Below are 57,671 nucleotides of genomic sequence, written 5' to 3'. Positions count from 1 at the left end.
ACCCCGGCGGGCAGGATAAATCGGAACCGGGCGCCGCCGCCGGGGGCCCGGTCGATCCGGATGGTGCCGCCGTGCGCCTCGACGATGCCCTTGACGATGTACAGGCCCAGGCCGGTGCCGCCGCGCTTGCTGCCGCGCCAGAAACGGGTGAAGACGCGCGGCATGGCCTCCTCGGGGATCCCACTGCCCTGGTCGCTCACCGTGACCGCCGTTCCTTCCACCACGCGGGGCGGCGCGCCCGGGTGCTCCGGGCCGGCGGCCTCGACGATCTCCTTGGCCGGCGCCACCTCGATGGTGACAGTTCCCTCGCCGTGCCGCACCGCGTTTTCCAGCAGGTTGGCCAGCACCTGGTCGACCTTGTCCGGGTCGGCCCACTGCTGCGGCAGCCCCTCGGCGAGCCGGATGTCGAACCGCTCGGCCGGGATGCCGGCGGCCACCTTGCCCGCCACGTGCCGGCGCACCGCGGCGGCCAGGTCGACCACCTGCTTGCGCACCTCCAGGCGGCCCGCGTCGATCCGGGAGATGTCCAGCAGCTCGGCGATCAGCCGGGTGACCCGGTCGGCGTCCGCGTTCACCGTCTCCAGCATCACCCGCTTCTGGCCGTCGGTGAACCGCTCCCACTTGTTCAGCAGGGTCGCGGTGAAGCCCTTGACGCTGGTCAGCGGGGAGCGCAGCTCGTGCGCGACGGTGGCGATCAGCTCCGCGTGGGCCCGCTCGGTGCGGCGCCGGGCGTCGGTGCCGCGCAGCGCCACCACCAGCTGGCGCAGCGGCCCGCGCGGGTGCTCCCGGACGTAGGCGGCGGAGACCAGCAGCTCCCGGTTGCGGCCGGGCAGCAGCAGGTTGCGCTCGGGCTGCCGGGTGCGGATCGCCAGCCCGCCGTACGGGTCGGTCAGCGGCCACCAGCGACGGCCGTCCAGGTCCTCCAGCGGCAGCGCCTCGGCCAGCGGGCGGCCCAGCACGGCGGCCGCGCCGACCCCGGTGAGCCGGGCCGCGGCCCGGTTGAAGGTCACCACCAGGCCGTCCCGGTCGGCGATCACCAGGCCGTCGGGCAGCTGGTCGGGGTCCAGCGCCGGCCCGGCCGCTCCGGCCGGCACGGCGCAGGGCCGGTCCTCGCTGCCGAGCATGGGTGTCCTCCCGATCCGACGGCCCCGCCGGCCGCCCGCGCGGCCGAGCGTGCTGCTCCCGTGTCTGTTGCCGTGCGAGTTGCCGTGCTCCCCCGAGCCCAGACCCTAGCGCTCCGTGCCCGACTCGCGACAGCCTGCGGGCGAACGCTGCTCGCGCGCGGAGGCGTAGAGGCAGACGGCGGCGGCCGTGGCGAGGTTGAGGCTCTCGGCGTGCCCGTGGATCGGCACCCGGACCACCTCGTCGGCCAGCGCCCGGGTCTCCTCCGGCAGGCCCCAGGCCTCGTTGCCGAAGAGCCAGGCGGTCGGCCCGGCCAGGGTGCCCTCGTCCAGCTCCTGGTCCAGGTCCCGCCGGCCGGCCCCGTCCGCGGCCAGCACCCGCACCCCGGCCGCCCGGAGCTCGGCCACCGCCTGCTCGACCGGCACCCCGACCGCCACCGGCAGGTGGAAGAGGCTGCCCACCGAGGCGCGCACCGCCTTGGGGTTGTAGAGGTCCACCGAGGCGTCGGTGAGCACCACGGCGTCCGCACCGGCCGCGTCCGCAGTGCGCAGCACGGTGCCGGCGTTGCCGGGGTCGCGCACGTTGGCGAGCACCGCGACCAGCTTCGGGCGCGCCTTCAGCACCTCGGCGAACGGGGTGTCCAGGAAGCGGCAGAGCGCCACGATGCCCTGCGGGGTGACCGTGTCGCAGATGTCGGCGATCACCTCGTCGGTGGCGGTGAGCACCGGCACCCCGGCCGCCCGGGCGGCGGCCACCAGCTCGGCGTGCCGCTCGGCCGCCTCCGGGGTGAGGTAGACCTCCACCACCGCGTGCTCGCCGTCCGGCAGCAGCCCGAAGTTCACGGCCTCGCGGACCGCCTGCGGGCCCTCGGCCAGGAAGCGGCGGTCCTTGCCGCGCTGGGCCCGGCGGGCCAGCTTGCGCGCGGCGATCACCCGCGGCGAGCGGAGCGAGCTGAGCTGGGGGGTGTCGGTTGTGGCCATGCTCTCGGGCGGTCTCTCTCGGCAGGGTGCGGCGGCGCGCTGGATGCGCCGAGTCTGGGTGCGCTGACGGCGCTGGGTGCGCTGAGTGCAAAGACCCGCAGGCTCACGAGGAGCCTGCGGGTCCGGGGTGCTGCGTGGATCAGGCGGCGTCGGCAGCGGCCTTCGGCGCGTTGACGTCGGCCGGCAGCGCCTTCTGGGCGGCCTCGACCAGCGCGGCGAACGCGTTGGGGTCGTTGACGGCGAGCTCGGCCAGCATCTTGCGGTCGATCTCGATGCTGGCGGCCTTCAGACCCTGCACGAAGCGGTTGTAGGTCATGCCGTTGGCACGGGCGGCCGCGTTGATGCGCTGGATCCAGAGCTGACGGAAGTCGCCCTTGCGCTTCTTGCGGTCGTTGTAGTTGTAAACGAGCGAGTGGGTGACCTGCTCCTTGGCCTTGCGGTACAGGCGCGACCGCTGGCCACGGTAACCGCTGGCGCGCTCCAGGATGACCCGGCGCTTCTTGTGGGCGTTCACTGCCCGCTTGACGCGTGCCACTTCATTACTCCTTGGGTTGGACCACGGACTACTTCACGCGGTCCGTCATTCGAATAGGTCGGGAAGGATCAGCCGGACTCCGCGGCGGGGCCGCGGCGGGCGATCACTTGCCGAGAAGCTTCTTGATCTTCTTGGCGTCAGCGGGGGCCATCTCGGCGTTGCCGGACAGACGGCGGGTCAGCGTGGAGGGCTTGTGCTCCAGGAGGTGGCGCTTGCCGGCGCGCTCGCGCAGCACCTTGCCCGAGCCCGTGATCTTGAAGCGCTTGGAGGCGCCACTGTGCGTCTTCTGCTTCGGCATGTCGCCGTATCTCCTCGTCGGTCCGCCTCGGCCCGCGTGCAGAGCGCACGCGGGCCCAGGCGCTTGGTGTTCTCGATACCGGGGCGGGAGCCCTGGTACCGCGTGGCCGGATCGTGCGGACCGACCGGAGCCCTACCGGGCTCAGGCGTCCTGCGCGACCTCGGCCGGCTGCTCGGCGTCGGCGGCGGTGTCGCCGGCCTCGGCCTCGTTCTGGGCGGCGTCGTCGGCGCTCTCGGCCTCGAGAGCGGCGTCCTCGGCCTCAAGAGCGGCGTCCTCGGCCTCAAGGGCCGCGTTCTCGGCCTCGAGGGCCGCGTCGTCGGCCTCGGCGGCGTCAGCCTGGCCGCCGGTGCGGCCCAGGCGCTCGGCCTTGCGGGCGTCCTGCGCCGCACGGGCCTCGGCCATCGCCTCGGTCTTCTTCTTGTGCGGGCCGAGAACCATGATCATGTTACGGCCGTCCTGCTTGGCCGAGGACTCCACGAAGCCCAGGTCCTGGACGTCGGTGGCGAGCCGCTGCAGCAGTCGGAAGCCCAGCTCGGGGCGGGACTGCTCGCGACCACGGAACATGATCGTGATCTTGACCTTGTCGCCCTGCTTGAGGAACCGAACGACGTGACCCTTCTTGGTGTCATAGTCGTGCGGGTCGATCTTCGGCCGGAGCTTCATCTCCTTGATGACCGTGTGCGCCTGGTTCTTGCGCGCCTCACGGGCCTTCATGGCCGACTCGTACTTGAACTTGCCGTAGTCCATGAGCTTGCACACCGGCGGCCGGGCGGTCGCCGCGACCTCGACCAGGTCGAGGTCGTACTCCTGCGCGAGCTCCAGCGCCTTGGCAAGCGGCACGATGCCGACCTGCTCGCCGCTGGGACCGACGAGTCGCACCTCGGGGACGCGAATCCGGTCGTTGATGCGGGGCTCGGTGCTGATGGGGCCTCCTCGGTTGCACCTTCTTCATACGGCCGTCAGGGAGGCGGTCGCACGTAGTGGACTTCGACCACTGGGCGGGGCTTCATTCGTGCTGCGCTGCCGTCGGCACGGGCCGTCGGACCCTGCTGAGCACCGCGGCACGAAAAAAGCCCCGCTCGGTTGCAAGCGGGGCTCCACACAGACCGGGGCTGCGCCCTGGGGCGCTGCGAGCGACCGGCGGCCCTGCGGCTGCGATCGCTGACCGGGACCCGTCGACCCGGAGGTCGATCAGGTGGGAGACTGTGGAGCCTCCTCTTGCTGGCCGGGCACGGTGAAGCGCCTGGCCGGTCATTGGAAAACTCTACACTACCGGCGCAGCGCACGTCGCGCCGGACGCCGCCAGGTACTCTGCCAGGGCCAGCGACACCCCCGAGGAATAGAGCCCCCGCGTGAGCACCGAGCCCTCCCAGTCCGTGCCGGCCGAGCCGCAGGACTCCGGCCTGCACGAGCCGGCCCCCGACTTCGACGACCTGACCCGTGACATCGCCGAGGTGCCCGCGGTCGAGGTCATCACCACCGTCGCGGTGCACCTGATGAGCGCGGCGGCCGTGAAGTGCGGGCTGGCCGAGGGCGGGGAGAAGGACAAGGACCTGGACGAGGCCCGCAAGCTGATCACCGCGCTGGCCGGCCTGGTGACCGCGGGCGCCCCGGAGATCAGCAACTTCCACGCCGCCCCGCTGCGCGACGGGCTGCGCTCGCTCCAGCTCGCCTTCCGCGAGGCCTCGCTGGTGCCGGACGCCCCGGGCGCCGGGCCGGGCGAGAAGTTCACCGGGCCCGTCTACTCCTGACGGCCGGACGGTACCGAGGGCGGGCCCGGGATCTCCCGGGCCCGCCCTGCGTCGTGTCGGGCTCCTGCGGTCGGCCGCGCAGGTAGAAGGTCATGCGGTCGGCCGCTGGTAGGGGGGTCCCGCGGTCAGCCGCGCCGGTAGAAGCACTCGCCGGCCGGCGCCCCCGGCGGCAGCAGCGCCAGGTCCAGGCCGCTGGCCAGCCGGACCCGCAGGGTCGGGTCGCCCGCCAGCGCGCCGGCCAGCCGCTGGGCCAGCTCGGCCACCTGGGCACCGTCGGCCAGCCCCAGGGCGAGCACCGCGTCGGTGCCGTCGCCCGGGCGCAGCTCGGCCCGCAGCACCTGCGGCTCGACGGCCAGCAGGGTGCGCAGCGCGGCCAGCACGTCCGGGTCCCGGGTCGGCGGCAGCCAGACCCGGTTCTCCGCCACCGCGCGCATCCGGGCGCCGGTCAGCTGGTAGGTGACCGGGCCGGCGGGGTCGATCAGCAGCGTGTCGGCCCGCTCGCCGTAGGCCGTCATGACCGCCTGCGGGGCGCTCACCGGCGCCGGCCGGGCGTCCGCCTGCCAGGCGGCGAGCGAGGCCAGCGAGGTGAAGGCGGGCAGCGCCCGGCGGCCGTCGGCGGCCTCGATCACCGGGACCGCCATGTCGCTGGTCTTCTCGTGCTTCAGACCGTTGGCGTCGGTGGTCACCTCGCCCAGCAGGGCCACGATCGGCACCATCAGCCGGGCCGGGCGCAGCGCGGCGAGCAGCGCGGGTTCGGCGGCGGCCGGGTCGCGGGCCCAGTCGGCCAGGGCGGCGGCGAGCGCCGGGTCGGCGGTGCCGTCGTCGTCGGCGAATCCGGGGTCGGGGATGTTCTTGCGGTCCACCCGGCGAGCCTAGCCGCTGGCTGCGGGCCCGCCGCGCAGAGTGGGGGCATGACCGAGGTACTGCTGGCGGTCGGCACCGCGAAGGGCCTGTTCCTGGGACGCAGCCGGGACCGGGTGGGCTGGGACTTCACCGGCCCGCACTTCCCGATGAACGGCGTCTACGCGATCGGCATCGACACCCGCGAGGGGCGCACCCGGCTGCTGGTCGGCGCCGACAGCAGCCACTGGGGACCGTCGGTGTGGCACTCCGACGACCTGGGCGAGAGCTGGTTCGAACCGACCCGCCCGGCCGTGGCCTTCCCCGAACACACCAAGGTCGCACTGACCCGGCTCTGGCAGCTCCAGCCGGCCGGGCCGGAGGCGCCCGAGGTGGTCTACGCGGGTACCGAACCGGCGGCGCTGTTCCGCTCCGCCGACGGCGGGGAGAGCTTCGCGCTGGTGGAGACGCTCTGGGAGCACCCGCAGCGGCCGGAGTGGGGCGAGGGCTTCGGCGGCCAGGGGCTGCACACCGTGCTGACCGACCCGCAGGACCCGAAGGCGCTCACCGTGGCCGTCTCCACCGGCGGCGTCTACCGCAGCGCGGACGGCGGGGCGACCTGGGCGCCGTCCAACCACGGCATCACCACCGGCTTCCTGCCGGGCGAGCCGCCGGAGTTCGGACAGTGCGTGCACAAGGTCGCCCGGGACCCGGTGCGGCCCGGGCGCCGCTACCTGCAGAACCACGGCGGGGTGTTCCGCAGCGACGACGCCGGGGCCAGCTGGCACCCGATCGAGACCGGCCTGCCGGCCACCTTCGGCTTCGCGGTGGCCGCCCACCCGCACCGCGAGGGCGTGGCCTACCTGGCCCCGCTGACCGCCGACCACCGGCGGCTGCCACCCGAGCACCGGTGCCGGATCTACCGCACCGTGGACGGCGGCGAGAGCTGGCACCCGCTCAGCGCCGGACTGCCGCAGGAGGACCACTACGGCGTGGTGCTGCGGGACGCGCTGCGCTGCGACGACGCCGACCCGGCCGGGGTCTACTTCGGCAACCGCAACGGCGAGGTGTACGCCAGCGCGGACGAGGGCGACAGCTGGCGGCTGGTCAAGTCCCACCTGCCGGACGTGCTCTGCGTCCGGGCGGCGGTGCTGCCCGGGCGCTGAACCGCCGAGCCACGCCACGGCTTTGCCCGCTACCCGCCCCTACCCAGGGGTAGCCACGCTGTGGCAGGCTGCCGCAATGACGAGCTCCCCCGCCGCCGACCGGGCCCGCTACGACCGGGCCACCGCCGAGTTGGACGCGCCGCTGGCGATCGTCGACCTGGACGCCTTCGACGCCAACGCCGCCGATCTGGTGCGCCGGGCGGCCGGCAGGCCGATCCGGGTGGCCAGCAAGTCGGTGCGCTGCCGGGCCCTGCTGGAGCGGGTGCTGGCCCGGGACGGCTTCGCCGGGCTGATGAGCTTCACCCTGACCGAGTCGATCTGGCTGGCCCGGGCCGGCTTCCCGGACGTGCTGCTGGCCTACCCCTCGGCCGACCGGGCCGGCTTCGCCGAGCTGACCGGCGACCCCAAGCTGGCCGCCGCGATCACCGTGCTGGTGGACGACCCCGCGCAGCTGACCCTGATCGACGCGGCCCGCGCCGGCAGCGAGCAGGTCCGGGTCTGCCTCGAGCTGGACACCGCGCTGCACCTGCTGGGCGGGCGGGTCCGGGTCGGGGCGCGGCGCTCGCCGCTGCGCACGCCGGAGCAGCTGGCGGAGTTCGCCACGCTGGTGCAGCGGCGGCCCGGGTTCCGGGTGGTGGGGCTGATGGCGTACGAGGGCCACGTGGCCGGGGTGGGCGACCGGGTGGCGGGGCGGCCGGTGCGCTCGGCGCTGATACGGGTGATGCAGGAGCGGGCGCGGGCCGAGCTGGCCGAGCGGCGCGCCGCGGTGGTGCGGGCGGTGCGGCGGGTGGCGGACCTGGAGTTCGTCAACGGCGGCGGCACGGGGAGCCTGGAGAGCACGGCGGCCGAGGCGGCGGTGACCGAGGTGGCGGCGGGCTCCGGGCTCTACCAGCCGCGGCTGTTCGACAACTACCGCGCCTTCCGCGGGCGCCCCGCGGCGCTCTTCGCGCAGCCGGTGGTGCGCCGGCCCGGGGTGGGCGTGGTGACCGTGCTGGGCGGCGGGTACCCGGCCTCCGGACCGGCCGGCGCGGACCGCTCGCCGGTGCCGCACCTGCCGGCCGGGCTGCGCTACGACCCGCAGGAGGGGGCCGGCGAGGTGCAGACCCCGCTGCTCGGGTCGGCCGCCGACGACCTGCTGATCGGCGACAAGGTGTGGTTCCGGCACGCCAAGGCCGGGGAGCTGTGCGAGCGCTTCGAGCGGCTGCACCTGGTGGCGGGGGACGCGGTGGTGGCGAGCGTGCCGACCTACCGGGGCGAGGGGCAGAGCTTCCTCTGAGTGCGGAACCGTGGGTGCCCCGCGGCCGGTGGTCCGGCGGCGGGGCACCCACGGTGTGCTGGCGAGGCGCGACGTCTTCCGACGTCTTCCGGTTCGCGGCGAAGCGCTGACCCGGCCTCAGGTCGCGGTGCCGCCGGACCCGTTGCCGCCGGCCGCACCGCCGCCGGCGCCCGGGCCGCTGTAGTTGGTGATCCCGCTGATGATGGAGTCCATCTGGGAGACCGCGGGAGCCTTGTCGGCGATGTCGAAGCCGAGCCGGATCGAGATCAGGCTCTGGCCGTCGGAGGACGGGAAGACCACCGACTCGACCGTGCCGTTGTTGCCCTGGGCCGCGGTGACCTGCCAGCGCACCAGGTAGCCGGAGCGGCCGTCCACCGTGACCGCCTGGGACTCCAGCTCCTTGTGGTCCTTGAAACCGGGGTAGGAGGCCTTGGCCGCGTCGGCGATGTCCTGCTTGGCCGCGGCCTGCGGGTCGGTGCCCTGGATCTGGCCGCTGTTCACCCCGCCCAGGGTGCACTGGGTGGCCTGGCCGCTGCCGCCGTCCGCGCCGCCACCGCCGTTCCCGGCGCCCGGGCACTGGTAGGGGCCGATGTTCAGGAAGGCCGTGCCGTCCTGAGCGGTGCCGCCGGTCCAGCCGGCCGGGACGGGCAGCTGGATGCCGCTGTTCAGGTCGGCGGCGATGTTCGACTGGCCGCCACCGTTCCCGCCGCCGTTCCCGCCGTTTCCGCCGTTTCCGCCGCCCGGGAGACCCGGGATGACCGGGAAGCCCCCGCCGGAGCCGCCGAGGCCGCCGAGCCCACCGCTGCCGTTGCCGCCACCGCTGCCGCCACCGCGGTGGCCGGGGACCCGGCCGTTGCCGTTGCCGTTCTGCGCCGGGTTCGGCTGCGGCACGGCCTGGGCGGTGGCGCGCCCGTCGTGGTGGTCGGTGGCCAGGTAGGTGATGCCGGAGCCGAGGCCGGCGCCGACCAGCAGCGCCACCGCGGCGGTGACCAGCAGCGGCTTGCCGGCCCGCTGGAGCAGCGAGGGCTTGCGGGGCGGCAGCGGTGCGCCGTACGGGTCGACGCTCGGGCCCGGTCCGTACGGCCCCTCGGGTCCGTCCGGCATCGCGGGGTAGCGGACGGTGCCGTTCTCCAGCACCTCGCCCTCGATCACCCGGATGCCGTCCGACAGCACGGTGGTCTCCTCGACCTCCGAGATGCCGGGGCCGTCGGCGGCAGCGGCAGCGGAGCCGCCGGGCAGCACCGCGGTGTCCTCGACGTCCCCGAAGCCCGCGGCGGCCGGTGCATCCTGGTCGGCCGGTGCATCCTGGTCGGTCGGGCCGGCCGGGGCGCCGGAGCCACCGGGGCGGGTGGCGGCGGTCCAGCCGATGCCGTCCCACCATCGCTCGGGCCTGGGGTCACTGGTGGTGTCCTGGGGGTCCGGGTACCACCCGGCCGGGATCTTCGCTTCGCTCACACCAGAAAATGTATGGGCAGGCGGATAAACGCGATATCAACTGACCGGCACAATCGGGTCGATTCGCATGAGATTACGGTGAGAGCGCCCGTTCGGCGGGCCTTGGACGGCCGCCGAAAGTGGAACGACAACGGTCACCACTGCAGCCTTTGGATCTTCGTCCGATATGCGGTTCACTTCCGGTGCAGGGCAGCAGTCCGCAGATCCCACCCGGCGTTCAGGAGACAGCGCGATGGCCGGCCACGACGACCACCAGCACAGCCACGACGATCACGACGGGCACGACCACGACCACGGCGGGCCCGGTGACCAAGGCCACGGCGCCCATGGCGACCACGGCCACGGCCACGGCGACCACGGCCACGGCGGGCACGGACACGGCGGGCACGGACACGGCGGCCACGGCCACTCGCACGGCGTGGCGGCCGACGCCGACCGCCGCTGGCTGACCAGCGCGCTGATGCTGATCGTGGTTTTCATGGCCGCCGAGGTGGTGGTCGGATTCGCCGCGAGTTCGCTGGCGCTGATCTCGGACGCGGCGCACATGCTCACCGACGCCGCCTCGATCGTGCTCGCCCTGATCGCGATGCGGCTGGCCGCCAAACCGGCCCGCGGCGGATTCACCTACGGCCTCAAGCGCGCCGAGATCCTCTCCGCCCAGGCGAACGGGGTCACCCTGCTGGTGCTCTCGGCCTGGCTCGGTTACGAGGCGATCAGCCGACTGGTCTCGCCGCCGCAGGTCGAGGGCGGCCTGGTGCTGGTGACCGCGCTGGTCGGGATCGTGGTCAACCTGGCCGCCACCTGGTGCATGTCCAAGGCCAACCGCAGCTCGCTGAACGTCGAGGGCGCCTTCCAGCACGTGCTGACCGACCTCTACGCCTTCATCGCCACCGCGGTCGCCGGCGCGATCATGCTGACCACCAGCTTCGCCCGGGCCGACGCGATCGCCTCGCTGATCGTGGTGGTGCTGATGCTGCGGGCCGGCATCGGGCTGGTCCGGGACTCCGGGCGGATCTTCCTGGAGGCCGCCCCGGCCGGCGTCGACCCGGACGCGCTGGCCGACCGCCTGGTCACCACCCCGCTGGTCGAGGAGATCCACGACCTGCACGTCTGGGAGATCACCTCCGGCCAGCCGGCCCTCTCCGCGCACATCCTGGTCTCCCCCGGCGGCGACTGCCACGCGGTCCGCCGCGACCTGCAGCGCCGGCTGCGCGAGGACTACCGGATCACCCACGCGACGCTCCAGGTGGACCACGTCGGCGAGGACGAGGACCAGGACCTGCTGCAGATCACCGACGCCGCCGAGGCGCTGGCCGCCGAACACTGCGCCGACTCGCACGGTCCGGTGCACCGCGCCGGTCCGCACGCCCACTGAGGGCGGGCGGCAGCAGGCGGCGGGCGGCAGCAGGCGGCGGGCAGCGGTCGGCGGGCGGAATCAGCGGCCGCCGGGCGGTGTTCGAGCGATCATGACGACCACTGTGCTGCGGTACGCCGCCTTCACCACCGACCCGGACGGCGGCAACAAGGCCGGGGTGGTGCCCGACGCCACCGGTCTGACGGACGAGCAGATGCTGGCCATCGCCGCCGAGCTCGGCTACTCCGAGACCGCCTTCCTGACCGCCGAACCCGCCGCCGGTCCCAGCGCCACCGACCCCACCGCCGCCGGGGCGGACCGCGCCTTCCGGGTGCGCTACTTCGCGCCCACCCTGGAGGTGCCGTTCTGCGGCCACGCCACGGTGGCCGCCGCGGTGGCGGTGGCCGAGGCGAGCGGCCCGGGCGAGCTGCGCTTCGAGACCCGGGCGGGCAGCGTGCCGGTGACCGTCACCGCCGGGCCGGACGGCGTGCTGCGGGCCACCCTGACCAGCGTCGAGCCGCGGGTCTGGACCCCGGAGGACGGCGACGTCGACCGGGCGCTGGCCCTGCTCGGCTGGTCCGCCGACGACCTCGACCCGGCCCTGCCGCCGCGCTACGCCTACGCCGGCGCCCGCCACCTGGTGCTCGCCGCCCGCACCCGCGAGCGCCTGGCCGCACTGGCCTACGACTTCGACGCGCTGGCCGCCTTCATGACCGAGCGCGAGCTGATCACCCTCCAGTTGGTCTGGCGCGCCTCGGCCGCCGTCTTCCACGTCCGCGACCCGTTCCCGGTCGGCGGGGTGGTGGAGGACCCGGCCACCGGCGCCGCGGCCGCCGCCTTCGGCGCCTACCTGCGCGACCTCGGCGAGACCGGCGCGGCGCCCGGTGCGGGCGCCGAGCTGACCCTGCACCAGGGCGAGGACCTGGGCAGCCCGGGCCTGCTCCGGGTCACCCTGCGGGCCGGCGACCCGCGGGTGCGGGTCACCGGCGCGGCGGTGCGGCTGCCGGACTGAGTTGTCACCGCGGTGCGGGATGATCGGGGCGTGACCCTGATGCTGCTCGACACCGCCAGCCTCTACTTCCGGGCGTACTTCGGCGTGCCGGAGTCCGTGAAGGCCCCGGACGGCACCCCGGTGAACGCCGTCCGCGGCCTGCTGGACTTCATCACCCGCCTGGTCCAGGACCACCACCCCGACCAGCTGGTCGCCTGCATGGACGCCGACTGGCGCCCGCAGTGGCGGGTCGACCTGATCCCCAGTTACAAGACCCACCGCCTGGCCCCCGAGCAGCCCGCCGGCGAGGAGGGTGCCGAGGAGATCCCGGACACCCTCTCCCCCCAGGTCCCGGTCATCGAGCAGGTGCTGGACGCCCTCGGCATCGCCCGGATCGGCGTCCCCGGCTACGAGGCTGACGACGTGATCGGCACCCTGGCCACCCGGGCGAGCGTCCCGGTGCGGATCGTCACCGGCGACCGCGACCTGTTCCAACTGGTCGACGACGCCCGCGGCGTGCAGGTGCTCTACCCGGTCAAGGGCGTCGGCGCCGCCCAGCTCATCGACGAGGCCGCCCTGCGCGAGAAGTACGGCGTCACCGGCCCCGAGTACGCCGACATGGCCGCCCTGCGCGGCGACCCCAGCGACGGCCTGCCCGGCGTCAAGGGCATCGGCGAGAAGACCGCCGCCCAGCTCATCCGCGAGTACGGCGACCTCGCCGGCATCCGCGCCGCCGCTGCCGACCCCCTCTCCAAGCTCACCCCGGCCCGCCGCAGGAACATCCTCGAAGGCGCCCCCTACCTCGACGTCGCCCCCACCGTCGTCCGCGTCGCCACCGACGTCGCGCTCCCCGACTTCGACCCCGCCCTCCCCACCGAACCCCTCGACCCCATGACCCTCGAAGCCCTCGCCACCCACTGGGGCCTCGGCACCTCCCTCACCCGCCTCCTCGACACCCTCGCGAGCAGCCGCTGAGAGCTGCTCAGGAGGCCGTCGCGGGAACGAGGTGGTCGAGTCCCCGGGCACTGCCCGTCGCGGCCTCGATCGAGCGCGGCAGCATGACGCTCTCGTAGGCGCGGACGGCGTCGTCGAGGCCGGACTCGGTGACGAGGGCGTGGGCGAGGTCGGCGCCGTCGAGCATGGCGAGATTGGCGCCCAGCCCGACCGGGGGCATCAGGTGCGCGGCATCGCCGAGCAGCGTGACGCCGGGAACGTGCTCCCAGGTGTGCGGGGCGGGCAGTACGAACAGCGCCCGGTTGGTGAACCCGTGGTCACCGGTCCGCAGGATGTCGCGCAGGCTCTCGTCCCAGCCGTCGAACATCCCCAGCAGGTGCGTCCGCACGGCCCGTTGGTCGCCGAGGTCGACGCCGGCGGCCAGGTGCCAGTCCTGCGGCACGCGGAGCGCGACGTAGGCGCGGATGTGGCCGTTGCTGTTGCGCTGGGCGACCAAGGACCTGCCGACGCCCTTCGCCAGCATCGATCCGTTGCCGACCAGCCGTGCGAGGTCGGGGTGGCAGCTGTCGCAGTGGTCGAATCCGGTCTCCACGAAAGTGACGCCGGTGTAGCCGGGCACGGCGTTCGACAGGGCCGGACGGACGCGTGACCAGGCGCCGTCGGCGCCGATCACCAGGTCGAAGTCCTCGGCGGTGCCGTCGCCGAAGAGCAGCCGGCAGGTGCCGTCCGCCCGTGGGGTGACCCCGCTGACCGCGCGGTCCCAGACCACCGAGCCCGCGGTGAGCGAGTCCAGCAGCAGCGCCCGCAGGTGGCCTCGGTCGATCTCGGGCCGGGCACCGTCGGCGGACGGCCCCTGCTGCGCCACCAGGGTGGCGTCGGCGAAGTCGAGCACGCGCCACTCGTCGCCCTCGGGCCGGGCGAGGGCGTGGAAGCGGTCGAGGAGCCCTGCCGCGGCCAGCGCGGCCTGGCCGGTGTCGACGTGCAGGTCGAGGGTGCCGCCCTGCGGGCGGGCGTCGGCGGATGCCTCGCGTTCGAAGACGGTGACGGAGCGGCCGTGTTGCTGCAGGACCCGGGCGCAGGTGAGACCGCCGAGGCCGGCGCCGACGATCGCGATGCGGGGAGCACGGGCAGCGTGCAGGGGACGGTCAGAGTGCATGGGGGTGTCCCTCGGGAGGTGGGCGAGTCGCCGGGAGGCCCGGCATCACCAAGAAAGCACACTCGCTAAATAAGCGCAATGACTAAACTTTCGTACCGGATGCGCTTCGCGGTACGGTGGGCGCGTGACCGAACCGACCGGGCGCCGCGAGCGCAAGAAGGCCCAGACCCGCCAGTCCCTGGCCGACGCCGCACTCGAGCTCTTCCTCGAACGCGGCTACGACCAGGTCGGCGTCAAGGACGTCGCCGACGCCGCCGACGTCTCGGTGACCACCCTGTTCAAGCACTTCTCCGGCAAGGAAGCCCTGGTCTTCGACCAGGACGACGACCTGGAAGCAGCCCTCGTCGCCGCCGTCCGCGAGCGCGCCCCGGGCCGGTCCATCCCGCAGGCGCTGCGCGAGCACCTCCTGCTGACCCAGACCCGGCTCGCCGTCCACGCCACCGACCCGCGGTTCGCCGACTTCACGCGCCTGGTGCAGGAGACCCCCGCCCTGCGCGACTACGCCCATCGCATGTGGACGCGCCACGAGGCGGCCCTGACGCGCGCCATCGCCGAGGCCGTCGGCGCACCCGAGGACGACGTCAGCTGCGCCGCCCTGGCCCGCTTCGCCCTCGAGGCCCGCACCCTCGTCCTGCACCACGCCGAACCACGCCGCGCCGCCGAGGAAGCCTTCGCCCTGCTCGAACACGGCTGGGCAGCCTCCCACCCGGGCAGCTGACCCGCGCTGCTCGCGGACCCGCTGCCCGTGGCAGGGCTTCTCAGCCGGCGGTTCCGGGGTCGATGACGGGCTTCCCCCCGAACCACCGCTCCAGCGCCGCCACCAAGGTCTCCGGCTCCCCCGCGCCGGGCGCGGCCGCCCAGCAGACGTAGCCGTCGGGGCGGACCAGCAGGGCCGGGATGGCCGGGTCCGGGGTGGTGGCGCGGTCCACGCGGTCGGTCCAGGGGGCGGCGGGTCCGGCCAGGGTGCCGGTCGGGTCGACCAGGAGGCCGCGGCCGGTGCGCAGCAGTTCGCGCAGGCGGCGGGGGCCGGCCGGGGTGGTGAGCGGGAGGTCGGGGGCGGCCCGGCCGAGCAGGGGGTGGTCGGGGGCGTCGGGCATCGGGTAGCTCAGGTCGAGGCCGGTCATCAGGCCGGCCAGGTAGCGCATGGTGTCCGGCAGCTGCATCAGGGTGGCGAACAGCTGCCGCAGCGCCGCCAGGTCCGGGTCGTCGCTGCCCTGCCAGTCCCACAGCACGCCCTGCGCCTGGACGGTGCGCAGCAGTTGGGCCGCCACCGGGTGGCGTTCGGCGTGGTAGGTGTCGAGCAGGCCCGCCGGGGCCCGGCCGCGCAGGGTGGCGGCGAGTTTCCAGCCGAGGTTGGCGGCGTCCTGGAGGCCGGTGTTCATGCCCTGGGCGCCGATCGGCAGGTGGATGTGGGCGGCGTCGCCGGCCAGCAGGACCCGACCGTGGCGGTACTGCTCGACCAGGCGGGCGGCGTTGGTGATGCGGTAGGCGTAGCCCAGTTCGAGCAGTTCGACCTCGGGGCCGTAGACCGCGGCCAGGCCGGCGCGGACCTCCTCCTCGGTGACCGGGACGTCCCGGGGCAGCGCGTGCTTCGGCCCGCCGAGCGCGAGGCGGCGCAGGTCGCCGTCGAGCGCGAACTGGGCGGCCCAGGTGCCGTCCGCGGTGCGGGTGTGGGTGCGCGGCGGGTGCGGGTCGGCGAGCCGGACGTCGGCGGCGATCGCGGTGACGGTGCCCGGGCGGCCGGGGAAGGCGAGGCCGAGCAGCGAGCGGACGGTGCTGTGCGCGCCGTCGGCGGCGACCAGGTAGGCGGAGCGGAACGCCTGCTCGCCGTCGGCGTGGCGGACGGTGCTGGTCACCGCGTCGGCGTCGGGCGACAGGGCGACCAGTTCGTGGCCGTGCAGCACGGGGACGCCCTGGGCGGTCAGTCGGTCCGTCAGGAAGGCCTCCAGGGCGGCCTGGGGCAGGCTCCGGCTGGGCAGGTGCGGTGGCAGGCGGTCCGGGTCGAGGGGCAGGCCGGCGAAGTGGCCGCGGCTGACGGGGTAGTCGCCGGTGGCCAGCAGCGGCTCCAGCAGGCCCCGTTGGTCGAGGAACTCCAGGGTGCGCGACTGCACCGCGGCGGCCCGGGAGAGCCGGCTCGGCTCGGGCAGCCGGTCGATGACGGTGACGTCGGCGCCGCCCAGCTGCAGTTCGGCGGCCAGCAGCAGCCCGGTGGGGCCGGCGCCCACCACGAGGACCTCGGTTTCCATGGTCGAACTCCCTTGCGTCCGGTTCGTCGTTGCTCGCTCCAGCCTCGGACCGTTCGCACCCGGAATCCATCAACTCCCGTACTTGCGGTGGTTTCCGGCGGTGCCTAGCCTCTGGAAGGTGGATTCCGACCGGTACGACGCGCTGGATCGGCAGATCGCCCACGCCCTGCAGATCGACGGCCGGGCCCCGTTCAGCACGATCGCGCAGGTGCTCGGGGTCTCGGACCGGACCGTGGCCCGGCGGTGCGGGCGGCTGTTCGCCGCCGGGGCGCTGCGGGTGTCCGGGGCCACCGATCCGGTGCTGCTCGGCGAGGTGCCCTGGTTCCTGCGGGTGCGCTGCGCCCCGGACGCCGCGCCGCGGGTGGCCGAGGCGCTGGCCAGGCGCCCCGACACCCGGTGGATCAGCCTCACCTCCGGCGGCACCGAGATCGTCTGCTCGGTGCACGCCCGCAGCGAGCAGGAGACCGAGGCGCTGCTGCTGACCAAGCTGCCGCGCACGCCCCGGGTGGAGGGCATCACCGCGCACTGCGTGCTGCACACCTTCTTCGGCCGGCGGACCGCCCTGATCGACAAGCACGGTCCGTTGACGGATGATCAGGTCGAGCGGTTACGGCCGGCCGGGCCCCATGCCGGATCGGGCCCGGTCCAGCTGGACGCGGCGGACCGGCGGCTGCTGGCCGAGCTGGCCGCCGACGGCCGGGCCGGGTTCGACCGGCTGGCCGCCGTCACCGGCTGGTCGCCCAGCACGGTGCGGCGCCGGCTGGCCGAGCTGCGCGGCCTGGGCGCGCTCTACTTCGAGGTCGAGTTCGACTGGCGGCTGCTCGGCTTCGGCACCCGCACCATGCTCTGGCTCTCCGTGGAGCCGGCCCGGCTGGACGCGGCCGGCCGGGCCCTGGCCGCCCACCCCGAGACCGCTTTCGCCGCCGCGACCACCGGCCCGACCAGCCTGTACGCGAGCGTCCTCTGCGCCGACCAGGCCGCCCTGTACCGGTACCTGACCGAGCGGGTGGCCGCGCTGCCCGGCGCCGGCCGGGTGGAGACCGCGCCGGTGATCCGCACCGTGAAGCGGGGCAGCGGCGGTCTCTGGCCACAACTGTGATGACCCGTCGAAGATCTGACGGACCGTCGAACTCGGACCGCTACTCGGCCGCCGCCCAGAGTTCGGTGACGCTGTTGATGATGAAGGACGGGATCGGCTGCGTCGCGGGCCGGGTCAGCCGCAGCTTCGGGAACCGGGCGAAGAGCGCGCTCAGGGCGATCTCGGCCTCCATCCGGGCCAGCCCGGCGCCCAGGCAGAAGTGCGGGCCGTGGCCGAAGGAGAGGTGGCGCGGGGTCGGGCGGGCGGCGTCGAAGGTGTCGGCGTCGGCGAACTGTCCGCCGTCCCGACCGGCCGCGGCGTAGGAGGCGAGCAGTGCCTCGCCGCGGCGGATCAGCACCTCGCCGACCGCGATGTCCTCGGTCGCGAAGCGCAGCGGGAACTGGCCGACCGGCGAGTCGTAGCGCAGCGTCTCCTCGACCACGGCCGACCAGGACAACTCCCCCGCCTGCACCCGGGCCAGCTGGTCGGGGTCGGCGAGCAGCGCCCGGACCGCGTTGGTGATCAGGTTGATGGTGGTCTCGTGGCCGGCCACCAGCACGGTGAGCATGGTGACCACGACCTCCTCGTCCGTCAGCTGCTCCCCCTCCTCGCGGGCGGCGATCAGCGCACTGGTGAGGTCGTCGCCGGGCTCGGCGCGCTTGGCCTCGGCCACCGCGCCGAGCAGCGCGAACATCTGCAGCTGGGCGGCCAGCGTCTCGCCGGGAGCGGCGGAGCTGTTGAGCAGGGTGTCGGAGAGGTCGCGCAGGGTGTCGCGGTCCATCGCCGGCAGGCCGAGCAGTTCGGCGATCACCTGGAGCGGCAGCGGGAAGGCGAACGCGGTGCGCAGCTCGAACTCGCCGTCCTGGGCGGCCAGGTCGTCCAGCAGCTGCGCGGTCAGCTGCTCGATCCGCGGGCGCAGCGCGGCGATCCGTCGGGGCGTCATGGCCTGGCTGGAGAGCGCGCGCAGCCGCCGGTGGTCGGCGCCGTCCCGGGTGAGCATGCCGGGCACGTTGACGAAGTTGATCAGCGCCCAGTCGGCGGGCAGCTTCCCCTCGGCGTAGGTGGGCCACTGCCGCGGGTCCTTGGTCACCCGGGGATCGGCGAGCAGCTGCTGCAGGGTCTCGTGGTGGGTGATCGCCCAGGCCGGCACGCCGCCGGGCAGCTCGACCAGGGCCACCGGTCCGAGGGCCCGCAGTCGGGCGTTCTCCCGGTGCTGGTCGCGTCCGAACGGGTCGAGCGGTAACGGGCTGAGGGTGTCGGAGGTCTCCATGCGACGACCCTACGATCCGCGACCGTCGGACGAGAAGGGCGCCTGTCGGATCCGACTGACGGACCACCATCAGATGGAGAAGTTATGTAGCCATCTTCACCACCAGAGGGTCGGTGTTGTGCAGACATCTTCTTGCCGAAATCTGGTCGGTTGGAGTTCTCCCAAACGTACCCACCGGTAGCTACCGTTCCGGACCGTCATGCACCGCCGTCCCCGCCCCAGGAGCCGTACCCCCATGACCCTGCGCCGCACCGCCGCCGCGCTCTCCGCCGCCGCAGCCTCCCTCACGCTGTTCGCCGGCACCACCGCGACCGCCTCGGCCGCCACCCCCGCCGCCGCCCCCGCCGGCAGCACCCTCTCCGTCTTCGCCTGGAACGTCGACCTCGGCACCTCCGTCGTCGACTGGAGCCAGAACGAGCAGGCCGGCACCCGCACCCCGGTGGTCGAGTCGATCATCCGTCAGCACAGCGCCGACGTGGTGATCCTGGACGAGCTGTTCAACGACTCCTCGATCAGCGACATCAACAGCAAGCTGGCCGACCTGTACCCGTACCGCACCCCGGTGGTCGGCGGCACCTGCTCCGGTGGCGGCTGGAACGGCACCAGCGGCAACTGCTCCAGCTCGCCGTTCGTGATCAACGGCGGGACGATGATCCTCTCGAAGTACCCGATCACCGCCCAGTACCAGCACGTCTTCTCGAACTCCACCTACGGCACCTGGGACTACCACTCCGACAAGGGCGCCGCGCTGGTCCAGGTCGACAAGGGCGGCGTGAAGACCTGGGTGGCCGGCACCCACCTGCAGGCCGACGAGTCCGACACCTCCACCGACACCACCCAGGCCACCCGGCTCGCCCAGCTCGGCGAGATCCAGTCCTGGGTCAACGGCATCGTCGGCTCCTCCGCCCCGGTGCTCTTCGGCGGCGACCTGAACGTCGAGTACTACCACGGCCAGTCGCGCGGCGACTACGCCAACGCCCAGGCGGCGGTCGGCGGCGTGCTGGGCACCCCGGCGCTGGACCCGAACCAGACCATGACCACCATGGACTGCCCCGTCTCCTCCTGGTGCCAGTACATGGCCGGGATCGAGACCTTCCCGGTGGACTACCAGGACGACCTGGACTACCTGGGCTACCTCAACGCCCCGGGCCGCCCGGCCCCGCTGGCGCTGCCCACCGTGGGCCTGGACTTCGACCCGCAGGCCGGCTGGACCACCGGTCAGCTGGACACCAACGCGCCGAGCGACCACTACCCGGTCGAGGCCACCTTCCAGCTGGGCTGAGCCGCGACGACCGGAAGGGCCCGGGGAGCGCGTGCTCCCCGGGCCCTTCCGGCGTTCCCCCGGCGACCCGTCAGCCCACCGACGAGTAGGCGATGATGCCGCGCCGCAGCCCGTCCACCGCCTTGCGCGCGGTGCTGCGCAGCTGGACGTTCTCACCGGCCGCGTCCTGGATCTGCCCCAGCACGTCGATCAGCTGCTTGGTCCAGCGGACGAAGTCGCCGGCCGGCATGTCGGCGTCGCGCAGCACCGAGTCGAGGTTGTGCCCCAGCGCCCAGCGGTAGGCCGCCCAGGCGAAGCCGAGGTCGGGCTCGCGCTGGCCGACGCCCTCGGCGGTGTTGATCCGGTGCTGCTCCTCCAGCGCGTCCAGGTGGCCCCAGATCCGGATCATCCGGCCCAGCGCGTCCTTGGCGCCGCCCTCCGGCAGCCGCGGCGCGAGCGCGTCGTCGGCCTGGCGGGCCTCGTAGACCAGCGCCGAGGCGCAGGCGGCGAGTTCGGCGGCGGCCAGGCCGTCCCAGACGCCCTCCCGGATGCACTCCGAGGCCAGCAGGTCGAGCTCGCCGTAGAGCCGGCCCAGCCGCTTGCCGTCGTCCGTGACGGTGTCGCCGACCAGGTAGCCGAGGTCGGTGAGCAGGCCGCAGACCCGGTCGAAGGTGCGCGCGATGGTGTGGGTGCGCGAGCGCATCTTCCGCTCCAGCACCTCGGTGTCGCGGTGCAGGCGGTGGTAGCGCTCGGCCCAGCGGGCGTGGTTCTCCCGGTCGTCGCAGCCGTGGCACGGGTGCTGGCGCAGCGTGCTGCGCAGCCGCGCGATCTCCGGGTCGTCGGCCGCGGCGGCCCGGCCGCGGCGGAACCGCTCGGGCTCCAGGTGGCCGGCCTTGGTGCGCAGCGTGGAGGCCAGGTCGCGGCGGGACTGCGGGCTGCGCGGGTTGAACGACTTGGGGATCTTCAGCCGCTCGATCGCCACCACCGGGTACGGGAAGTCGATCATCGCCAGCCGCTTCACCTGCCGCTCGGCGGTGAGCACCACCGGGCGCGGCCCGTCCTGGTAGTCGGGGTGCCGCGGGCCGCCGCGGGTGGAGCGGCTCACCGGCGGCAGGCCGGGGTCGAGCACCAGGGCGAGGCCGGCGAACTTGCCGGTCGGCACGTGGATCACGTCGCCCGGGCGGAGCGCCTCGATCGCCTCGACCGCGGCCGCCCGGCGCTGCGTGGTGCCCTCCCGGGCCAGCTCGTTCTCCCGCTCCTTCAGCTGCCGGCGCAGAGCCATGTACTCCTGGAAGTCGCCGAGGTGACAGGTCATCGCCTCGCGGTAGCCGTCCAGCCCCTCCTCGTTGCGCTGCACCTGGCGGGAGATGCCGACCACCGAACGGTCCGCCTGGAACTGGGCGAAGGAGGTCTCCAGCAGCTCGCGCGAGCGGTGCCGGCCGAACTGGCCGACCAGGTTGACCGCCATGTTGTACGACGGCTTGAAGGAGGAGCGCAGCGGGTAGGTGCGGGTGCCGGCCAGGCCGGCCAGCGCCTCCGGGTCCAGGCCGCGCTGCCAGAGCACCACCGCGTGGCCCTCGACGTCGATGCCGCGCCGCCCGGCCCGGCCGGTGAGCTGGGTGTACTCGCCGGGGGTGATATCGGCGTGCATCTCGCCGTTCCACTTGACCAGCTTCTCCAGCACCACCGAGCGGGCCGGCATGTTGATGCCCAGCGCCAGCGTCTCGGTGGCGAAGACCACCTTGATCAGGCCGCGCAGGAAGAGCTCCTCGACGACCTCCTTGAACCTGGGCAGCATGCCGGCGTGGTGCGCGGCCACCCCGCGCTCCAGCGCGTCCAGCCACTCGAAGTAGCCGAGCACGTGCAGGTCCTCGTCGGGGATCGCGGCGCAGCGGTCCTCCACGATCGAGCGCACCTGCATCCGCTCGGTCTCGCCGTTCAGCCGCAGCCCGGAGTGCAGCACCTGCTGGACGGCGGCCTCGCAGCCGGCCCGGCTGAAGATGAAGGTGATCGCCGGCAGCAGGCCCTCGGCGTCCAGCCGCTCGATCACGTCGGCGCGGCCCGGGGTCCAGACCCGGCCCGGGCGGCCATTGGCCATCGAGCGGCCGCGCCCCCGCCCGGCGAAGCGGGGGTTGCGGTCGGCCTCGGAGCGGGCCAGGCGGACCAGCTCGGGGTTGACCGCCTTGGCCGGGTTCTTCTGGCTGCCCTTGGGGCGGCCGTCCACGTCCGGGTCGGAGAACAGGTCGTACATCCGGTTGCCGGCCATCACGTGCTGCCAGAGCGGGACCGGGCGGTGCTCGGCGACGATCACCTTGGTGCCGCCGCGCACGGTGTCCAGCCAGTCGCCGAACTCCTCGGCGTTGGAGACGGTGGCCGAGAGCGAGACCAGGGTGACGGACTCCGGCAGGTGGATGATCACCTCTTCCCAGACCGCGCCGCGGAACCGGTCGGCCAGGTAGTGCACCTCGTCCATCACCACGTAGCCGAGGCCGTCCAGGGTCTGCGAGCCCGCGTAGAGCATGTTGCGCAGCACCTCGGTGGTCATCACCACCACGGGGGCGTCGCCGTTGACCGAGTTGTCACCGGTGAGCAGGCCGACCTTGGCCGCGCCGTAGCGCTTGACCAGGTCCGCGTACTTCTGGTTGGAGAGCGCCTTGATGGGCGTGGTGTAGAAGCACTTGCGCCCGGCCGCCAGCGCCAGGTGGACCGCGAACTCGCCGACGATGGTCTTGCCGGAGCCGGTCGGGGCCGCCACCAGCACGCCGGAGCCGGCCTCCAGGGCCTGGCAGGCCTCCACCTGGAAGGCGTCGAGCGGGAAGTCGTACAGCTCCTGGAAGCCGTACAGGGCGGTGGCCTGCTCCTCGGCCCGGCGGCGGGCGGCCGCGTAGGCCTCGGCGGGGCTCATCGCATCGTCGTCGGACAGGGCGCTGCTCATCGGCGTCACCTCTTCTTCCCGGGAAAGTGGGGGCGCAGACGGTGACGCCTGCGGCTGCGGGCCGGCTCCCCGGCGCTGGGCCGAACGGGGCTCGCAGCTGGTGTGGTCGGTGTGGTGTTCCAGCATCTCAGCCTGAGATTACCCGGCCCGGCTGACATTGATCGCACCGTTTTCCCGATCATCGCCGATCACACTCAGTCCCGATCGTTCAACGGTCGGGGGCCTTCGCTCAGCTGCGATCATCCGGCAACCGGGCACCGGGCCCGTCCCTAGAGTCGGCGCGACGGACACCGAAGACAGACAGCGAACACCGTGCACGTCGAAGCCCGTGCACACGGACACCGAGGGGTGCAGACATGGCGAACGTGGAAGCCTCGCTCAAGGAAGCGATCGGCATCGAGGGCGCGATCGGCGTCGCGCTGGTCGACTACGGCAGCGGAATGGCACTGGGCGCGATCGGCGACAGCCCGGAACTGGACCTGAACGTGGCGGCGGCCGGCAACACCGACGTGGTGCGCGCCAAGATGCGCACGATGGAGATGCTCAACCTGCACGACAACGAGATCGAGGACATCCTGATCACGCTCAGCAACCAGTACCACCTGATCCGGCCGCTCACCAAGCCGGGCGGTCGCGGGCTCTTCCTCTACCTGGCCCTGTCCCGCAACCGCTCCAACCTGGCGATGGCCCGCCACCAGCTCAAGCTGATCGAGGCGGGCCTGGAGGTCACCGGCAGCTGACCGTCCCGCCGGCCCCGGAGCCCCGACCCCGGCTACCGGGCCGACACCCCGCTACCGGGTCAGCGAGGCGAGCAGGTCGCCCAGCCCGGCGGCGAGCTTCTCGTACTCCTCCGGCCGGTTGTAGACCTGGGCCGAGATCCGCAGCACCCCGCCGCCGGCCCACGGCCGCACCGCGACCCGGGTGCCCAGCCGCTCGCGCACCGCGGCCATCACCGTGCGCACCCCCTCCTCGTCCTCGGCCAGCCCGACGGGCAGCCGCACCGCCCGCATCGACAGCCGCTCGCTCGCCGGCAGCGGCGCCAGCCCGGTCCGCTCGGTGAGCAGGTGCGCGCCGTAGGCGGCCAGCGCGGTGTTGTGCGCGCGCATCCGGTCGGGGCCGAGCTGCTCCAGCACCCGCACCGCGGCCGGCAGGGCCGCCCACCCGGTGTAGTCCACGGTGCCGCGCCACTCCACGTGGTACGGGAAACCGCGCGGGTGCTCCCAGGAGTAGGTGAGCGGGCGGACCCGCTCGCGCCAGGCCGGGGCGACCGCGAGCACCGCCGCGGGGCGCGGGGCGAAGGCCCACTTGTGCAGGTTGCCGAACCAGAAGTCGGCGGGGGACTCGGCCAGCTCGCCCGCCAGCATGCCGGGCGCGTGGGCGGCGTCCACCAGGGTGACCACCCCGCGCTCGGCCAGCGCCCGGACCAGCTCCGGGGTGGCGACCTCGCGGGCGGTGGGCGAGGTGATCCGGTCCAGCACCGCCACCCTGGTGCGCCCGGTGACGGCCTCCAGCACGTACGGCGCCGCGTCCGGCGCGGTCAGCGGCAGCGCGACGACCCGCACGGTGGCGCCGCACTCGGCGGCCCGGCGCTCGGCGGCCCGGTTGACCACGCCGTAGCCGTGGTCGGTGACCAGGATCTCGTCGCCGGCCCGCAGCGGGACGCTGTCCAGCGCGATCGCGACCGCCTCGGTCACGTTGTCGACCAGGGCGAAGCCCTCCGGCTCGGCGCCCAGCAGCGGGGCCCACTGGGCGCGCGCGGCGGCCACCCGTGCGGGCAGGTTGTGGAAGAAGCCGTCCGGGTCGGCCTCCTGCTCGGCCCGGATCACGTCCTGGGCGGCGCTGACCGGCAGCGGCACCGCGCCGAAGGAACCGTGGTTGAGGTGGGCCACCGCCGGGTCGAGCGCGAAGAGCTCGGCGGCACCAGGGATCGGTGCGGGCGGGACGGGCGCGGGCGGGGTCGGGGCGACGGCTGAGAAGAGGTCATCTGTCACGGGAGCAAGCCTGGTCCCTGGTCCGCGCCCGGGGCAAGGGCCTTCAGGGTGAGCAGCCCGCCGCGCGGCACGCTGACCGCGAACTCCGGCCCGGTGACGGTCTGCTCGGCGTCGGTGAGCACCGCGCCGGCACAGTCGTGCACCTGCAGGCGCAGCCGGCCCGGCGGGCGCTCGAAGCGCAGCCGGACCACCGGGTCGGGGTCGGCGTTGGCCACCAGCAGCAGTTGCCACGGCCCGGCGACCGGGATCGGCAGCGGCGCGTACCGGCCGAAGGCCAGCTGCCCCGCGCCGCGCGCCTCCAGCAGCGGGTAGCCCAACTCGGGCCGGTGCGGCCGGAAGCCGCCGCGCTGCAGCAGGTCCAGGTGCTCGCGCTGCACCGCGAGCCAGAACCGCAGCACGGCCAGCTGCTCGGGGTGCTGGCGGCCGAGGTCGACCGAGACCTGCGCGGTGGCGAAGAGCACCGACTGGAAGAGCACCGCGATGTCCACCGGGTCCTCGTCCGGGTGCCAGGTGAGCGGGTCGGCGTGCACCGCCAGCGGGCCGGCGGTCAGCCGCAGGTCGGCGGTCCGGGCGCGGTTCTCCGCCGGGCTGTGCGGGCAGTCGGTGGCGCGCACCATGGTGGCGTGGCGCCACAGGCCGGGGCCGGTGTAGGGCTGGCGGTGCTCGATCAGCAGCTCGGGGCGCGGGCCGCGCAGCCGCCGGTCCAGCTCGGCGAGCAGCTCGCGCACGCCCGCGGCGACCGCCGCGCGGTCGGTGGCGTGGCGGGCGAAGGTGTCGATGAAGTCGATCTTCAGGCCGTCGACCCGGTACTCCTCGACCAGCCGGGCCAGCCGCCGGGCCAGGTGGGCGCGCACCCCGACGTCCCCCGGGTCGACCACCGAGGTCTCCAACTCCTCGTCGTGGTGCAGGCGCTGGGCGGCGAAGAGCTTGCCGGCCGCACTCCGGTCGCCGGCGAAGGGCAGCGCGACCCAGAGCAGGTAGGCCAGGCCCAGCGCGCGCACCCGGGCCACGTGCCCGGCGAAGTCCGGGAACGGTCCCTCGGCCGGCTGCCAGTCGCCGGTGGTGGCGTAGGAGCGGGTGGTCTCCGGGGTCTGCCAGCCGTCGTCGACGATCACCGCGCCGAAGCCGAGCGGGGCGGCCAGCGCGGCCAGCCGCTCCACCTCGGCGGCGGTGATCTCCAGGTGGCGCACGTACCAGGTGCAGAAGACCGGCGCGAAGGCCGCGGCGGGCACCGCGGGCAGCTCGCCGGCGCCCCACCATTCGACCATCTCGCCCAGCGTGTCGGCGAAGTGACGTCTCGTCAGATCGAGCCGCAGCCGCAGCGGCGCGCCGGCCACCGCATGTTCGGCCCACCAGCTGAACTCGCCGGTCTCCTCCACCACGCCCTCGCCGATGGTGACCGGGCGCAGCTGCTCGCCGAGCGCGAAGGTGCAGAGCGCCGCGTCGCCGGTGCCGATCAGCGAGCCGATCGGCGCGCCGGCCGCCAGGTCCGCCACCCGCGGGGCCCGCCAGCCGGGCGGCAGCCAGCGGTGGTCGGTCTCCGGGCGCCAGAGCGCGGTGGCGCCGGTGCAGGGCAGCCGCCAGGCCACCCGGATCCGGGCCTCGTCGGTGCCCAGCGGCTCGGCCTCGACCAGCAGCAGCCGCTCGGCGCCGGTCACCCGCACCGCCAGGTCGGTGGCCCCGATAGCGGTCACGGTCAGGCTCAACCCCGGGACACCGGTGGCCACTTCCCGCACGCACTCGGTCTCGGCGGAGCGCGGTGCGCTGCCGTCCCAGTTGACAGGGGACACGGGTTCTCGCTTTCTGCGGTCTGCGGTGCTGCTCTGCGGTACTGCTCTGTCGTGCCGGTGAAGCCCGGCCGGGCGCGGCCCTCAAGGGTTCCCCGCCGCGCCCGGCCGGGGGTCTCAGGTGCCCGCCGGCACGGCCGGTGGGGCGGCGTCGGCGGTCTCCGGGAAGTGGCAGGCCACCTCCCGCCGTCCGGGCCCGGCGAGCTGCAGCAGCGGCGCCTCGGTCCGGCAGACCGGCTGCGCCTTCGGGCAGCGGGGGTGGAAGGTGCAGCCGCTGGGCGGGTTGGCCGGGCTCGGCGGGTCGCCGAGCAGCACGATCCGCTGCCGCGCCCGCTCGGCCGCCGGGTCCGGCAGCGGCACCGCGGAGAGCAGCGCCTTGGTGTACGGGTGCGCGGGGTTGCCGTACACCTCGGCCTTGTCGCCGATCTCGACGATCCGCCCCAGGTACATCACCGCGACCCGGTGGCTGATGTGCTTGACCACCGCCAGGTCGTGCGCGATGAACAGGTAGGCCACGCCGAGTTCGCGCTGCAGCCGCTCCAGCAGGCCGACGATCTGCGCCTGGATCGAGACGTCGAGCGCGGAGACCGGCTCGTCGGCCACCACCAGCGCGGGCCGGGTGGCCAGTGCCCGGGCGATGCCGATCCGCTGCGCCTGGCCGCCGGAGAACTGGTACGGGTAGCGCTCCAGGTGTTCCGGGGCCAGCCCGACCAGCTGCACCAGCTCGCGCACCTCGCGCCGGATGTCGGCGGCGGGTACGCCCTGGGCGCGCAGCGGGGCGGCGATGATCTGCTGCACCGTCTGGCGCGGGTTCAGCGAGGCGAACGGGTCCTGGAAGATGATCTGCAGCTTGCTGCGCAACGGGCGCAGGGCCCGTTGCCCGAGCCGGGTGATGTCCTGGCCCTGGAAGTCGACCCGGCCGCCGGTCGGGTCGAGCAGTCGCACCAGCATCCGCCCGGTGGTGGACTTGCCGCAGCCGGACTCGCCGACCAGGCCCAGGGTCTCCCCCGCCCGCACCTCGAAGCTGACCTTGTCCACCGCCTTGACCCCGGGCCGCCGGTGCAGCCCGTCCCGGGCACCGGGGAAGGTCATCTCCAGGTCCCGCACGCTGAGCAGCGAAGCGGTCATGCCGTCACCTCCGCGTGGACGCAGGCGCTGCGGTGCCCGTCGGGGGCAACCTGGCGCAGCGGGGGGCGGGCGTCGGTGCAGGCCGCCTGCGGGTCGGCCGCGTACACCGGGCAGCGCGGGTGGAAGGCGCAGCCGGGCGGCGGCGCGAGCAGCGAGGGCGGCGCGCCGGGGATGGCGTGCAGCGCCTCGCCGTCACCGGCGTCCAGCCGCGGCAGCGAGTCGAGCAGGCCGCGGGTGTAGGGGTGGCGGGGGTCGGTGAAGACCGCGTCGCAGCCGGCCTGTTCGACGGCCGCGCCGCCGTACATCACCAGCACCTCGTCGGCCACCCGGGCGATCACCCCCAGGTCGTGGGTGATCATGATCAGGCCCAGGCCGCGCTCCTCCTTGAGCTTCATCAGCAGGTCGAGCACCTGGGCCTGGACGGTGACGTCCAGTGCGGTGGTCGGCTCGTCGGCGATGATCAGCTCGGGTTCGCAGGAGAGCGCGAGCGCGATCATGGCGCGCTGGCGCATGCCGCCGGAGAACTGGTGCGGGTACTCCCCGGCCCGGCGGGCCGGTTCGGGGATGCCCACGTCGCCCAGCACCTCGACCGCGCGGGCCCAGGCGACCTTGCGACTGGAGCCGAAGTGCTCGCGGTGCGCCTCGGCGATCTGGTCGCCGATGGTGAAGTACGGGTGCAGCGCGGTGAGCGCGTCCTGGAAGATCATCGCCATCCGGCGCCCGCGCAGCCTGCGCACCGTCTCGGCGGGGGCGCCGATCAGCTCGGCGCCGTCGAAGAGCACCGATCCGGTGACCTCGGCCCCGCGGTGCAGCCCCATCACGGCCAGCGAGGTGACCGACTTGCCGGAGCCGGACTCGCCGACGATGCCCAGGGTGCGACCGCGCTCGACCTCGAAGTCGACCCCCTTGACGGCCCGCACCACCCCCTCGGCGGTGCTGAACTCGACTGCGAGGTCCTTGACCTGAAGCAGCGTCATGACAGCCTCGCTCTCGGGTCGATCCAGGCGTAGAGCAGGTCCACGACCAGGTTGGAGGTGACGATGAAGAAGGAGGCCAGCAGGGTGATGCCCATCACCACCGGCTGGTCGGCCTTGTTGAGCGAGTCGGCGAAGAGCTTGCCGACCCCGGGCAGGCTGAACAGCGACTCGGTGATCATCGCGCCGGCCAGCAGCGAGCCCAGGTCCATGCCGAGCATGGTGGCCACCGCGGTCAGCGCCGGGCGCAGCCCGTGCTTGGCGACCACCTTGCGCTCGCGCAGCCCCTTGGCCCGGGCGGTGCGCACGAACGGCTCCGCCAGCGTCTCGATCACCGAACTGCGGGTCATCCGGGCGTACATGGCCGCGGTGGCCAGGGCCAGGGTGATCCACGGCAGGATCAGGTTCTGCACCCAGCCCACCGGGTCCGAGCCGAAGGCCACGTAGCTCGGGAAGGGCAGCAGGCGCAGTTCCACCACCACGAAGTAGAGCAGGATCATCGCGGTGAAGTAGACCGGCACCGCGGCCGCGCCGATGGTGCCGACCATCAGCACCCGGTCCACCCAGGTGTTGCGGCGCAGCGCCGAGACGACGCCGGTGCCGAGCCCGAGCAGCATCCAGACCACGGCCGCGCCGACGGCCAGCGAGACGCTGGTGGGCAGCCGGTCCATGATCATGTCCCAGACCGGGCGACCGCTCTGGAAGGAGTAGCCGAAGCACGGGAACCCGCAGTGCACCGCGTACTGGCCGCTGCCCATGGTGCGCCCGGCGAAGATCGCCACCACGTAGCGCCCGAACTGCACGATCAGCGGCGCGTTCAGGCCCATCTGCTGGCGCACCTCGGCGACCCGGTCGGCGGGGCAGTCCTTGCCGCAGAACATCACCGCCGGGTCGGTGGGCAGCAGGTAGAAGATGACGAAGGTGACGGCGCAGATCACCAGCAGGGTGCCGGCGATGCCGAACAGTCGACGGACCACGTAGGCGATCATCCGCGCCCGCCCTTGGGATCGAGGGCGTCGCGCAGCGCGTCGCCGAGCAGGGTGAAGGCCAGCACCACCAGGAAGAGGCAGGCGCAGGGCAGCACGAAGAACATGGGATCGACCTTGTAGTAGAGCGCGGAGGCGGAGATCATCTGCCCCCAGGAGGCGGTCGGCGGGCGGACCCCGACGCCCAGGTAGGTCAGACCGGCCTCGGCGCCGATCAGGTTGGGGATGGCCAGCGTCAGGTAGACGATGATCGTCCCGGTCAGGTTGGGCAGGATCTCGGTGAACAGGATCCGGGCGCTGCCGGTGCCACTCGCCCGGGCCGCCTCGACGTACTCGCGGTGCCGCAGCGAGATGGTCTGGCCGCGGATCACCCGGGCGATGTAGGGCCAGGTGAACAGGGTCATCACCAGGATCAGCAGCAGCACCCGGTTGGCGTCCTTCACCACCGAGAGCAGCGCGATCATGAAGATCAGGCTGGGGAAGGACATCATGACGTCCATGAAGCGGCTGATCACCGCGTCCACCCTGCCGCCGAAGTAGCCGGCCACGCTGCCCAGCAGCACCCCGATCAGGGTGATCAGCACGGCGGCGCTGAACGCCACCAGCAGGCTGACCTGGGCGCCGTAGAGCAGCCGGGCGAAGACGTCGCGGCCCAGCATCGGCTCCACACCGAGCCAGTGCGAGGGGCTCATCCCGCCGAGGCTGCCGCGCGGCAGCCCGCCGAGGTAGGGGTCGATGGCGTTCTGGTCGGTGTCGGTCGGGCCGTGGCCGCTGATCGCGGTGAGCACCGGGGCGAGCACCGCGGCCAGCACGAAGAAGACGATGATGCCGAGCCCGGTCAGCGCGACCTTGTCACGGCGCAGCCGGCGCCAGGTCAGCCGCCAGGGCGAGTCGGGTTTCGGGTGCGCGTCCGCCTCGACGGCGTCGGCACTCTGCAGAGCTGCGGTCATCGGCGCTGCCCCGTCACTTGACCGACTTGAGACCGACGTTGGCGTAGTCGATCTGCGCCGACCAGACCGGGGCGCCGAACGCGCCGGCCACGTTGGAGCCGACCAGCAGCGGCTTCTTCTGCCAGGTCAGCGGCACCGCCGGGGCCTCGTCCATGATCTTGCCGTCCAGCGCCGACCAGGCCTGGTTGGCGGCGTTGACGTCGGTCAGGCCGGCGATCCGGTCCATCTCGGCGTCCACCGCGGGGTCCTTGAAGCGGGTGACGTTGCCCTGGTTGCCGGCGTCGGTGATGATCCGGCTGTCGAACATCATCGGCAGGAAGGTGGCGGCCGACGGGTAGTCGGGGCACCAGCCGGTCAGCGACAGGCCGGTCTGGGTGTTCTTGTTGCCCATCACCGAGTAGGCCACCGAGGGGTCCACCGCGTTGATGGTGACGTTGATCCCGGCCCGCTTGAGCGAGGCCTGCAGCGACTCGCCGCGCTGCTCCTCGGTGTTGGGCACGGTGAGGGTGGTGGAGAAGCCGCCCGGCTGTCCGCCGGCCTGCAGGTACTGCTTGGCCTTGTCGACGTCGCCGCCGACCGGGATCTTGAAGTGGTCCACCGAGCTGCCGCCGGTCAGCTCGGGCGGCAGGTAGGTGGTGGCGATGTCGGCGAGCGCGGGGCCGCCGGCGGCCGACTGGTAGGCGCCCTTGTCGACGGCGTACTCGACCGCCAGGCGCAGGTTCTGGTTGTCGAACGGCGGCTTGCTGGTGTCCATGTCCAGCATCGCGGTGCAGTTGGAGTTCTCGCTGACCAGTCTCGCCTTGACCGAGGCGTCGGTGACCACGTCGGAGACCTTGGACGGGTCGAGGTCGGCATAGGCGATGGCGTCCTGGTCGGCGCCCTGGTCCGCGATCAGCCGCTCGGCCACGTTGGTGGCGCTCAGCGTCTGGTCCACCACGATCTTGTCGGGGTAGGCCTTGCGCACCGGGTCGGTGGCCGGGTCCCAGTACTGGTTGCGCACCAGCACCAGCTGCTTGCCGCGGTCGTAGCTGTCGATCTTGTACGGCCCCGAGGAGAACGGGTGGTTGGCGTAGTTGGTGCCGGTGTCCTTGGCCTTCGGCACCGGCGCGAAGGTGGGCAGCGTGACGGTGTAGCCGAACTCGGCCACCGGGCGCTTGAGGTGGAAGACGATGGTCCTGGCGTCCGGGGTGTCGATCGCGGTGCTCGGCAGGTCCTGGCCCTTGAGCGGGCCCTGGTAGTCGGCCGGCGCGTCCAGGTAGGTCTTCGCGTAGTCGGGGCCGCCGGGCAGGTCGGGCGAGAAGGAGCGCTCGACGTTGTACTTGATGTCCTGGGCGACGATCGGCGAGCCGTCCTCGTACTTCAGGCCGTCCTTGAGGTGGAAGGTCCAGGTCTTGTCGCCGTCGCTCGGCTCACCGAGGTCGGTGGCCAGGTCCGGCACGATCTGCAGGCCGCCGGCGCCCGGCTCGGCCTTGAAGGTGGTCAGCGTCCGGTAGAGGGTGCGGATGCCGAAGTCCATCTCCGGCTCCACCCAGTTGCGGGTCGGGTCGAGGTCGGAGAAGTCCTGGTCGGCCAGCACGTGCAGGGTGCCGCCCTTGACCGGGGTGCCGCCGATGATGCCGTCGCCCGCCGTGGTCAGGCCCTTCTGGTCCGCGGTGGAGGATCCGGTACTGGAGCAGGCTCCGAGGGCGAGGGTCATGGTCGCCGCGATCGCAGCCGCGAGGGCGACGTGGGTACGCCGGGTCATGTGCTTCTCCGCAAAGGGCTCTGGCGCGCATGTGTGGGTGGCGCGATGGCGGCCGGGGCTGGGGGCTGGCCCGTCCGAGGTGTGACCCGTAACATAGTAATGTGAAATTGCACAGGCAAGGGATCGACCGTCCCGTTACCCAGCTGTGTCCGAACAGACCGTCAACTCCCGCTCACCGCACCGACATCAGCGCAGCTCAGCAGCCCCGCTGACGAGGAGGACCGCATGACCCACCCCATCCCCTCCGCCAACACCGGGAGCCACGACCTCCCCGTCTCCCCCGCCCTCGCCACCTTCATGGGCACCTCCTGGGCCGCCACCCCGCTGCCCGCCACCGACCGGGTGCCCGGCCACCGGGTCATGCCGCACCGCCGCGCCCGGCTCTCCACCCGCTTCCCCGGCGAGCGCCTGGTGGTGCCCGCCGGCCAGCTCAAGGTGCGCAGCAACGACTGCGACTACCGCTTCCGCCCGCACAGCGCCTTCACCTGGCTCACCGGCCTGACCGGCGAGGACCAGGTCGGCAACGTCCTGGTGCTGGAACCGGACGGCACCGCGGGCCACGAACCGGTGCTCTACCTGCGCCCCCGCTCGCCGCGCGACGGGATCAGCGACGAGTTCTACCGGGACCGCCGCTACGGCGAGTTCTGGGTCGGCCGGCGCCCCGACCTGGCCGAGGCCGCGCAGCTCACCGGCGTGCGGGTGGAGCACCTGGACGGGCTGGAGAAGGTGCTGGCCCCGCGCCAGGGCCTGGTGACCCGGGTGCTCGGCGGGGTCGACCCGGTGCTGGACGCGCTGGTCGAGGGCCCGGGCGACGCGCAGTTGGCGAGCGCGCTCGGCGAACTGCGGCTGGTCAAGGACGCCTGGGAGGTCGAGCAGCTCCAGCAGGCCGTCGACCACACCACCCTCGGCTTCGAGGACGTGGTGCGCGCGCTGCCCACCGCGCTGCGCCACCGGCGCGGCGAGCGCTGGCTGGAGGGCGTCTTCAACCTGCGGGCCCGGGCCGAGGGCAACGGCACCGGTTACGAGACCATCGCCGCCTCCGGTGCGCACGCCGACGTGCTGCACTGGATCCGCAACGACGGCGCGCTCCACCCGACGAAGCTGCTGCTGCTGGACGCCGGCGTGGAGACCGACACCCTCTACACCGCCGACATCACCCGCACCCTGCCGATCGGCGGCACCTTCTCCCCGGTGCAGCGCCAGGTCTACGAACTGGTGCTGGCCGCCCAGGAGGCCGGCATCGCCGCGCTGCGCCCCGGCGCCCGCTACCGCGACTTCCACCAGGCCGCGATGCGGGTGATCGCCGAGGGCCTGGTCGACTGGGGCGTGCTGCGGATCTCCGCCGAGGAGGCGCTGCACCCCGACAGCGGCCTCTACCGCCGCTACACCCTCTGCAGCAGCGGCCACATGCTGGGACTGGACGTGCACGACTGCGCCAAGGCCCGCGCCGAGACCTACCTGGACGGGGAGCTGGAGGTCGGGCACGTGCTGACCGTCGAACCGGGGCTCTACCTGCAGCCGGACGACGAGACGCTGCCGCTGGAGCTGCGCGGCATCGGGGTGCGGATCGAGGACGACCTGGTGATCACCGAGGACGGCGCCCGGCTGATGTCGAGCGCGCTGCCGCGCACGGTGGCCGGGATCGAGGAGTGGATGGGGGCGCTGCTCGGGTGACGGGACGGGGCGGCCGGGCCCGATCTCCCGTGCAGGGACGCTGCTCGGGTGACGGGACGGGGCGGCCGCGCCCGATCTCCCGTGCGACGGCCTGACGGAGTGTCACTATCTGGGCGTATCCGGCATGATCTGCCCGGTTTCCCCGAGAGGACCTCCGCATGAGCCGTCGCACGCCCCGCCCCGCCCTGCTCGTGGCCCTGGCGCTCGCCCTCGCCCCGCTCGCCGGCTGCGCGGGCGCCGACGACGGCGGTGGCGGCGACGCGGCAGGGCCGGCGGTCGCCGCGCCCCCGCCGCCGGAGAAGGCCTTCGGCCAGGCCTGCGCCGCGCTGCCGGGCGACGGGCCCGGCAGCCTGGAGGCGATGAGCGGCGTCCCGGTGCTGGCCGCGATCGACCAGGCCAAGGACCTGACCCAGCTGGCCGCGCTGATCAACACGGCCAAGGCCAAGGACATCTTCGACTCGATGGACAACGTCACGGTCTTCGCGCCCAACGACGCGGCGTTCGCCAAGCTGACCGACGACCAGAAGAAGGCGCTGGCCACCCAGCCGGGCGCGGGCGACCTGGTGCGCAAGCTGATCGTGGTCCGCGACCTGCGCAAGGCCGACCTGCAGGACAAGCAGTACACCTCGCTGCAGGGGGCGGTGCTCAAGGCCACCGGCAGCGGTGACGACTACCGGGTCGGCGGCGCGCAGGTGCTGTGCGGCAGCATCAAGACGGCGAACGCGCGGATGGCGGTGCTGGACACGGTGCCGGGCTTCGGGTGACAGGCTGGTCCACGGATCGGGCCACCGTCGTTCGGGTGCTCCTCAGATCACCGACTGGCCGTTCGGGTGCTCCTCAGATCACCGACTGACCGTTCGGGTGCTCCTCAGATCACCGACTGCCAGACCGTCAGCAGGTAGGCGCCGTACCAGCTCCCGGTGAGCAGGGCGGCGCCCGCCAGCGGCCAGGCGGCACGGGGGCGGGCCCGGCCGAGGGCGACGGCGGCGGGCAGCAGGAAGAGCAGCGCGGGGACCAGCAGGCGCGGCTTGCACGAGGAGTAGTTGCTCTGGCCGAGCGCCAGGGCGGTCACCAGCACCCCGTAGAGGGCGAGCGGCGGCCAGGGGCGCTGCGGCAACGCGAGCAGGCAGCCGCCGACCGCGGCGATGGCGAGCAGCGCGATGCTCACGTCCACCCAGGCGGTGCCGCCGGTCAGCTGGTCGGTGACGTAGTCCCAGCTGTGCCTGCCCCAGTCCAACTCGGTTCCCCAGCCGGCGCGTTGGATCCGGAACCAACCGTCGGCGCGGCCGGTGCGCAGGCCCACCCAGAGCAGGTAGCCCGGGGTCGCCAGGCAGGCCGCCGACGCCGCCGCGAACGCTCTGACCTTCTGATGATCGGTCAGGGCGGCGGCGAGCAGCAACGCCAGCCCGACCGCGAGGCCGCTCGGCTTGCTCAGCCCCGCCAGCAGCCCGGCGAACGCCGCCGCGCCCCAGGCCCCGCGGTGCGCCGCGAGCAGCGCGCCGGCCGCGCAGGCCAGGAAGACCGCCTCGCTGTAGCCCATGCCGAGCACCACGGCCATCGGCTGCGCCAGTACCAACAGGACGGCGAAGAGCGCGGTGCGACGGTCGTAGAGCCGGGTGAAGAGCCGGTGCAGCAGGACCGCCGCGAGCGCGCCGGCGGTGCGGGAGACCAGCAGCGCCGAGTCCCCGAAGCTCAGACCGGTCAGCTCGCGGGCCGCCCGGACCAGGACCGGGAAGACCGGGAAGAACGCCAGGTTGCTGCCCAGCCAGTGGCCGCTCGCGTCACGCGGCGCACCCGGGCCCGGGTAGCCGTGCTCGGCCACCTCCAGGAAGAGGTGCCCGTCCCAACTGAGCAGCAGCCGTCCGAGCGACGGCGTGCCGGGCTGGCGGAGCGCAGCCATCAGGGTGAGCTGGAGCGCGCATACCAGGCCATAGACCAGCAGCGGCGGCGCCAGCTCCCAAGCCCAGCGGCGCACGCCGGCCCAGCGGTGCGCCCGGGCGTCCGGCGCGGCCGCCGGCGGCGCGGCGGGCGGCAGCGCCGGGGGCTGGTCGAGGGCGTAGTCGCTCATGCAGGCGACGGTACGTTTCGCCACCGCGGCGCCGGCCTGCGGCGCTGCGGTCCGCCGCCGAGTTGCGCCGAACGGCACCGAGGGCTACGCCGAAAGCGCGGATTCCTCTGCAAAGTCAGATGACACGACGTCAGCTGATCCTTACTTCGGCTTTACCTCGACTACTCCTGTTCGCGCACGCGTGCGTTCGCGTGCCCGTGCGTGTCGTCCGCATGACTTCGCATGCGGACGACACGGTTGGGAGAGGAGACGCCGGATGGCTCCGGTCAGGTCGTTGCTCGGCGGTCGGGTCTCGGCGGCGATGCGCGGGGTGCTCGCGCTGCTCTGCCTGGTGCCGCAGGGCGGGCTGGCGCTCGCCGCGGCTCCGCCGGCCTACGCCCCGCAGGCGCTGCCGGAGCAGCACCGGGCGCAGGTGGCGTGCACGCCGACCGGCAGCTTCACCAACTGCGCCCGGTTCACCTACAGCGGTGGCGACCAGACCTTCACCGTGCCGCCGGGGGTGAGCAACGTCTTCGCACGGCTGTGGGGCGCGGGCGGCGGCGGCTCGCCGAGCGCGTACTACACCGGCCAGTTCGGCGGCGGTGGCGGCGGATACACGACCGGCACCCTTGCGGTGATGCCCGGTCAGACCCTGACCGTCACTTCGGGCCAGGGCGGGCTGATGAACAGCACCAGCTCGACCTACGGCGGCGGCGGCGCCGGCGGCGCGGGCGTGACCACCTCGAACGGATCCAGCGCCACCGGTGCCAGCGGCGGCGGCCTGAGCGCGGTGTGGAACGGGAACTACGGCACCACCCCCCTGCTGATCGCCGGTGGTGCGGGCGGCTCCTCGCCGGGTGGCGACACCCTGTCGCCGGCCGGCGGTGGTGGTGGCGGCACCAACGGCGGCCAGGACAACAACCCCTCGATCTCCGGCCGCGGCGGCACCCAGACAGCCGGAGGGCCCGGCTCCACCGACGCCCGCTGTGGCGCCGGCCGCGCCGGCAGCCAGTACCAGGGTGGTGCAGGGGCGGGCAGCACCGGCTTCGAGGGCGGCGGCGGAGGAGGCGGCGGCTACTACGGCGGCGGGGGCGGATCGTGTCAGCGGAACGGTTTCCCCGAACCGAACGGCATGGGCGGCGGCGGCTCCGGCTACATCGGCGGCACCGGCGTGACCAACGCCCAGACCACCGCCGGCGCCAACAGCAGCGCCAACGGCCGGGGCGGCAACGCGGCCGGGCAGAGTGACCCGCTCTACACCTCCGGCATCGGCAACGGCGGCGGCTACACCAACGGCAACAACGGCGAGGTCACCCTGGAGTGGGTGACCCAGACCGGCCTCTCGATCAAGAAGACCGCAGCCCCGGCCACGTACGTCCCCGGCTCGACCCTCAGCTACACCATCGTGGTCAGCAACGCAGGCCCCGCACCCGCGACCGGCGCGGCGGTCCGCGATGCGCTGCCCTCGCCACTGTCCGCCTTCACCTGGACCTGCGCCGCCGGCAGCACGAGCAGCAGCTGCGGCGCGGCGAGCGGCACCGGCAACCTCAACACCACGGCGACGATCGCGGCGAACGACAACGTCACCTACACGGTCACCGGCACCGTCCCGTCCGGCACCATCGGCACCCTCTCCAACACCGCCACCGTCACCCGGCCCGCGAACACCACCGACCCCAACTGCGGCCCGACCTGCTCCAGCACGGTCAACACCCCGGGGCAGGTCACCACCGGTCTGTCCGTCACCAAGACGCCGGACAAGAACCCGTACGTGCCCGGCCAGCCGCTGACCTACACCATCGTGGTGAAGAACAACGGGCCCTCCGATGCCATCGGCGCCAGTGTCCAGGACACGCTGCCGGCGGCGGTCCAGGGCTTCACCTGGTCCTGCACGGCCTCGACGGGGAGCAGCTGCGGCAGCACCGCCACCGGTACCGGGAACATCAACACGACGGTCAACGTGCTGGCGGGCGGCCAGCTCACCTACACCCTGACCGGCACCGTCCCGTCGGACGCCTCCGGTTCGCTGGACAACCGTGCCACCGTCACCCCGCCCAGCGGCGCCAGCGACCCGATCTGCTCGCCCAACTGCACCAGCACCGCCAACCCCATCCCGCCGGGCAACCAGGCGAACCTGGTGGTCTCCAAGACACTGCTCACCAACCCGGTCGTGCCCGGGCAGCAGATCCAGTGGCAGGTGAACGTCACCAACAACGGGCCCTCCACCGCCCGCAGCGTGGTCGTCACCGACCCCGTCCCGGCCGGCGTCACCAACCCGACCATGACCGCCGCCAACGGGACGGCCTGCCCGATCACGGGCGGCACGGCGACCTGCCCGGCCGTCGACATCCTGGTCAACGGCTCGGCGACCTGGACGCTGACCGGCACGCTCGACCCCAACGCGACGTCGACGCCGGTGAACACCGCCACGGTCACCGGCGGCCCCGACCCGTCCGCCTCGGCCGGCCGCACCGCCGTCGCCACCCCGACCCCGACGCCGGCACCGCAGGCCAACCTGACGGTCTCCAAGACGTTGCTCACCAACCCCGTCGTCCCGGGTCAGCAGATCCAGTGGCAGGTGAAGGTCACCAACAACGGCCCCTCCCGGGCCCGCAACGTCGTCGTCACCGACACCATCCCGGCGGGGGTCACCGCGGCCACCATGAACGCTGACGCCAATGGCACCGCCTGCCCGATCGCCGGTGGCACCGCGACCTGCCCGGCCGTCGAGATCCCGGCCGGCAGCTCCGCCACCTGGACGGTGAGCGGCGCGCTCGACCCCAACGCCACCGCCACGCCCACCAACAATGTCACGGTGACGGGTGGCCCCGACCCGAGCGCCAGCGTCCGGACCGCCGTCGCCACCCCGACCAGCTCGCCGACCCCGCAGGCCAACCTCACCGTCTCCAAGGTGCTGCTGACCGACCCGGTGGTCCCCGGCCAGCAGATCCAGTGGCGCGTCACCGTCACCAACAACGGGCCCAGCCGCGCCCGCAACGTGGTGGTCACCGATCCCGTCCCCACCGGCGTCACCGCAGCCACGATGAAGTCCGACGCCGACGGCACCGCCTGCCCGATCACCGCCGGCACGGCGACCTGCCCGGCGCTGGACATCCCGGTCGGCTCGTCCGCGAGTTGGACGCTGAGCGGGTCGCTCGACCCCAACGCCACCACCACCCCGACCAACACGGCGACCGTCACCGGCGGCCCAGACCCCAGCGCCTCCGTCCGTACCGCAGTCGCCTCACCCACCAGCTCACCGCAGCCGCAGGCGAGCCTCACCGTCACCAAGACCCTGCTGACCGATCCGGTGATCCCCGGCCGGCAGATCCAGTGGCGCGTCATCGTCTTCAACGCCGGCCCCTCCCGGGCCCGCAACGTGGTGGTCGCCGACACCGTCCCCGCCGGCGTCAGCAACCCGAGCATGACGGCGCAGGACGGCACGGTCTGCCCGATCACCGCCGGCATCGCGACCTGCCCGGCCGTCGAGATCCCCGCCGGCCGGAACGCGTCGTGGACGCTGACCGGCACCCTCGACCCCAACGCGACGACCACCCCCACCAACAGCGTCACGGTGACCGGCGGCCCCGACCCGTCCGCCTCGGCCGGGCGCACCGCCGTCGCCACGCCGACCAACTCGCCTGCGCCGCAGGCCAACCTGACCGTTGCCAAGGTGCTGCTGACCAACCCGGTCGTCCCCGGGCAGCAGATCCAGTGGCAGGTCAACGTCACCAACAACGGGCCCTCGCGAGCCCGCAACGTCATCGTCACCGACACCATCCCGGCGGGCGTCAACAGCCCGACGATGACCGCGGCCGACGGCACCTCCTGCCCGATCACCGGCACCACCGCTACCTGCCCCACGGTCGAGATCCCCGCCGGCAGCACAGCCACCTGGACGGTGAGCGGCACCCTCGACCCCAACGCGACGAGCACGCCCACCAACACGGTGACCGTCACCGGCGGCCCCGACCCCAGCGCGTCCGCCCGCACCGCGGTGGCCACCCCCACCAGCTCGCCGACCCCGCAGGCCAGCCTCACCGTCGCCAAGGTCCTGCTCACCAACCCTGTCATCCCCGGCCAGCAGATCCAGTGGCAGGTCAACGTCACCAACAACGGGCCCTCGCGTGCCCGCAACGTCATCGTCACCGACACCATCCCCGCCGGCGTCACCAACCCCACCATGACGGCGGCCGACGGCACCACCTGCCCGATCACCAACGGCATCGCCACCTGCCCGACCATCGAGATCCCCGCGGGCCAGACCCTCACCTGGACCGTGACCGGCACGCTCGGCCCCAACGCCACCACCACGCCCACCAACACGGTGACCGTCACCGGTGGCCCCGACCCGTCTGCCTCGGCTCACACCGCGGTGGCCACCCCCACCAGCTCGCCGATCCCGCAGGCCGGCCTCACCGTCACCAAGACCCTGCTCACCAACCCCGTCGTGCCGGGACAGCAGATCCAGTGGCGGGTCACCGTCACCAACAACGGACCGTCCCGGGCCCGCAACGTCGTCGTCACCGACACCATCCCCGGCGGGGTCACCAACCCGACCATGACCGCGGCTGACGGCACTGCCTGCCCCATCGCCAACGGCACCGCCACCTGCCCCGCCGTCGAGATCCCCGCCGGCAGCGCAGCCACCTGGACAGTGAGCGGCACCCTCGACCCCAACGCGACGACCACCCCCACCAACAACGTCACGGTGACCGGCGGCCCCGACCCCAGCACCACTGCCCACACCGCCGTCGCCTCGCCGACCAACTCGCCCACCCCGCAGGCCAGCCTGAGTATCTCCAAGGTCCTCCTCACCAACCCCGTCGTGCCGGGGCAGCAGATCCAGTGGCAAGTGACCGTCACCAACAACGGACCGTCCCGCGCTCGCAACGTCATCGTCACCGACACCATCCCCGCCGGGGTCACTAACCCGACCATGACCGCGGCCGACGGCACCACCTGCCCCATCACCAACAACACCGCCACCTGCCCCGCCGTCGAAATCCCCGCCGGCAGCTCCACCACCTGGACCGTCACCGGCACCCTCGACCCCAACGCCACCACCACACCCACCAACACCGCGACCGTCACCGGCGGCCCCGACCCCAGCACCTCGGCTCACACCGCCATCGCGTCGCCCACCAACTCCCCCACCCCACAAGCCAACCTCACCATCGCCAAGACCCTGCTCACCAACCCCGTCATCCCCGGCCAGCAGATCCAGTGGCAAGTCAGCGTCACCAACAACGGACCCAGCCGCGCCCGCAACGTCATCGTCACCGACACCATCCCCGCCGGCGTCACCAACCCCACGATGACCGCCTCCGACGGAACCGCCTGCCCCATCACTACTGATACCGCGACCTGCCCCGAAGTCGAAGTCCCCGCCGGACAAACCCTCACCTGGACCCTCACCGCCACCCTCGACCCCAACGCCACCACCACACCCACCAACACGGCGACCGTCACCGGCGGCCCCGACCCCTCCGCCTCCGCCCACACCGCCGTCGCGTCGCCCACCAACTCCCCCACCTCGCAGGCCAACCTCACGGTCTCCAAGGTGCTCCTCACCGACCCGGTCATCCCCGGCCAGCAGATCCAGTGGCGCGTCACCGTCACCAACAACGGGCCGTCCCGCGCCCGCAACGTCGTCGTCACCGATCCGATCCCGGACGGCGTCAGCAACGTGTCGATGACCTCCGACGCCGACGGCACCCTCTGCCCGATCACCAACCGCGTCGCGCAGTGCCCGGCCGTCGACGTCCCCGCCGGCCAGTCGGCGAGCTGGACGTACACCGGCACACTGTCATCCGCCGCCACCACCACCCCGGTCAACACCGCCACCGTCACCGGCGGCCCCGACCCGAGCACCAGCGTCCACACCGCCGTCGCCACGCCGACCAGTTCCCCGGTCCCGCAGGCGAACCTGACCATCTCCAAGGTGCTGCTCACCAACCCGGTGGTGGCCGGCCAGGCCATCGCCTGGCGGGTGACCGTCACCAACAACGGGCCTTCCCTGGCCCGCAACGTCGTCGTCACCGACCAGCTTCCGGACACCCTGCGGGCCGCCAAGATGAGCGCCGACGACTCCGGCGAGGCCTGCACCGTCACCGGTACGACCGCCGTCTGCCCGACCACCACGATCGCCCAGGGCGACTCGAAGTCCTACACCGTCAGCGGCGTGCTCTCCAGCGAAGCGACCGCCGTACCGACCAACACCGCCACCGTGACCGGCGGCCCCGACCCGAGCACGAGCGCCCGCACCGCGGTCGCCAGCCCGACCGTGCCGATCGGCTACCGGGCCAACCTGACCGTCACCAAGATCCTGCTCACCGATCCGGTCGTCCCCGGCCAGCAGATCAGCTGGCGGATCGCGGTCACCAACAACGGCCCGAGCCGCGCCCGCAACGTCGTCGTCACCGACCACATCCCGCCGGACACCACCAACATCGCCATGGTCTCCGACACCGACGGAACCCCGTGTCCGGCCACCGGCAGCGACCTGGTCTGCCCGGCCGTCGAGATCCCCGCCGGCCAGACCCTCAGCTGGACCGTCACCGGCACCCTCAGCCCCGACGCGCAGCAGACCCCGGTCAACACCGCCACCGTCACCGGCGGCGACCCCAGTGCCAGCCCGGTTCAGGTCTCCGCCCAGGCGTCCGTACCGCCGGTCGGCAAGGCCGAGGTCACCATCGCCAAGAGCCTGGTCACCGACCCGGTCATCCCAGGCCAGCAGATCAGCTGGCGAATCACCGTCACCAACAACGGCCCGTCCACCGCCCGCGGCATCGACCTGAAGGACCAGGTCCCCGACAGCGTCACCGGCGCCACCATCGCCTCCGACGCGGCCGGAGTACCCTGCCGGATCACGGGCGGCGTCGCCGAGTGCTTCCCCTTCGACCTGGCGGTCGGCGCCACCGACACCTTCACCCTCTCCGGCACGCTGGCCCAGAACGCCACCGTCACCCCGACCAACACCGCCGTCCTGGTCAACAACGACGACCCCAGCCAGCAGACCAGGACCGCCGTCGCCCAGGGCACCGCGACGCCGTCGCCCCAGGCCAACCTGACCATCTCCAAGACGCTGCTCACCGACCCCGTGGTCCCCGGTCAGCGGATCCAGTGGCAGGTGACCGTCACCAACAACGGCCCGAGCCGCGCCCGCAACGTCGTCGTCAGCGATCAGGTCCCCGCCCAGGTGCAGAACCCGTTCATGGTCTCGACCAGCGACGGCACCGCCTGCCCGATCGCCGGCGGCACCGCCAGCTGCCCCGCGGTCGAGCTGCCGGTGGGCGGTTCGATCAGCTACACCCTCGGCGGCACGCTCGACCCCAACGCCACCACCACACCCACCAACACCGCCACGGTCACCGGTGGCCCCGACCCCAGCGCCAGCGTTCGCACCGCCGTCGCCACCCCCACCAGCTCGCCGGTGCCACAGGCCGCCCTCACCGTCGCCAAGACGCTGCTGACCAACCCGGTCATCCCTGGCCAGCAGATCCAGTGGCAGGTCAGCGTCACCAACAACGGACCGTCCCGCGCCCGCAACGTCATCGTCACCGACACCATCCCCACCGGCGTCAACAACCCCAGCATGACCGCCGCCGACGGCACCAACTGCCCCATCACGGGCAACACCGCCACCTGCCCAGCCGTCGAAATCCCCGCCGGCAGCTCCACCATCTGGACCCTCACCGCCACCCTCGACCCCAACGCCACCACCACACCCACCAACACGGCAACCGTCACCGGCGGCCCCGATCCCTCCACCTCCGCCCACACCGCCGTCGCGTCGCCGACCAACTCCCCTTCCCCGCAGGCCGGCCTGAGCATCTCCAAGGTCCTCCTCACCAACCCCGTCGTCCCCGGCCAGCAGATCCAGTGGCAGGTGACCGTCACCAACAACGGACCCTCCCGCGCCCGCAACGTCATCGTCACCGACCCCATCCCCACCGGCGTCAACAACCCCAGCATGACCGCAGCTGACGGCACCAACTGCCCCATCACGGGCAACACCGCCACCTGCCCCGCCATCGAGATCCCCACCGGCCAGACCGCCACCTGGACCGTCACCGGCACCCTCGACCCCAACGCCACCACCACACCCACCAACACCGCTACCGTCACCGGCGGACCCGACCCGTCCGCCTCCGCCCACACCGCCGTCGCCAGCCCCACCGGTTCGCCCGTCCTCCAGGCCAACCTCACCGTCGCCAAGACCCTGTTGACCAACCCGGTCATCCCGGGTCAACAGATTCAGTGGCAGGTGACCGTCACGAACAACGGCCCCGGCCGCGCCCGCAACGTCATCGTCACCGACCAGGTCCCCGCAGGCGTCACCGCCCCGACGATGACCGCGGCCGACGGCACCAACTGCCCCATCACCGGTAGCACCACCACCTGCCCCGCCGTCGAGATCCCCGCCGGCCAGACCGCCATCTGGACCCTCACGGGCACCCTCGACCCCAACGCAACGACCACACCCACCAACACCGCTACCGTCACCGGCGGCCCAGACCCGAGCACCAGCGTCCACACCGCCGTCGCCTCGCCGACCAACTCCCCGATGCCGCAGGCAGGCCTCACGGTCGCCAAGACCCTGCTCACCGACCCGGTCATCCCCGGTCAGCAGATCCAGTGGCAGGTGACCGTCACCAACAACGGTCCCTCCCGCGCCCGCAACGTCATCGTCACGGACCAGATCCCCTCCGGGGTCAATAACCCGATCATGACCGCGGCTGACGGCACCAACTGCCCCATCACGGGCAACACCGCCACCTGCCCCGCCATCGAGATCCCCGCGGGCCAGACCGCCACCTGGACCGTCACCGGCACCCTCGACCCCAACGCGACAACCACCCCGACCAACACTGTCACCGTGACCGGCGGCCCAGACCCCTCCGCCTCTGTTCACACCGCCGTGGCGTCGCCGACCAGCTCCCCCACCCCGCAGGCCGGACTCACCGTCGCCAAGGTCCTGCTCACCAACCCCGTCACCCCGGGCCAGCAGATCCAGTGGCAAGTCAGCGTCACCAACAACGGTCCCTCCCGCGCCCGCAACGTCATCGTCACCGACACCATCCCCACCGGCGTCAACAACCCCAGCATGACCGCCGCCGACGGAACCAACTGCCCGATCACCGGTAGCACCGCCACCTGCCCCGCCATCGAGATCCCCACCGGCCAGACCGCCATCTGGACCCTCACGGGCACCCTCGACCCCAACGCAACGACCACACCCACCAACACCGCTACCGTCACCGGCGGCCCAGACCCCAGCGCTTCGGCTCACACCGCCATCGCCTCACCAGCCAGTTCCCCCACCTCGCAGGCCAACCTCACCGTCGCCAAGGTGCTCCTCACCAACCCCGTCGTCCCCGGCCAGCAGATCCAGTGGCAGGTGACCGTCACGAACAACGGTCCCTCCCGCGCCCGCAACGTCATCGTCACCGACACCATCCCCACCGGCGTCAACAACCCCAGCATGACCGCCGCCGACGGAACCAACTGCCCCATCACCAACGGCACCGCCACCTGCCCCGCCATCGAGATCCCCGCGGGCCAGACCGCCACCTGGACCGTCACCGGCACCCTCGACCCCAACGCCACCACCACCCCCACCAACACCGCAACCGTCACCGGCGGCCCCGACCCCAGCGCCAGTGTCCGCACCGCCGCCGCCTCGCCCACCAGCTCGCCGGTGCCACAGGCCGCCCTCACCGTCGCCAAGACCCTGCTGACCAACCCGGTGATCCCTGGCCAGCAGATCCAGTGGCAGGTCAGCGTCACCAACAACGGGCCGTCCCGCGCTCGCAACGTCGTTGTCACCGACACCATCCCGACCGGCGTCAACAACCCCAGCATGACCGCGGCTGACGGCACCAACTGCCCCATCACGGGCAACACCGCCACCTGCCCCGCCATCGAAATCCCCGCGGGCCAGACCGCCACCTGGACCGTCACCGGCACCCTCGACCCCAACGCCACCACCACCCCCACCAACACCGCAACCGTCACCGGCGGCCCAGACCCCAGCGCCAGTGTCCGCACCGCCGCCGCCTCGCCCACCAGCTCGCCGGTGCCACAGGCCGCCCTCACCGTCGCCAAGACCCTGCTGACCAACCCGGTGATCCCTGGCCAGCAGATCCAGTGGCAGGTCAGCGTCACCAACAACGGGCCGTCCCGCGCTCGCAACGTCGTTGTCACCGACACCATCCCGACCGGCGTCAACAACCCCAGCATGACCGCGGCTGACGGCACCACCTGCCCCATCACCAACGGCACCGCCACCTGCCCCGCCATCGAAATCCCCGCGGGCCAGACCGCCACCTGGACCGTCACCGGCACCCTCGACCCCAACGCCACCACCACGCCCACCAACACCGCAACCGTGACCGGCGGCCCAGACCCCTCCGCCTCTGTTCACACCGCCGTGGCGTCGCCGACCAGCTCCCCCACCCCGCAGGCCGGACTCACCGTCTCCAAGGTCCTGTTGACCAGCCCGGTCGTCCCCGGCCAGCAGATCCAGTGGCAAGTGACCGTCACCAACAACGGGCCGTCCCGCGCCCGCAACGTCGTTGTCACCGACACCATCCCCGCCGGCGTCAACAACCCGACCATGACCTCCGCCGACGGCACCACCTGCCCCATCACCAACGGCACCGCCACCTGCCCCGCCATCGAAATCCCCGCGGGCCAGACCGCCACCTGGACCGTCACCGGCACCCTCGACCCCAACGCCACCACCACACCCACCAACACCGCGACCGTCACCGGCGGCCCAGACCCCTCCGCCTCTGTTCACACCGCCGTGGCGTCGCCGACCAGCTCCCCCACCCCGCAGGCCGGACTCACCGTCGCCAAGGTGCTCCTCACCGACCCGGTGATCCCCGGCCAGCAGATCCAGTGGCAAGTGACCGTCACCAACAACGGGCCGTCCCGCGCCCGCAACGTCGTCGTCAGCGACCAAATCCCCGCCGGCGTCAACAACCCGACCATGACCGCGGCCGACGGCACCACCTGCCCCATCACCAACGGCACCGCCACCTGCCCCGCCGTCGAAATCCCCGCGGGCCAGACCGCCACCTGGACCGTCACCGGCACCCTCGACCCCAACGCGACAACCACCCCGACCAACGACGTCACAGTGACTGGCGGCCCCGACCCCTCCACCTCCGCCCACACCGCCATCGCATCGCCCACCAACTCCCCCACCCCGCAAGCCAACCTCACCATCGCCAAGACCCTGCTCACCAACCCCGTCACCCCGGGCCAGCAGATCCAGTGGCAAGTGACCGTCACCAACAACGGCCCCTCCCGGGCCCGCAACGTCATCGTCACCGACCAAATCCCCACCGGCGTCAACAACCCGACCATGACCTCCGCCGACGGCACCACCTGCCCCATCACCAACGGCACCGCCACCTGCCCCGCCATCGAAATCCCCGCGGGCCAGACCGCCACCTGGACCCTGACCGGCACCCTCGACCCCAACGCCACCACCACACCCACCAACACCGCGACCGTCACCGGCGGCCCAGACCCGAGCACCAGCGCCCACACCGCCATCGCATCGCCCACCAGCTCCCCCACCCCGCAGGCAGGGCTGAGCATCTCCAAGGTCCTGCTCACCAACCCCGTCACCCCGGGCCAGCAGATCCAGTGGCAAGTGACCGTCACCAACAACGGCCCCTCCCGCGCCCGCAACGTCATCGTCACCGACACCATCCCCACCACCGTCACCAACCCCACCATGACCGCCCCCGACGGCACCACCTGCCCCATCACCAACGGCACCGCCACCTGCCCCGCCATCGAAATCCCCACCGGCCAAACCGCCACCTGGACCGTCACCGGCACCCTCGACCCCAACGCCACCACCACACCCACCAACATCGCCACCGTCACCGGCGGCCCCGACCCCTCGGCCTCCGCGCACACCGCGACCGCGCAGGCCTCGGCATCGACGCAGTCGAAGGCGAGCCTGACCGTCTCGAAGGTGCTGCTCACCGACCCGGTGGTGCCCGGGCAGCCGATCTCCTGGCGGATCAGCGTCACCAACAACGGCCCCTCCCGCGCCCGCAACGTCGTCGTCACCGACCCCATCCCCACCACCGTCACCAACCCCACCATGACCGCCCCCGACGGCAGCACCTGCCCCATCACCAACAACACCGCCACCTGCCCGCCGATCGAGATCGCGACCGGTGACACGGTGACCTTCACGCTGACCGGCACCCTGGCCCCGGACGCAACCGCCGTACCGGGCAACACGGCGGTCGTCACCGGCGGCCCGGACCCGAGCGTCAGTGCCCACACCGCCGTCGCCAGCCCGACCAACTCCCCCACACCGCAGGCAAACCTGACCCTCGCCAAGGTCCTGGTCACCGACCCGGTGATCCCCGGTCAGCAGATCCAGTGGCGCATCACCGTCACCAACAACGGACCCTCCCGCGCCCGCAACGTCATCGTCACCGACCCCATCCCCACCACCGTCACCAACCCCACCATGACCGCCGACGCGGACGGCACCACCTGCCCCATCACCAACAACACCGCCAGCTGCCCGGCCATCGAGCTCGCGGCCGGCCAGTCCTACGGCTACACCGTGACCGGCACCCTCGACCCCAACGCCACCACCACCCCCACCAACACCGCAACCGTCACCGGCGGCCCCGACCCCTCCACCTCCGCCCACACCGCAGTCGCCACCCCGACCAACTCGCCTGCCCCGCAGGCCAACCTCACCGTCTCCAAGGTCCTCCTCACCAACCCCGTCGTCCCCGGTCAGCAGATCCAGTGGCGCATCACCGTCACCAACAACGGACCCTCCCGCGCCCGCGACGTCATCGTCACCGACCCCATCCCCACCGGCGTCACCAACCCCACCATGACCGCCCCCGACGGCACCGCCTGTCCCATCACTAGTGATACCGCGACCTGCCCCGCCTTCGAAGTCCCCGCCGGAGAAACCCTCGCCTGGACCCTGACCGGCACCCTCGACCCGGCCGCCACGCTCACCCCCACCAACACCGCCACCGTCACCGGCGGCCCCGACCCCTCCACCTCCGCCCACACCGCAGTCGCCACCCCCACCGCCCCGCCGGAGCGGCAGGCCAACCTGGGGATCAGCAAGGTCCTGCTGACCAGCCCGGTGGTCGCCGGGCAGCCGATCGCCTGGCGGGTCAACGTCACCAACTACGGTCCCTCGCTGGCCCGTGACGTGGTGGTCACCGACCAGGTCCCGGCCGGCGTCGACAACCCGGCCATGACCGCCGACGCCGACGGCACCAGCTGCCCGATCGCCGACGGCCTCGCCACCTGCCCGGCCATCGAACTGGCGCCCGGCCGGACCGCGAGCTGGACCCTCAGCGGCACCCTCGACCCGAACGCCACCGAGGTCCCGACCAACACGGCCGTGGTCACCGGCGGTCCCGACCCGAGCGCCAGCGCCCACACCGCGGTGGCCACCCCGACCGAGCCGATCACCGTCCGGCACGACCTGCGCGTGGCCAAGCAGGCCGCTCCGGCCGACCCCAAGCCCGGCGACAAGGTCACCTACACCGTCACGGCGACCAACCTCGCCACCGGCACCTACCACGGCGCCGTGATCACCGACGACCTGTCCGGCGTCCTGGACGCCGCCGGCTACAACGACGACGCGACCGCCACCGCCGGCCTGGCCTCCTACACCGCACCGCGGCTGACCTGGACGCTGGACCTCCAGCCCGGCGCCACCCAGACGCTGACCTACACCGTCACCGTCAAGCCGGACGCCGGCGGCAGGACGCTCACCAACCTGGTGACCGCCGACGGCAGCAACTGCACCGGCCAGGCGACCGGCGCCGGCGACCCCTGCACCACCACCACGAACGTCACCCCCACCCCCGTCACCCCGACCCCGTCACCCAGCCGGAGCGGCGGGCCGCTCCCCAAGACCGGGTCGCCGAACACCGCCCTCGCCACCCTGATCGCGGCCGTCCTGCTCGCCGCCGGGGCCGGGCTGGTGGTGCTGCGCCGGAGCCGCCGCTGACCCCGTCGACCCGACGCTCCGCCGGCTACGGCGAACGGGCGGATCCGCACCGGCACCCCGGCGCGGATCCGCCCGCCGTCGTCACGGCCGCCCGACGATACCCGCATGCCGGCCAGCCCCCTCACCATCCTCCCCAGCGCCAGCCCCGCCCGCTGGCGACGGATCGCCGGCAACGACTGGACCGGCCCGCTCGCCGTCACCCTGCTCGCCGGACTGCTGCGGTTCTGGTACCTGGGCAGCCCACGGGCGGTGGTCTTCGACGAGACGTACTACGCCAAGGACGCCTGGTCGCTGCTCCAGTACGGCTACGAGGGCAGTTGGGCGGACGACGCCGACACCCGGCTGCTGGCCCACCCCGCCCACCTCGCGCTCAGCCGCGCGCCGGAGTTCGTCGCCCACCCGCCGGCCGGCAAGTGGCTGATCGCGCTCGGCGAGGCGGCGTTCGGGATGAACCCGTTCGGCTGGCGGTTCGTCCCGGCGCTGCTCGGCACCCTCTCGGTGCTGCTGCTCTGCCGGGTGGCCCGACGGCTGCTCGGCTCCACCGCGCTCGGCTGCCTGGCCGGCCTGCTGCTCACCGCGGACGGGCTGCACCTGGTGATGAGCCGCACCGCGCTGCTGGACATCGTGCTGATGTTCTGGGTGCTGGCCGGGTTCGGCTGCCTGCTGCTGGCCCGGGACGCGAACTGCGCCCGGCGGGCCTGGTGGTGGCGGCTCGCGGCGGGAGTCTGTCTGGGGCTGGCCTGCGGCACCAAGTGGAGCGGCGGCTACTACCTGGCGGCGTTCACCGTGCTGGCCCTGGTCTGGGAGCGCGCGGCCGGGCGGGCCGCGCTGCTGGGGCGCGCGGTGCAGCTCAACGCCGCGGCGGCCGTGGCCTACCTCGCGTGCTGGAGCGGCTGGTTGGCCACCCGCGGCGGCTGGGACCGGCAGCGGGCCGCCTTTCCGCTGCTCGGCCTGTGGCACTACCACCAGCAGATCTGGAACTTCGGCATCCACCTCACCGACCCGCACCGCTACCAGTCCGACCCGGCCGGCTGGCTGCTGCTCACCCGCCCGGTCTCCTACTACTTCCGCACCGTCGGCCCGGGCACCGCCGGCTGCCGGGCCGCCGCCTGCAACCGCGAGGTGCTGGCCCTGGGCACCCCACTGCTCTGGTGGAGCGCGACGGCTGCGCTCGGGTACCTCGGGTACCGGGCGCTGCGCCACCGTGACGGGCGGGCCGGCGCGGTGCTCTGCGCGGTCGGCGCGGGGTACCTGCCGTGGTTCCTCTACCAGGGGCGTACCCTCTTCTCCTTCTACTCCGTGGTCTTCGTGCCGTACCTGTGCCTGGCGCTCGCCGTGCTGGTCCAGGACCTGCTGCGCCGGCCCAGCCGGCTGCGGATCGTCGCCACGGGGTTGGTGCTCACCGCGATCGCCACCAACTTCGTCTACTTCCTGCCGCTCTACACCGGGCACCCGATCGCCACCACCGCGTGGGACGCGCGGATCTGGTTCGACGCCTGGGTCTGATCCCGCCCGGACCCCAACTCCCGCCGCACACCGGCGCAGTATCGTGAGCCCCATGCTCCGGCACCCCGACCAGTGGACCGTCATGGTCAACGAGGCCCGCGGCGACTGGTGGGAGCACCTCGAGCTGAGCTTCACCGGGTTCCTGCTCGCCACGCTGACCGGCGAACGCCGCTGCGAGATCCTGTCGGACGCCTTCCCGAGCTCGCCGCACACCTTCCGCGGGTACGGCTCCTACGGCGGCGGCGAGTAGCGTTCCGCGGCCGACCGGTGCCGACAGCCACCCGAGTCCCCGCGTTGTCCGCACGCTCTGCAAGGATCACCGCCATGTCCCACACCACCCCCACCGCCGAGCTGCCCGCCGAGGTGCGCGAGCAGGTCGAGCGCCTCGCCCGGCACGAGGTGTACGGCGGCTACGTCGACTTCGGGCGGGTCGTCGACGAGGCCACCGACCTGCTCTCCGACCTGGTCGACGAGGCCGCCTCGGCCGCGGACGCCGGGCAGTCCGACGTGGCCGCCCTCACCCCGCCCGCCGTCCACGCCCACGCCGTCGCCGTCACCACCGCCGTCTGGCAGGCCCACCGGACCGAGCAGGCCGGGTGGCCGGCCGTGACCGACGCCGACCGACTGGCCACCGCCTTCGCCGCCCTCCAGGCCGAGGGCATCGCGGCGCGCCAGAACTTCACCTGCTGCAGCAGCTGCGGCTTCGGCGAGATCCACGAGTACCGGGACGCCTTCCCGCGCGGGTTCACCTTCTTTCACACCCAGGACACCGACCGCGCGGTGGACGGCCACGGCCTGTACCTCGCCTACGGCTCCTTCGAGTCCGAGGACGTCGAGGACGCCCTCGCCGTCGGCCACCGGGTGGTCGACGCCCTCACCGCCGCCGGCCTGAGCGTGCAGTGGGACGGCAGTCACCAGCGCCGCATCCACGTCCACCCGCTCAGCTGGCAGAAGCGCCGCCCGAGCCAGTAGTCCGGCTCCGGCCGGGGTGATCCGCACCCGTGCCGGGCCCGCGAACGCCGCGAGCGGCGGCCACCGAAGTGACCGCCGCTCGCGTCGGCAGTGCCGCTCAGCTCTCCAGCGAGATGTACAGCCGCCGGCCGCTGGGCCGGAAGCCGACCCGCTCGTAGACCCGGCGCGAGCCCTCGCCCGAGTACTCCAGCCAGACCGACTCGGCGCCGCGGTCGAACATGACCCGGGTCAGCTCGGCGACCACCGCAGCGGCGATGCCCTGCCCCCGGTGCGCCGGGCGGGTGCCCACGCCGGCGAGCTCGGTGGTCCCGACGGCGATCGGCGAGACCCCGGCGCCGCCGGCACAACTGCCGTCCGCCGCACGGACGAAGCGGATCGCGCCGCCGGCCTCCTGCTGCCGGCGCAGCCGGGCCCCGCCCTCCGGCGAGGAGGCGAACTCGCCGGAGAACGCCTCGGCCAGCGCGGCGTCGACGGCGAGGTACTCCTCGTCCGTCTCCGGAGTCTCGACCTTGAGCGCCACCGCGGCGGAGCCGGGGGTGCCGACGGGCTCGGCCAGGGTGGCCGGGGTGCAGATCAGGTACTCGTGCTCGGCCTCGGTGGTGAACCCGGCTGCGCGCAGCGCGGCTTCCACGGCGGGCGCGGCGTTCGGGGCGAACTCCAGGCGCGGCTTGAGGCCGCGCTCGCGGAACGCCGCGACCAGGGCGGCGACGTCCGCCGCGGTCGGCTCGGCGCCGGGCAGCGGGGTCGCGTAGTTCAGGTAGGGGCTGTCGCTGTCGGGGTAGCAGCCGATGATGAAACCGGCCACCTCGACGACCTCGGGGCGACGGCGAAGGCTGGCAACGGCGTAGTTCTGGACCTGGATGTCCAAGGTGGTGTTGACCTCACGTTGAAAGACATGGCGGTGCGCGCAGTCGTCACACGGGACGGAACAGTGGAAGCGCGCAGGATGGCGAAGGTGCCTCAGCAGGGCACCGCAACGTGGGGCCGCCGTGAAGAGGGAAGCAGGGTACGAGGTTCGAGAACCTCAGTACCGCCGGCGGCCGCTGATGGACGCCGAGGTCATAGGACTTCATTCCTTCGGAAAGTACGTGGTCGCACCTGCTGTGCGACGTCGCAACTGTGGCATGAAGATCAGGTGTTGGCAAGGGGCTCCGGCGGGCTCCGCCAGGGGTCCGCCACGGCTTCGGCAGGGCTCCGCCACGCTGATCCGTGACCCCGCCGGCGCCGCCGGAAAACCCGTTGGCCGGGCCGGCGGCCGGCTGGTACCGTGCCGGAAGCCGTGACAGCACAGGAGGAGGTGAGCCCCGATGAACGCAGTACGCATGTGGGTGCTCCCCCTCTTCTGCACGGTTCGGCGTTGACGTAGACGTCCGCCGGGAGCGCCGCCAACCAGGCACTCTCGAAAGGCAACTGCCATGAACGCTACTTCTTCCCTCCAGTTCACCGCGGACAGCTCGTCGAACGGCGTCCGCGAACGCGACTTCACCGTGGGGGACATCCCCGGCGTGCTCTGGTCGCCCGCCGCCGGCTCCGATCGGGCACCCCTGGTGCTGATGGGTCACGGTGGCGGCCTGCACAAGAAGGTCGCACCCCAGGTCGCCCGGGCGCACGAGCTCGTGACCACCTGTGGTTTCACCGTCGTGGCCATCGACGCACCCGGCCACGGCGACCGCCCGCGCACCGCGGAGGACCACCAGGCCCGCGCCGACTTCCAGCGGGCACACGCGAACGGCGAACCGATCGGCCCGATCAGCGCCCGCTACGGCGCTGCGCTGGCCGAGCGGGCCGTCCCGAGTGGCGGACCACCCTGGACGCCCTCCAGCAGTTGCCGGAGATCGGCCCCGACGCGCCGATCGGCTACGGCGGCGGCGTCACCCTGGGCACCGGCATCGGGATCCCGCTGGTCGCGGCCGAACCCCGGATCACCGCCGCGGTCTTCGGCGGCGGGTTCTTCGTCCACCAGGGCCTGCTCGAGGCGGCGGGGCGGATCACCGTCCCGGTCCTGTTCCTGCTCCAGTGGCACGAGGAGCACGTCGACCGGCAGTCGGCGCTGGGCCTGTTCGACACGTTCGCCGCCAAGGAGAAGACCCTGCACGCCAACCCCGGCGGCCACGGCGACGTGCCGGCCTTCGAGTCCGCGGAGGCGGCCCGGTTCCTGCTCCGGCACCTCGGCCGCGCGGACGGGCCGGCGGCCTGAGGCGACACCGCGACACCGCGACGCGGTGACGCCCTGACGCGGTGACGCGGTGACGCGGTGACGCGGTGACCACATGGCACCCGGCGTCCGGCTCCCCGCCGGACGCCGGTCCGGTCTAGCACCCCAGGTGTTCCTGTGCCGCCCGCCAGAGCCGCGCCGTGGTCTCGCCCGCCGGTCCCGGCTGGGCCTGGCGGTAGGCGGTGCCGGCCCAGAGGTGCATCTGCTGGGTGTCGGCGCGCTTGGTGGCGGCGACGCGCAGCGGGGCAGTGAGGTGGTGCACCTCGGGGTAGGCGTGCGGGGCGTGGTCGGCGTGGCGGTCGATGAAGGCGTTGCGCAGGCCGCGGGCGACCCGGCCGGTGAAGGCCCGGGTGGGCACGGTCTCGGTGAACGCGGGGTCGGCGAGCGCGGCGCGGTGCGCGGCGGAGGTGCCGGCCTCGTCGGCGAGCAGGTAGGCGGTGCCGAGTTGCACGGACGCGGCGCCGGCGCCCAGGGCGGCGGCGATCGCGGCTCCGTCGCCGAGGCCGCCGGCGGCGATCAGCGGCAGGTCGACGGCGGCCCGGACCTGGGCCAGCAGCTTCAGCAGCCCCGCGCTGCCGGGCTCGGCGGCGGTGGTGTGCGTGCCGCGGTGGCCACCGGCCTCCGGGCCCTGCACGCAGAGGGCGTCGACGCCCAGAGCTGCGGCGGTCCGGGCTTCGGCCACGCTGGTGACGGTGGCCACCTGGGCGGTGCCGGCCGCCCGTAGGGCATCGGCCTCCGGCCGGGTCGGCAGGCCGAAGGTGTAGGAGACCACCGGCACCGGATCGGCCAGCAGTGCGGCGATCTTCGCGGCCCAGTCCTCGTCGTCCACCGGGATCCGCTCGGGCAGCACCACGCCCCACTGCTCGGCCTCGGGGCGCAGCTCGGCGCGGTAGGCGGGCAGGCCGGCCAGTGCGGCGGGGTCGGTGGTGGCCGGCACGAAGAGGTTGACCCCGAAGGGACGGTCCGTCAGCTCCCGGACCCGGCCGATCTGTTCGACCATCGCTGCAGCGGTCCTGTAGCCGGCGGGGAGGTAGCCGAGGCCGCCGGCGGCGTTCACGGCGGCGACCAGCTCGGGCGTGGAGGCGCCGCCGGCCATCGGAGCGGCGATGATCGGCAGGGACAGCTCGGCGAGAGTGAACACGGGCCCACTCTACGACGCCGGCGGCCAGTTCCCGGGTGGTCGACGGGACTTGGTCAGCCATGGCGGGAGCCAGGGGCCACCGCGACCCGGGACGCCCGGTCGGGCCTGCCACCGGGCGGAGTAACCGGACGCGCGGATCGTGCTCCGCACTGCTTAGTTTCGCAACCGGACGCCAACGATGACGTTCGCCCGTCTCCCTCCCGACCGGAGTACCCATGCGGATCCCCGCCCTGCTCGCGGCTGCGCTGTTGCTGCCGCTCCCCCTCGCCCCGGCCGCCGCGGCCGCCGCGCTGCCGCGTGTCCACGGCACCGGCCACGGCCCGGCCGTGCGCGTCGCCGCCGCTCCCGCCGCCGGGCACCCGGACGCCCCTGCCGCAACACCCTGCTCCGGGTCCCGGACGCGGCGGGCGCACCGCGCCGCTGAGTCGCTGAGTCGCTGAGCTGCACAGCACGGCCCGCATCAGATTCTCCTGATGCGGGCCGCCTCACCGGCACATCGTCCGGTCACCTGATGACGTGTCTGTAAATTCTTTCGGATTGTCATGTCCTAGGTATGGACGGCTCCTGAACGAACTGGTTGGGTAGCGCGCGGCACCTGCAGGTCCTCTCATCCCGCGCGAACCCCCACCTCCGGGAAGGACTCCCCCATGCCCCTGCGCTCCCTCGCGTCCGCCGGCAAGGCCGCGGCCGCCCTCGGCGCCGCTGCCCTGGCCACCGCCGGACTCGGCTTCGCCACCCCGGCGTCGGCCGGCGTCAGCCACTTCGGCGTCAAGCCGCAGCACGCCGGCGTGCACGCCCAGGCGGTGACGGCGACCTCCACCAACACGCTGTCGGTCGGCTCCAGCGCCGGCCAGGGCGTGGTCTCGCCGACCCCGAAGGTCTACCTGGTCTTCTGGGGCTCGCAGTGGTCGAAGAGCGACCCGGCCAAGGTGGCACCGGACATGCAGGCGATGTTCAAGGGCCTCTACGGGACCCAGGACACCTGGGGCACCATCCTGGACCAGTACTGCGAAGGCGTGGCGAAGGGCACCAGCACCTGCGGCAGCAAGGGTGTCCACGTGCAGCACCCGACCAGCTCGCCGCTGGCCGGCGTCTGGTTCGACAACGCCGCCGCCGAGCCGACCAGCGCCACCGCCGCGCAGCTGGCGGCCGAGGCGGTCAAGGCGGCCGGACACTTCGGCAACAAGACCCAGACGCCCAACCTGAACGCGCAGTACGTCATCCTCTCCGACACCGGGATGCACCCGGACGGCTTCCCGAGCAGCGGCTTCTGCGCCTGGCACGACTTCACCACGTCGGCCTCGTACGGGAAGATCGCCTACACCAACCTGCCGTACGTGCCGGACACCGGCGTCGACGGCTGCACGACGCTGACCGACGGCCGGGCGCTGTCGGGCATCGAGTCCACCGAGACCCACGAGTACGCCGAGACGGTCACCGACTTCTGGCCCAGCATCGGCTGGAACGGCAGCAACGGTGAGATCGGCGACGAGTGCGAGAACATGGACGCCTTCGTCAAGCTGAGCACCGGCAGCTTCGACCTGCAGGGCCTCTGGTCCAACTCGGCCAACGCCTGCGTCACCAAGGGCTGATCCGCCGAGAGCTGGTCGGTCGAGAGCTGGTCGGTCGAGAGCTGATCCGTCCCCGGCCCGCGGCTCCGCGTACTCCTGCGCGGAGCCCGGGTCCGCGACCCCGGGTGGGTCTGTATCGCATCTGGGTCAGCTCCTTTTCCCTCCCCCCCCCCCCCCCCCCCCCCCCCCCCCCCCCCCCCCCCCCCCCCCCCCCCCCCCCCCCCCCCCCCCCCCCCCCCCCCCCCCCCCCCCCCCCCCCCCCCCCCCCCCCCCCCCCCCCCC

The 57,671-nt window shown here is 73.1% G+C and carries 38 protein-coding genes and 2 pseudogenes (1 of these 40 running past the window's edge); 19 read left to right on the top strand and 21 right to left on the bottom strand.

The genetic code is table 11. The features are described 5' to 3' along the window. The 5 genes and pseudogenes from ACQRUO_RS10075 to infC all read right to left on the bottom strand — a co-directional run. On the bottom strand, positions 1 to 1,124 hold the 5' portion of the coding sequence (locus tag ACQRUO_RS10075) for an ATP-binding protein (protein WP_428315430.1). It extends 19 nt beyond the left edge of the window; 1,124 of the gene's 1,143 nt are visible here — the first part of the coding sequence; its start codon is at positions 1,122 to 1,124; the stop codon falls past the left edge of the window. Between the two features lie 105 nt (positions 1,125 to 1,229). Next, positions 1,230 to 2,102, bottom strand: coding sequence for a TrmH family RNA methyltransferase (locus ACQRUO_RS10070; RefSeq protein ID WP_428315429.1), 873 nt, complete (start codon positions 2,100 to 2,102; stop codon positions 1,230 to 1,232). A gap of 139 nt (positions 2,103 to 2,241) precedes the next feature. Further along, positions 2,242 to 2,637, bottom strand: coding sequence for a 50S ribosomal protein L20 (rplT, locus tag ACQRUO_RS10065; RefSeq protein ID WP_428315428.1), 396 nt, complete (start codon positions 2,635 to 2,637; stop codon positions 2,242 to 2,244). A 103-nt stretch (positions 2,638 to 2,740) separates the two neighbouring features. Beyond that, positions 2,741 to 2,935: a 50S ribosomal protein L35 gene (rpmI, locus tag ACQRUO_RS10060; RefSeq protein ID WP_428315427.1), complete on the bottom strand. Its 195-nt coding sequence runs from the start codon at positions 2,933 to 2,935 to the stop codon at positions 2,741 to 2,743. Between the two features lie 267 nt (positions 2,936 to 3,202). Further along, a pseudogene (gene infC, locus ACQRUO_RS10055) lies at positions 3,203 to 3,859 on the bottom strand (translation initiation factor IF-3); the annotation flags it as partial. A gap of 452 nt (positions 3,860 to 4,311) precedes the next feature. Here infC and ACQRUO_RS10050 point away from each other — a divergent pair. Next, entirely contained in the window at positions 4,312 to 4,686 is a 375-nt protein-coding gene (locus ACQRUO_RS10050) for a DUF1844 domain-containing protein (protein WP_428315442.1), read from the top strand. A gap of 125 nt (positions 4,687 to 4,811) precedes the next feature. Here ACQRUO_RS10050 and ACQRUO_RS10045 read toward each other — a convergent pair whose 3' ends face one another. Beyond that, complete coding sequence (locus ACQRUO_RS10045; protein ID WP_428315426.1) at positions 4,812 to 5,549, bottom strand: SseB family protein; 738 nt, start codon at positions 5,547 to 5,549, stop codon at positions 4,812 to 4,814. Positions 5,550 to 5,597: 48 nt separating this feature from the next. Between ACQRUO_RS10045 and ACQRUO_RS10040 the strand changes: the two genes are divergently transcribed. Then, the gene (locus ACQRUO_RS10040) at positions 5,598 to 6,692 is read left to right on the top strand and encodes a WD40/YVTN/BNR-like repeat-containing protein (protein WP_428315425.1); all 1,095 of its coding nucleotides are present in this window, start codon (positions 5,598 to 5,600) and stop codon (positions 6,690 to 6,692) included. A 76-nt stretch (positions 6,693 to 6,768) separates the two neighbouring features. Then, positions 6,769 to 7,968, top strand: a complete 1,200-nt coding sequence (locus tag ACQRUO_RS10035; protein ID WP_428315424.1) for an alanine racemase — start codon at positions 6,769 to 6,771, stop codon at positions 7,966 to 7,968. Positions 7,969 to 8,085: 117 nt separating this feature from the next. On the opposite strand, the gene ACQRUO_RS10030 is transcribed toward ACQRUO_RS10035, so the two are convergent. After that, the gene (locus ACQRUO_RS10030) at positions 8,086 to 9,423 is read right to left on the bottom strand and encodes a DUF2510 domain-containing protein (protein ID WP_428315423.1); all 1,338 of its coding nucleotides are present in this window, start codon (positions 9,421 to 9,423) and stop codon (positions 8,086 to 8,088) included. A 232-nt stretch (positions 9,424 to 9,655) separates the two neighbouring features. Between ACQRUO_RS10030 and ACQRUO_RS10025 the strand changes: the two genes are divergently transcribed. The 3 genes from ACQRUO_RS10025 (at position 9,656) to ACQRUO_RS10015 (ending at position 12,743) form a co-directional block, all read left to right on the top strand. Beyond that, positions 9,656 to 10,798 carry a cation diffusion facilitator family transporter gene (locus ACQRUO_RS10025; protein ID WP_428315422.1) on the top strand — a complete coding sequence of 381 codons (1,143 nt, stop codon included), beginning with the start codon at positions 9,656 to 9,658 and terminating at the stop codon, positions 10,796 to 10,798. A gap of 91 nt (positions 10,799 to 10,889) precedes the next feature. Then, on the top strand, positions 10,890 to 11,789 hold the full coding sequence (locus ACQRUO_RS10020; protein ID WP_428315421.1) for a PhzF family phenazine biosynthesis protein: 900 nt from the start codon (positions 10,890 to 10,892) through the stop codon (positions 11,787 to 11,789). Between the two features lie 39 nt (positions 11,790 to 11,828). Continuing rightward, positions 11,829 to 12,743: a 5'-3' exonuclease gene (locus ACQRUO_RS10015; protein ID WP_428315441.1), complete on the top strand. Its 915-nt coding sequence runs from the start codon at positions 11,829 to 11,831 to the stop codon at positions 12,741 to 12,743. Between the two features lie 7 nt (positions 12,744 to 12,750). On the opposite strand, the gene ACQRUO_RS10010 is transcribed toward ACQRUO_RS10015, so the two are convergent. Continuing rightward, the gene (locus ACQRUO_RS10010; RefSeq protein ID WP_428315420.1) at positions 12,751 to 13,878 is read right to left on the bottom strand and encodes an FAD-dependent oxidoreductase; all 1,128 of its coding nucleotides are present in this window, start codon (positions 13,876 to 13,878) and stop codon (positions 12,751 to 12,753) included. Between the two features lie 124 nt (positions 13,879 to 14,002). Between ACQRUO_RS10010 and ACQRUO_RS10005 the strand changes: the two genes are divergently transcribed. Continuing rightward, positions 14,003 to 14,596 (top strand): TetR/AcrR family transcriptional regulator, encoded by a 594-nt coding sequence (locus tag ACQRUO_RS10005; RefSeq protein WP_428315419.1) that lies wholly within the window; start codon positions 14,003 to 14,005, stop codon positions 14,594 to 14,596. Between the two features lie 40 nt (positions 14,597 to 14,636). Here ACQRUO_RS10005 and ACQRUO_RS10000 read toward each other — a convergent pair whose 3' ends face one another. Then, a complete protein-coding gene (locus ACQRUO_RS10000; RefSeq protein WP_428315418.1) occupies positions 14,637 to 16,124 on the bottom strand; it encodes an FAD-dependent monooxygenase in 1,488 nt (495 codons plus the stop codon). Positions 16,125 to 16,242: 118 nt separating this feature from the next. On the opposite strand from ACQRUO_RS10000, the gene ACQRUO_RS09995 reads away from it, so the two are divergent. Further along, entirely contained in the window at positions 16,243 to 17,223 is a 981-nt protein-coding gene (locus ACQRUO_RS09995; RefSeq protein ID WP_428315417.1) for an Lrp/AsnC family transcriptional regulator, read from the top strand. 40 nt (positions 17,224 to 17,263) lie between these two features. Here ACQRUO_RS09995 and ACQRUO_RS09990 read toward each other — a convergent pair whose 3' ends face one another. Continuing rightward, positions 17,264 to 18,472 carry a cytochrome P450 family protein gene (locus tag ACQRUO_RS09990; RefSeq protein ID WP_428315416.1) on the bottom strand — a complete coding sequence of 403 codons (1,209 nt, stop codon included), beginning with the start codon at positions 18,470 to 18,472 and terminating at the stop codon, positions 17,264 to 17,266. A gap of 235 nt (positions 18,473 to 18,707) precedes the next feature. Between ACQRUO_RS09990 and ACQRUO_RS09985 the strand changes: the two genes are divergently transcribed. After that, the gene (locus ACQRUO_RS09985) at positions 18,708 to 19,754 is read left to right on the top strand and encodes a sphingomyelin phosphodiesterase (protein ID WP_428315415.1); all 1,047 of its coding nucleotides are present in this window, start codon (positions 18,708 to 18,710) and stop codon (positions 19,752 to 19,754) included. A 70-nt stretch (positions 19,755 to 19,824) separates the two neighbouring features. Here ACQRUO_RS09985 and ACQRUO_RS09980 read toward each other — a convergent pair whose 3' ends face one another. Beyond that, positions 19,825 to 22,668, bottom strand: coding sequence for a DEAD/DEAH box helicase (locus tag ACQRUO_RS09980; protein WP_428315414.1), 2,844 nt, complete (start codon positions 22,666 to 22,668; stop codon positions 19,825 to 19,827). 356 nt (positions 22,669 to 23,024) lie between these two features. On the opposite strand from ACQRUO_RS09980, the gene ACQRUO_RS09975 reads away from it, so the two are divergent. Beyond that, positions 23,025 to 23,408 carry a hypothetical protein gene (locus tag ACQRUO_RS09975; RefSeq protein ID WP_428315413.1) on the top strand — a complete coding sequence of 128 codons (384 nt, stop codon included), beginning with the start codon at positions 23,025 to 23,027 and terminating at the stop codon, positions 23,406 to 23,408. Between the two features lie 51 nt (positions 23,409 to 23,459). Here the strand turns inward: ACQRUO_RS09975 and ACQRUO_RS09970 are convergent, their stop codons facing one another. From ACQRUO_RS09970 to ACQRUO_RS09940, 7 genes are all read right to left on the bottom strand, one after another. Then, positions 23,460 to 24,659, bottom strand: coding sequence for an aminotransferase class V-fold PLP-dependent enzyme (locus ACQRUO_RS09970; RefSeq protein WP_428315412.1), 1,200 nt, complete (start codon positions 24,657 to 24,659; stop codon positions 23,460 to 23,462). Continuing rightward, complete coding sequence (locus ACQRUO_RS09965; RefSeq protein ID WP_428315411.1) at positions 24,656 to 26,449, bottom strand: glycoside hydrolase family 36 protein; 1,794 nt, start codon at positions 26,447 to 26,449, stop codon at positions 24,656 to 24,658. Before ACQRUO_RS09965 ends, ACQRUO_RS09970 begins: the two co-directional genes overlap by 4 nt. A gap of 114 nt (positions 26,450 to 26,563) precedes the next feature. Then, positions 26,564 to 27,574: an ABC transporter ATP-binding protein gene (locus ACQRUO_RS09960; RefSeq protein ID WP_428315410.1), complete on the bottom strand. Its 1,011-nt coding sequence runs from the start codon at positions 27,572 to 27,574 to the stop codon at positions 26,564 to 26,566. After that, complete coding sequence (locus ACQRUO_RS09955) at positions 27,571 to 28,551, bottom strand: ABC transporter ATP-binding protein (RefSeq protein WP_428315409.1); 981 nt, start codon at positions 28,549 to 28,551, stop codon at positions 27,571 to 27,573. Before ACQRUO_RS09955 ends, ACQRUO_RS09960 begins: the two co-directional genes overlap by 4 nt. After that, positions 28,548 to 29,537, bottom strand: coding sequence for an ABC transporter permease (locus ACQRUO_RS09950; RefSeq protein WP_428315408.1), 990 nt, complete (start codon positions 29,535 to 29,537; stop codon positions 28,548 to 28,550). Before ACQRUO_RS09950 ends, ACQRUO_RS09955 begins: the two co-directional genes overlap by 4 nt. Then, positions 29,534 to 30,484, bottom strand: coding sequence for an ABC transporter permease (locus ACQRUO_RS09945; protein WP_428315407.1), 951 nt, complete (start codon positions 30,482 to 30,484; stop codon positions 29,534 to 29,536). The genes ACQRUO_RS09950 and ACQRUO_RS09945 overlap by 4 nt, the downstream gene beginning before the upstream one ends. A 13-nt stretch (positions 30,485 to 30,497) precedes the next feature. Continuing rightward, positions 30,498 to 32,228: an ABC transporter substrate-binding protein gene (locus ACQRUO_RS09940; RefSeq protein WP_428315406.1), complete on the bottom strand. Its 1,731-nt coding sequence runs from the start codon at positions 32,226 to 32,228 to the stop codon at positions 30,498 to 30,500. Between the two features lie 225 nt (positions 32,229 to 32,453). On the opposite strand from ACQRUO_RS09940, the gene ACQRUO_RS09935 reads away from it, so the two are divergent. Together ACQRUO_RS09935 and ACQRUO_RS09930 are read left to right on the top strand one after the other, a co-directional pair. After that, the gene (locus tag ACQRUO_RS09935) at positions 32,454 to 33,902 is read left to right on the top strand and encodes an aminopeptidase P family protein (protein WP_428315405.1); all 1,449 of its coding nucleotides are present in this window, start codon (positions 32,454 to 32,456) and stop codon (positions 33,900 to 33,902) included. 158 nt (positions 33,903 to 34,060) lie between these two features. After that, positions 34,061 to 34,666 (top strand): fasciclin domain-containing protein, encoded by a 606-nt coding sequence (locus ACQRUO_RS09930; protein ID WP_428315404.1) that lies wholly within the window; start codon positions 34,061 to 34,063, stop codon positions 34,664 to 34,666. Positions 34,667 to 34,770: 104 nt separating this feature from the next. Here ACQRUO_RS09930 and ACQRUO_RS09925 read toward each other — a convergent pair whose 3' ends face one another. Next, on the bottom strand, positions 34,771 to 35,970 hold the full coding sequence (locus tag ACQRUO_RS09925) for a glycosyltransferase family 39 protein (protein WP_428315403.1): 1,200 nt from the start codon (positions 35,968 to 35,970) through the stop codon (positions 34,771 to 34,773). A gap of 256 nt (positions 35,971 to 36,226) precedes the next feature. Here ACQRUO_RS09925 and ACQRUO_RS09920 point away from each other — a divergent pair, with 256 nt between their 5' ends. From ACQRUO_RS09920 to ACQRUO_RS09905, 4 genes are all read left to right on the top strand, one after another. Further along, complete coding sequence (locus tag ACQRUO_RS09920) at positions 36,227 to 49,984, top strand: LPXTG cell wall anchor domain-containing protein (RefSeq protein ID WP_428315402.1); 13,758 nt, start codon at positions 36,227 to 36,229, stop codon at positions 49,982 to 49,984. 105 nt (positions 49,985 to 50,089) lie between these two features. After that, on the top strand, positions 50,090 to 51,490 hold the full coding sequence (locus ACQRUO_RS09915) for a dolichyl-phosphate-mannose--protein mannosyltransferase (protein ID WP_428315401.1): 1,401 nt from the start codon (positions 50,090 to 50,092) through the stop codon (positions 51,488 to 51,490). A gap of 52 nt (positions 51,491 to 51,542) precedes the next feature. After that, positions 51,543 to 51,740, top strand: a complete 198-nt coding sequence (locus tag ACQRUO_RS09910) for a hypothetical protein (protein ID WP_428315400.1) — start codon at positions 51,543 to 51,545, stop codon at positions 51,738 to 51,740. 74 nt (positions 51,741 to 51,814) lie between these two features. Beyond that, positions 51,815 to 52,462: a DUF6891 domain-containing protein gene (locus tag ACQRUO_RS09905; RefSeq protein ID WP_428315399.1), complete on the top strand. Its 648-nt coding sequence runs from the start codon at positions 51,815 to 51,817 to the stop codon at positions 52,460 to 52,462. A gap of 97 nt (positions 52,463 to 52,559) precedes the next feature. On the opposite strand, the gene ACQRUO_RS09900 is transcribed toward ACQRUO_RS09905, so the two are convergent. Continuing rightward, entirely contained in the window at positions 52,560 to 53,330 is a 771-nt protein-coding gene (locus tag ACQRUO_RS09900) for a GNAT family N-acetyltransferase (protein ID WP_428315398.1), read from the bottom strand. Positions 53,331 to 53,877: 547 nt separating this feature from the next. Here ACQRUO_RS09900 and ACQRUO_RS09895 point away from each other — a divergent pair. Next, positions 53,878 to 54,659: pseudogene (locus ACQRUO_RS09895) on the top strand (dienelactone hydrolase family protein). Positions 54,660 to 54,774: 115 nt separating this feature from the next. Here ACQRUO_RS09895 and ACQRUO_RS09890 read toward each other — a convergent pair. Further along, positions 54,775 to 55,818, bottom strand: coding sequence for a nitronate monooxygenase (locus tag ACQRUO_RS09890; RefSeq protein ID WP_428315397.1), 1,044 nt, complete (start codon positions 55,816 to 55,818; stop codon positions 54,775 to 54,777). Between the two features lie 215 nt (positions 55,819 to 56,033). Here ACQRUO_RS09890 and ACQRUO_RS09885 point away from each other — a divergent pair, with 215 nt between their 5' ends. Continuing rightward, positions 56,034 to 56,258 (top strand): hypothetical protein, encoded by a 225-nt coding sequence (locus ACQRUO_RS09885; protein ID WP_428315396.1) that lies wholly within the window; start codon positions 56,034 to 56,036, stop codon positions 56,256 to 56,258. A 207-nt stretch (positions 56,259 to 56,465) separates the two neighbouring features. Further along, entirely contained in the window at positions 56,466 to 57,410 is a 945-nt protein-coding gene (locus ACQRUO_RS09880) for a hypothetical protein (protein WP_428315395.1), read from the top strand. Positions 57,411 to 57,671 lie beyond the last annotated feature (261 nt).

Origin of the sequence: Kitasatospora sp. LaBMicrA B282, from assembly GCF_050325825.1 — a bacterium.
GTDB lineage: Bacteria > Actinomycetota > Actinomycetes > Streptomycetales > Streptomycetaceae > Kitasatospora.
This window is presented reverse-complemented; position numbering and strand designations above follow the sequence as displayed.

Coding starts and splice junctions, on each gene's coding strand:
- ACQRUO_RS09945 (WP_428315407.1), bottom strand. CDS start 30,484: ATGACCGCAGCTCTGCAGAGTGCCGACGCCGTCGAGGCGGACGCGCAC.
- ACQRUO_RS09925 (WP_428315403.1), bottom strand. CDS start 35,970: ATGAGCGACTACGCCCTCGACCAGCCCCCGGCGCTGCCGCCCGCCGCG.
- ACQRUO_RS09980 (WP_428315414.1), bottom strand. CDS start 22,668: ATGAGCAGCGCCCTGTCCGACGACGATGCGATGAGCCCCGCCGAGGCC.
- ACQRUO_RS10025 (WP_428315422.1), top strand. CDS start 9,656: ATGGCCGGCCACGACGACCACCAGCACAGCCACGACGATCACGACGGG.
- rpmI (WP_428315427.1), bottom strand. CDS start 2,935: ATGCCGAAGCAGAAGACGCACAGTGGCGCCTCCAAGCGCTTCAAGATC.
- ACQRUO_RS09940 (WP_428315406.1), bottom strand. CDS start 32,228: ATGACCCGGCGTACCCACGTCGCCCTCGCGGCTGCGATCGCGGCGACC.
- ACQRUO_RS09930 (WP_428315404.1), top strand. CDS start 34,061: ATGAGCCGTCGCACGCCCCGCCCCGCCCTGCTCGTGGCCCTGGCGCTC.
- ACQRUO_RS09905 (WP_428315399.1), top strand. CDS start 51,815: ATGTCCCACACCACCCCCACCGCCGAGCTGCCCGCCGAGGTGCGCGAG.
- ACQRUO_RS09920 (WP_428315402.1), top strand. CDS start 36,227: ATGGCTCCGGTCAGGTCGTTGCTCGGCGGTCGGGTCTCGGCGGCGATG.
- ACQRUO_RS10000 (WP_428315418.1), bottom strand. CDS start 16,124: ATGGAAACCGAGGTCCTCGTGGTGGGCGCCGGCCCCACCGGGCTGCTG.
- ACQRUO_RS10020 (WP_428315421.1), top strand. CDS start 10,890: ATGACGACCACTGTGCTGCGGTACGCCGCCTTCACCACCGACCCGGAC.
- ACQRUO_RS09935 (WP_428315405.1), top strand. CDS start 32,454: ATGACCCACCCCATCCCCTCCGCCAACACCGGGAGCCACGACCTCCCC.
- ACQRUO_RS09885 (WP_428315396.1), top strand. CDS start 56,034: ATGCGGATCCCCGCCCTGCTCGCGGCTGCGCTGTTGCTGCCGCTCCCC.
- ACQRUO_RS09985 (WP_428315415.1), top strand. CDS start 18,708: ATGACCCTGCGCCGCACCGCCGCCGCGCTCTCCGCCGCCGCAGCCTCC.
- ACQRUO_RS10015 (WP_428315441.1), top strand. CDS start 11,829: ATGCTGCTCGACACCGCCAGCCTCTACTTCCGGGCGTACTTCGGCGTG.
- ACQRUO_RS09950 (WP_428315408.1), bottom strand. CDS start 29,537: ATGATCGCCTACGTGGTCCGTCGACTGTTCGGCATCGCCGGCACCCTG.
- ACQRUO_RS09960 (WP_428315410.1), bottom strand. CDS start 27,574: ATGACCGCTTCGCTGCTCAGCGTGCGGGACCTGGAGATGACCTTCCCC.
- ACQRUO_RS09990 (WP_428315416.1), bottom strand. CDS start 18,472: ATGGAGACCTCCGACACCCTCAGCCCGTTACCGCTCGACCCGTTCGGA.
- ACQRUO_RS09975 (WP_428315413.1), top strand. CDS start 23,025: ATGGCGAACGTGGAAGCCTCGCTCAAGGAAGCGATCGGCATCGAGGGC.
- ACQRUO_RS09910 (WP_428315400.1), top strand. CDS start 51,543: ATGCTCCGGCACCCCGACCAGTGGACCGTCATGGTCAACGAGGCCCGC.
- ACQRUO_RS09880 (WP_428315395.1), top strand. CDS start 56,466: ATGCCCCTGCGCTCCCTCGCGTCCGCCGGCAAGGCCGCGGCCGCCCTC.
- ACQRUO_RS10070 (WP_428315429.1), bottom strand. CDS start 2,102: ATGGCCACAACCGACACCCCCCAGCTCAGCTCGCTCCGCTCGCCGCGG.
- ACQRUO_RS10040 (WP_428315425.1), top strand. CDS start 5,598: ATGACCGAGGTACTGCTGGCGGTCGGCACCGCGAAGGGCCTGTTCCTG.
- ACQRUO_RS09955 (WP_428315409.1), bottom strand. CDS start 28,551: ATGACGCTGCTTCAGGTCAAGGACCTCGCAGTCGAGTTCAGCACCGCC.
- ACQRUO_RS09915 (WP_428315401.1), top strand. CDS start 50,090: ATGCCGGCCAGCCCCCTCACCATCCTCCCCAGCGCCAGCCCCGCCCGC.
- ACQRUO_RS10035 (WP_428315424.1), top strand. CDS start 6,769: ATGACGAGCTCCCCCGCCGCCGACCGGGCCCGCTACGACCGGGCCACC.
- ACQRUO_RS10010 (WP_428315420.1), bottom strand. CDS start 13,878: ATGCACTCTGACCGTCCCCTGCACGCTGCCCGTGCTCCCCGCATCGCG.